Source organism: Cellulomonas sp. CW35 (assembly GCF_052378485.1).
GTDB classification, from domain to species: domain Bacteria; phylum Actinomycetota; class Actinomycetes; order Actinomycetales; family Cellulomonadaceae; genus Cellulomonas; species Cellulomonas uda.
In genome coordinates, this window is record NZ_CP199000.1 from 2226498 (window position 1) to 2283748 (window position 57251).

Sequence of the window (57251 nt, forward strand, 5' to 3'; positions counted from 1 at the left end):
CACCGAGCTGGGCCATCCACGCCTGCTGACCGTGCTGCGCGACGTGCTCGGCGCGCGCCCGCGCGACGAACGCCGACTCCAACCGGTCGAGCGCCGCGTCAACCGCCGCGGTCGCGTACCCGCCGCGCACCATCTCGAACCCGACGCGGCGCACGTCCTTCGCCGACAGCGCGGTGCCCGGACCCTGCTCGTACAGCTGCCGCGCGTGGTCGAAGAACTCGTCGACCTCGTCCGGGTCGTACCCCGAGCGCAGCCGCGACACGGTCCGGAACATCCCGTCGCTCACTCGTCCTCCTCCGCGGCGAGCTGGCCGCACGCACCGTCGATGTCGCTGCCTCGGGTGTCCCGGATGGTCGTCGGGATCCCGTGCGCACGCAAGCGTGCCACGAACTCCTGCTCCACCCGGGGATCGCTCGCCGTCCACCTCGAGTTCGGCACCGGGTTGAGCGGGATGGGGTTGCAGTGCACCCAGCCCTTGCCGCGCGCGTTGAGCTTCTCGCCGAGCAGGTCGGCACGCCACGCGTGGTCGTTCACGTCGCGGATCAGCGCGTACTCGATCGACACGCGGCGGCCCGTGACGTCGAAGTAGTGCCGCGCGGCGTCCAGCGCCTCGTCGACGTCCCAGCGCGTGTTGACCGGCACCAGCTCGCTGCGCAGCTCGTCGTCCGGAGCGTGCAGCGAGAGCGCGAGCGTCACCGGGATGCCCTCGTCCGCGAGCTTGCGCATCGCCGGGACCATGCCCACCGTCGAGACCGTCACGTTGCGCGCCGACAGGCCCAGGCCCTCGGGGGCGGGCGCGACCAACGTCCGGACGGTCGCCATGATCGCCTTGTAGTTCGCGAGGGGCTCCCCCATGCCCATGAACACCACGTTCGACAGCCGCGTCGGGCCGCCGGGGACCTCACCGGCCTGCAGCGAGCGCGCCGCCTCGCGGACCTGCTCGACGATCTCGGCCGTCGACAGGTTGCGCGTCAGGCCCATCTGGCCCGTCGCGCAGAACGCGCACGCCAGCCCGCAGCCCGCCTGGCTCGAGATGCACAGGGTGGTGCGGTTCGAGTAGCGCATCAGCACCGACTCGACCTTCGCGTGGTCGAACAGGTGCCACAGCGTCTTGACCGTGGTGCCGCCGTCGGCCGTCTGCGTGCGCGCCTTCGTCAGGAGCGGCGGGAACAGGTCCTCGACCAGCTTCTCGCGGCTCGCCGCGGGCAGGTCCGTCATCGCGTCCGCGTCGGCCGTCAGGTGCGTGAAGTAGTGGGTCGCGAGCTGCTTGGCGCGGAACGGCTTCTCGCCGAGGGCCGTGACCGCTGCGACGCGCTCGTCGGGCGTCAGGTCGACGAAGTGGCGCGGCGGCTTGCCGCGCGGACCGCGCACGGGCGACGAGAGATCCAGACGGACGGGGGTGGCAGGCACGGTGGTACTCCGGGACGAGGGGGGCGGTGCTCAGAACAGCACGGGAGGCGGCTGGAGCAGCGTGAGGATGAGGTAGCCGGCGGGCGCCGTCAGCAGGAGCGAGTCGAGGCGGTCGAGGACCCCGCCGTGACCCGGGACGAGACGGCCCATGTCCTTGAGCTCGAGGTCGCGCTTGAGCATCGACTCGGCGAGGTCGCCGAGCGTCGCCGACACCACGGTCGACAGCCCCAGGAACACGCCGACCAGCGGCTCGCCCTCGAACGCGACCTGGATGCTCACGACGCCCACGACGCACGCGAGGACGAGCGAGCCCGCGAGGCCCTCCCAGGACTTCTTCGGGCTGACCGAGGGTGCGAGCGGGTGCCGCCCGAGCAGCACGCCGACCGCGAACCCACCCGTGTCGCTCGCGACGACGAGCAGGATGAACACCATGACGCGCGCGGGCCCGTCGCTCTCCGCGAGCATGAGCATCACGAAGCCCGCCAGGAACGGCAGGTACGCGGCCGCGAACGCGCCGCCGATGATGTCGCGCAGCGCGCGCGACCCGCTGCCGTCGAGCACGCGCCACACCATGACGCCGCCCACGGTCAGCATGAACGACACGAACAGCGCCTCGGAACCCGCCGTGAACGCCGAGACGAGGATGCCGACCGAGCCGACGAGCAGCGGCAGCAGCGGCAGGTGGATCGCGCGCCGCGCGAACGCCTGCGCGAGCTCCCACAGTCCCGCGCAGACCACGAGCACCGCGAGGACGACGAACGCCTCCTTGCGGATGAACAAGGACGCGACGACGACGACGAGGAGGCCGACGCCCACCGTGATCGCGACCGGGAGGTCGCGACCCGGCTTCGTCGAGCGGGGGGCTGCGAGCTGCGTCATCAGACCTCGAGGAGCTCGCTCTCCTTGGCGGCGAGGAGGTGGTCGATGAGCTCGACGTGCCGCTTGGTGAGCGCCTCGAGCTCCTTCTCCGCACGCGTGACCTCGTCCTCGCCGGCCTCGCCGTCCTTGACGATGCGGTCCAGCTCCTCCTTGGCGCGGCGGCGCACCGAGCGCACCGAGATGCGCGCGTCCTCGGCCTTGTGCTTCGCGAGCTTCACGAAGTCGCGGCGGCGCTCCTCCGTGAGCGCGGGCAGGACCACCCGGATCACGTTGCCGTCGTTCGTCGGGTTCACGCCCAGGTCCGAGTCCCGCAGGGCCTTCTCGACCGCCGCCGTCGACGACTTGTCGAACGGCGAGACGAGGATCGTGCGCGCCTCGGTCACGTTGAACGACGCGAGCTGCTGCAGCGGCGTGGGCGCGCCGTAGTAGTCGACGAAGATCTTCGAGAACATCGCCGCGTTCGCACGACCGGTCCGGATGGTCGCGAAGTCGTCCTTGGCGACCTCGACGGCCTTGTCCATCTTCTCCTCGGCCTCGAAGAGAGTCTCGTCGATCACCGGTGCTCCTAGGTGTCGGTCGTGCTGGGCGTGGGTGGGACTGCGCTGTGGGAAGACCGTGGCCTCAGCCGACGGTCACCGTCGTGCCGATCTTCTCACCTCGCAGGACGCGGGTGACGTTGCCCGCGCCCTCCAGGCCGAAGACCTGCATCTGCATGTCGTTGTCACGGGCCATCGACAGGGCGGTCTGGTCCATGACCCCGAGGTCGCCCACGATCGCGTCGGTGTAGCTCAGGTGCTCGAGACGCCGGGCGTCCGGGTCCTTGCGCGGGTCCGCGGTGTAGACCGCGTCGACGCCGTTCTTGCCCATGAGCACCTCCTGGCAGTGCGTCTCGAGGGCGCGCTGCACGCAGACGGTGTCGGTCGAGAAGTACGGCATGCCGGCGCCCGCGCCGAAGATCACGACGCGGCCCTTCTCGAGGTGCCGGATCGCGCGCAGCGGGATGTAGGGCTCGGCGACCTGGCCCATCGTGATGGCGGTCTGCACGCGGGTGCTGACGCCGGCCTGCTCGAGGAGGTCCTGGAGCGCCAGGCAGTTCATCACCGTGCCGAGCATGCCCATGTAGTCCGCACGCGCACGGTCCATGCCGTTCTGCGCGAGCTCGGCGCCGCGGAAGAAGTTCCCACCGCCGACGACGATCGCGACCTGCACGCCCGCCCGTACCGCGACCGCGATCTCCTCGGCGATGCGCCGGATCACGTCGACCGCGAGGCCGACCGCCCCGCCGCCGAACGTCTCGCCCGAGAGCTTGAGGAGCACCCGCCGCGGGGCGGCGCTCGTGTCGTCGGTGGTGGGGTCCGGGGTCACTGCGCCTCCTGCGTGCGGTCGGGATGGTGCTATGACGGTGGCCCCGGCCGTGGGCCGGGGCCACCGATCAGGTGTGCAGGTCAGGCACCCACGCGGTACCGCACGAACGCCGTCACCGAGCCGCCGGCCTCCGCCAGCACCTGGCCGACCGACTTCTTCGGGTCCTTGGCGAACGGCTGGTCGACCAGCACGGTCTCCTTGAAGTACCCGGTCAGACGGCCCTCGACGATCTTCGGCAGCGCGGCCTCGGGCTTGCCCTCGTTGCGCGCGGTCTCCTCGGCGATCTTGCGCTCGTTCTCGACCGTCTCGGCCGGGACCTCGTCACGCGTGAGGAAGGCCGGCGAGTACGCCGCGATGTGCGTCGCGATGTCGCGCGCCACCGAGGCGCCCGCCGCGTCGGTCGCCACGAGAACGCCGACCTGCGGGGGCAGGTCCTTGTTGACCTTGTGCAGGTACACCTCGACGTGCTCGCCGGCCACGTGGGCCAGGCGGCGCACGACGATCCGCTCGCCGAGGGTGGCGGCCGTCTCGTCGACGATGTTCTGCACCGTGGTGCCCTCGTACTCGGACGAGGTCAGCGCGTCCGCGTCACGAGCGCCCGTGGCCACCGCGGCCGCGAGCACGCGCTCGGCCAGCGAGATGAACGACTCGCTCTTCGCGACGAAGTCCGTCTCCGAGTTGACCTCGACGAGCACGCCGGACTGGCCCTCGCCGTCGGCCGTCGGGCCGACGTGCGCCGCGACGAGACCGTCCGACGCCGAGCGACCCTCACGCTTGCCGACGCCCTTGAGGCCCTTCACGCGGATGATCTCGAGCGCCTTGGCGGAGTCGCCCTCGGCCTCCTCGAGCGCCTTCTTGACGTCGAGCATGCCGGCGCCGGTCTTCTCGCGCAGGTCCTTGATGTCCTGGAGCGAGTAGTTCGCCATCAGTGGTGTCCGTTCTTGTCGATGGAGCGGGATGCGGACGAGCGGGTGCTCAGGCCTCGTCGGCCGGCGCGGCCGGCTCGTCGGCGGCGGGCGCCGCCTCGGCAGCCGGGGCGTCGGCGGCAGGCGCCTCGGCGGCGGGGGCCTCGGCAGCGGGGGCCTCGGCGGCCGGAGCCTGCGCAGCAGCCTCGGCGGCCGGCGCGGCGGCGAGGTCGGCCTCGGCGCCCGCGAGCAGCTCGCGCTCCCACTCGGCGAGCGGCTCGGCCTCGGCCTCGGCGCCGCCCTCGGCGGACGCCTTGCCGGAGTGACGCTTCATGAGGCCGTCGGCGACCGCGTCCGCGATCACACGGGTGAGCAGCTGCACGGCGCGGATCGCGTCGTCGTTGCCCGGGATCGGGTAGTCGACGACGTCGGGGTCGCAGTTGGTGTCGAGGATCGCGACCACCGGGATGCCCAGCTTGCGCGCCTCGTCGACGGCGAGGTGCTCCTTGTTCGTGTCGACGATCCACACGGCCGAGGGGACCTTGGCCATGTCGCGGATGCCGCCGAGCGTCTTCGCGAGCTTGTCCTTCTCGCGGCGCAGGACGAGCAGCTCCTTCTTCGTCAGGCCCGAGGCCGCGACGTCGTCGAAGTCGATCTGCTCGAGCTCCTTGAGGCGCTGCAGCCGCTTGTGGATCGTCGAGAAGTTGGTGAGCATGCCGCCCAGCCAGCGCTGGTTGACGTAGGGCATGCCGACGCGGGCGGCCTGCTCGGCGACCGGCTCCTGCGCCTGCTTCTTGGTGCCGACGAACAGGATCGACCCACCGTGCGCGACGGTCTGCGACACGAAGTCGTAGGCGCGGTCGATGTAGGTGAGCGACTGCTGCAGGTCGACGATGTAGATGCCGTTGCGCTCGGTGAAGATGAAGCGCTTCATCTTGGGGTTCCAGCGGCGGGTCTGGTGCCCGAAGTGGACACCGCTCTCGAGCAGCTGGCGCATGGTCACGACGGCCATGGCACTTCCTTCCGTGGCGGGCCGCAGCGGCGGCACGCACGTCGGGCGGGGCACACCTTGATGAGCCCCGCGTTGCGGTTTGTCGGCCCCGGCGGTCGCCGGTGCCCCTGGCGCCACGACGGCCCGCACCGCGACCACCGGCGAACCGGCGTCCACGGACCTGTGCGGGCACGCCTCGCGGTGCGGGACCGGCTCGGCGGACGTGCCGCCGGACGGTCGCGACCAGGATGATGGCGCGCGAAGTCGACCGGCTCTCACCGGTCGCGCGGCAAGTCTAGCCCACCGCGGGCCCGACCCCGACCGGACGGACCCGACCACCCGTGGTCACCACGACCCGACCCCAGCCCCGCGGCGGGAACGCCTCCTCCCCAGCCCGCACCACGGTCGGCTCTGCGGCACCGGTCCGTGCAGCACGGTGTCCGCATGAGCGACCGGAGCACGCCGACGACGACCGTCCCGAGGCGCGGGGTGCGCCGCGCGCGGGCGTCGCGAGCGGGTGCTGCCGTCCTCGTCCTCGCGGCGGTCACGCTGGCCGCGCCGTCTGCCGCGCTCGTCGTCGCGCCCGGGTCGGCGCAGGACGCGTCATCGCAGGACGAGGGCGCGGGGGGCTACGTGCTGCCCCTCCCCGGTGCCCGCGTGGTGCGCGGTTTCGAGGCGCCGCCGCAGCCGTGGGCGGCGGGGCACCGTGGCGTGGACCTCGCGACGGCGGTCGGGGCGGCCGTCGTCGCACCCCGGTCGGGCGTCGTCGCGTTCGCGGGCCGCGTCGCGGGCCGGCCCGTGGTCACGATCCGCCACGACGACGGCCTCACCACGAGCCTCGAGCCGGTCACGACGAGCGCGGCCGTCGGCGCGCGCGTCGCACGCGGCTCCCCGGTCGGCATCGTCGACGCCGCGGCCGGTCACTGTGCGCCGACGACGTGCGTGCACTGGGGGGTGCGGTCGGCTCCCGACCGCTACCTCGACCCGCTCACGCTCGTGCGGGGCCTGGGGCCGGTCGTGCTGCTGCCCGGGTGACCCGCCGCCCACCCGTGCGGGACGCGGGCACCGCCTCAGCCGCGCTCGGCGTCCGTGAGCCGCGTACGCAGCCGCGTCATCGCCGCGGTGTGCATCTGGGAGATGCGGGACTCGGTCACGCCGAGCACCCGGCCGATCTCCGCGAGCGTCATGCCCTCGTAGTAGTACAGGACGACGACGATGCGCTCACGCTCCCCGAGCTGCTCGATCGAGCGCGCCAGCAGGTGAGCCGTCTCCGCGTCGGCGAGCGTGCCCGCCGGGTCGTCGATCCGGTCGTCGCACAGCGTGTCGCCGAGCGAGACGCCACCGGTGCGGTCCTCGCCGCCGAGCAGCTCGTCGAGGGCCGCGAGGTTCGACGTCGCGAGCTGGGAGCACACCTGACGCAGCTCGCCCACCGGCACCTGCAGGTGCGCCGCGAGCTCCGCCTCGGTGGGAGCGCGGTGCAGCGTGGCCTCGAGCTCGGCCTGGGCGCGGTCGATCGAGCGCGCCTTGGTCCGCACCGAGCGCGGGACCCAGTCCATCGCCCGCAGCTCGTCGATGATCGCGCCGCGGATGCGCGAGGACGCGTACGACTCGAACTTCACCGACCGGTCGAGCTGGTACTTCTCGATCGCGTCGATCAGGCCGAACATGCCGTAGGAGACCAGGTCCGCCTGCTCGACCGTCGCGGGCAGGCGCATCCCGACCCGACCCGCGACCGCGGACACGAGCGACGCGTAGTGCAGGATCAGGGCGTCGCGGTGCGCGCGCTCACCCGTGCTCTTGTACGCGGTCCACACGTCCGTGACGTCCGCGGGCTGCACGCCACGCTGCGTCGGGACCTCGGGCAGCGCGATGACGTCGGCGAGCTCGACGAGCTCGGCGGTGACGACCTCGTCGGCGAGGTCCGCACCGGCCTGCTCGGCGTCGACGAGCACGGCGTCGGGCACGAGCGTGTCGAGCTCGACGGCGTCGTCGATCTCGACCGCGAACACCCCGCGCTGCTGCGGGATCGTCCCGACGGGGGCCGCGTCGTCACGAGCGACGGCACGCACCGCTGCGGGCGCGTCCAGGTGGATCGTCATGGTGGCTTTCCGTCCTCAGGCCCGGGGGTGTGCCTGCGCGTAGGCCGAGCGGAGGCGCTCGGCGGAGACGTGGGTGTAACGCTGGGTGGTCGAGAGGCTGGAGTGGCCGAGGATCTCCTGCACGCTGCGCAGGTCCGACCCTCCTTCCAGGAGGTGGGTCGCCGCGGAGTGGCGCATGCCGTGGGGGGCGAGGTCGACACCGGTCACGCTCGTCGCACGGTGCACGACGGTGCGGACCTGACGCTGGTCGACGCGGCCGCCGCGCGCGCCGACGAACAGCGCGTCGCCGGTGGTGGCGACCTGCCCGCGCACCCGCAGCCACGCGTCGAGCGCGCGGGCCGCGGGGACGCCGAACGGCACGACGCGCTGCTTGTCGCCCTTGCCCGTGACCCGCACGGTGCGCTGCGCGAGGTCCACGTCGGCGACGTCCGCGCCGCACAGCTCAGCGACCCGCGCGCCGGTGGCGTACAGGAGCTCGAGCATCGCCCAGTCCCGCACGCTCAGGGGCTCGGTGTCGTCCGCCAGCGCCGCGAGCGCGTCGAGTGCCTCGCGGGCGCCGTCCTGCGTGAGCACCGCCGGCAGCGTGACCGCGGTGCGCGGCGACGCGAGCCGCAGCGCCGGGTCGGCCGCGACGCGACCGGTGCGCGTGGCCCACGCGAAGAACGTGCGGGCGCTCGCGCCGCGACGGGCGAGCGTCGCACGGCTGCGCTGGTCGGCGGCCATCGAGGCGAGCCAGGCGCGCAGCGTCGCGAGGTCGACGTCGGTCAGCTCGGCCGCGCCGTGGCGGGCGGCGTAGCCGAGCAGCGCGTCGACGTCCCCGACGTAGGCGCGCACGGTGTGGGGGGACAACCCGCGCACAGTGCCCAGGTAGGTCGAGAAGTCCGCGAGCAGGCGCGCACGAGCAGGCGCCTGGGCGGTGATCTCGGCCACGTTCATGCGAATACGGTGACGGCTTTACGACCCGGGAACAAGCCTCGAATTCACCCGTGCGGACTAACGCCGCGTATTTGTTTCCCGATTGTCCGAATCGGACCGGACATTCTGCGCAGACCGGTGACGCGTTTCACCCGCTGCGTAACGCAGATCACACCGGACTCGCCGTCCAGCCTCCGCCCTCGTTCCTCGCGAGGCCCGCGAGCTCGAGCAGACCGAGCGCCGCGATCGCCTCGGCGGACGAGACGCCAGCCGCTCGGGCAACCGTCTCGGCGGGCCGGGGGGCGCGGGTCCCGAGCGCGTCGTGCACCCGTCGAGCGAGCGGGTCGACACCGTCGAGCGCACGCGCCGGCCCCTCGCGCTCGGGGGCCGCGTCCGTGCCGATCGCGCCGGCGAGCTCGAGCACCTCGGCGGCGTCGGTGACGCAGACCGCCGCCCCGTCGCGCAGGAGCCGGTGGCACCCGGCCGACGCCATCGAGGTGACCGGACCCGGCACGGCACCGACCGGGCGGCCGATGCGCAGCGCGTGGTGCGCGGTCGAGAGCGCACCGGACCGCCACGCCGCCTCGACCACGACCGTGGCCGACCCGAGCGCCGCGATCAGGCGGTTGCGCTGCAGGAACCGGCTGCGGGTCGGCAGGCTGCCCGGCGGCACCTCGCCGACGACCGCGCCGCCGCTCGCCACGGCCTCTTCCACGAGGCGCGCGTTGCCCGCGGGGTACGCGCGGTCCACGCCGCCCGCGACGACGACGACCGTGCGACCGCCGGCCGCGAGCGCGCCGCGGTGCGCGGCCGCGTCGATCCCGTACGCGCCGCCCGAGACGACCACGCGGCCGGCCTGCGCCAGCCCCACAGCGAGGTCGACCGCCACCCCCTCGCCGTACGCCGTGGCCGCGCGCGCACCGACCAGGGCGACGACTGCCGCCGCTCCCAGCTCACCGCGCACCCACAGGCAGCTCGGAGCGCCGGCCCCGAGCGCGTCGAGGCCGGACGGCCAGTCCGGGTCACCCGGCACCACGACGCGCGCGGCCGCTCGCGTCGGCGGCGGTCCACCAGGAGACCAGCCCTCCTCCCCCAGGCGCCGGGCCCGTGGGCCCCACCGCGCCACCGCGCGGCTCAGGCGGGCAGCGGCCCGCGGCGAGGCCGACTGCGGCAGCGCGGTGCGTCCGCCCGCGTTCGCGACGACCCAGCGCCACGCCTCCGCCGCGCCCAGCTGCGCAAGAAGCGCACCCGCGACCTCGTCGCCCGGCTCGGCCAGCGCGCTCCACGCCGCGCGCGCCCATCGCTCCTCGTCGCCGACGCCCCGCCCGTCTGTGCCCACGGGGCCCGTCGTCGTCCGGCCCGTGAGGCCGCCCTCGGCGGTCATGCGCCCCTCCCCCGGGTCCGCAGCGCGAGCGCGCGGCCCACGTCCGACCGGTCGGGCGCCGCGCGTCCCGCGAGGTCGGCGACGGTCCAGGCGACCCTCAGCACGCGGTCGGCGCCGCGCCGGCTCAGCGTCCCGCGGTCGACCGCCCGGTCGAGATCCGCGACGAGCGAGCGGTCCGGCCCGAGCCGCTCGCGCAGCCAGGAGCCGGGTGCCTGCGCGCACGTGCGCCACGGCAGCCCGGCGAACCGCTCGGCCTGCGCCGCGCGCGCCTCGGCCACGCGACGCGCGACGACACGGGTCGGCTCGCCGATCGCGTCCGTCGCACGTGACGGCTGCAGCTCGACCTGCAGGTCGACCCGGTCGAGGAGGGGTCCGGACAGCTTGGCGAGGTAGCGGCGGCGCTGCTCCGGGCGGCACGTGCACGCGAGACCCTTGCCGACCGCCATGCCGCACGGGCACGGGTTGGCCGCGAGGACCAGCTGGAACCGCGCGGGGTAGCGTGCCGCCCCCTGCGCACGGTGCAGCACGAGCTCGCCGTGCTCGAGCGGCTGGCGCAGGGTCTGCAGCACGGCGGTCGTGAACTCCGGCGCCTCGTCCAGGAACAGCACGCCCAGGTGCGCACGCGACGCCGCGCCGGGACGCGGGATGCCCGAGCCACCGCCGATCACGCTCGCGGGCGTCGCGGTGTGGTGCGGGTCCTCGTAGGGCGGGCGGCGCAGGAGCCCGTCGCCCGCGTCGAAGGTCCCCGCGACGGAGTGGATCGCGGTGACCTCGACGGCCTCGTCCTCCGTGAGGTCGGGCAGCAGGCCCGGCAGGCGGGCCGCGAGCATCGTCTTGCCCGTGCCCGGCGGACCGACCATGAGCAGGTGGTGCCCGCCCGCGGCCGCGACCTCGAGGCACAGCCGTGCCTCGTCCTGCCCGACGACGTCCACGAGGTCCGGGACGACCACGCCCGGCGCCGCCACCACCGGCTCGGTCGCCGCCGGCGCGACCTCGGGCACCTCGACGGCCGCCCCGTGCGCGGCCAGCACGTGCGCGAGCGTGCGCGCCCCGCGCACCTGCGCACCGGGAACGAGCGCCGCCTCCGCGACGCTCGCCTCGGGCACGACGACGCGCGGACGCCCCGCCGCCACGGCCGCGACGACGGCGGGCAGCACGCCGCGCACGGGACGCAGCCGCCCGTCGAGGCCGAGCTCGCCCAGGTGCACGACGCCGCGCACGCGCTCCGGGTCCACGACGCCCGCCCCCGCGAGCGCCGCGACCGCGATCGCGAGGTCGAACCCCGAGCCCGACTTCGGCAGGGTCGCGGGCGAGAGGTTCACGGTCACCCGCCGGTTGGGCCACGTGAGCCCCGTGGACGCGACGGCGGCGCGGACGCGGTCCCGCGACTCCGCGAGGGACGTGTCCGGCAGCCCGACGAGCGTGAACGCCGGCAACGCCGCCGCGAGGTGCGCCTCGACCTCGACGACGTGCCCGACCATGCCGACGAGCGCGACGCACAGCGTGCCGCCCAGCGCCACGTCAGCACACCCCCCGCAGGTGCTCGACCTGCGCCGCGCCGGCGCGCGGCAGCAGCACCGCGATGACGTCCACCCGCACCGACGCGACCCGCCGGTCGTGCTCCGCGAGCCACTGCGCCGCGAGCCGCCGGATGCGCGCCAGCTTGCGCCAGGTCACCGCCTCGGCGGGCGTCCCGTAGGCGGTCGAGCGCCGCGTCTTGACCTCGACGACCACGAGCTCGTCGCCGTCCATCCCCACGAGGTCGAGCTCGCCGTACCGGCACCGCCAGTTGCGGTCCAGCACGCGCCAGCCGCTCGCCTCGACGTGAGCCGCAGCCACGTCCTCCCCGTACCGCCCGACGGCGTCCTTCGCGCGCACGCGCACCACCTCCGCCGCCGATCGTGGCGGCGCGGAGACCTACGCCGGGCGCGTGCCTGCGTGGTCTGTGGACGCGCGGCGCGGGACGCGGGGCTGGGGTCGGGTCGCGCCAGGGCAGGCGTCAGCGCGGGAAGCCCGCGCCCCCGCCCAGGTCGAGCTCCGCCTTCGCCAGCTCCTCGACGTTGACGTCCTTGAACGTCACGACGCGCACCGACTTCACGAAGCGTGCCGAGCGGTACACGTCCCACACCCAGGCGTCGGCGAGCGTCAGCTCGAAGTACACCTCACCGGCCGCCGAGCGGACCTGCAGGTCCACGTGGTTCGCCAGGTAGAACCTGCGCTCGGTCTCCACCACGTACGAGAACAGGTTCACGACGTCCCGGTACTCGCGGTAGAGCGCGAGCTCCATGTCGGTCTCGTAGTTCTCCAGGTCCTCGGCGCTCACGTGCTCATCATCCCCCACGCGGAGGCGTCGTCGTCCAGCCGCGCCGCAGCGGCCGCGTCCGTCGGGAGGGCCGCCTCGCCCGACGAGCCCGTCAGGCGCCACGAGCGGCGGTGCAGCACGCACGGCCCGAGCTCGCGCAGCGCCGCCAGGTGGTCGGGGCTCGCGTAGCCCTTGTTCTCGTCCCAGCGGAAGTGCGGGTGCTGCGCGGCGAGCTCGACCATCAGGGAGTCGCGCTCGCACTTCGCGAGCACGCTCGCGGCCGCCACGCTCGCGCACGTGCGGTCCGCCTTGACCCTCAGGTGCACGCGCGGAGCGGCGAGCACGGGCGCGTCGAGGGCGAACAGGTCCCCCTGCGCGGGAGGCGTGAGCCAGTCGTGCGAGCCGTCGAGCACGACGACGTCCACGGGGCCGGTCGTCGCGCACGCCGCCCCCAGGGCCCGGTGCCCGGCCAGCCGCAGCGCCGCGATGATCCCGAGCTCGTCGATCTCCGCGGCGCTCGCGTGGCCGACGGCCCGCGCGAGGCCCCACCGCGCCAGCCGAGGCAGCAGCGCGGTGCGCGCGGCCGGCGACAGCAGCTTGGAGTCGGCGACGCCCTGCGGCGCGGACCTGGTGCCCGCGTCGACCACGACGACACCGACCGACACCGGGCCCGCCAGCGACCCCCGGCCCACCTCGTCCATCCCCGCGACGAGCCGCGCGCCGCCCCGCAGGAGCGTGCGCTCGAGGCGCAGGTGCGGGCCGGGACGCGGCGCGCGCACCCGCGTCGTCGTCGAACGGTCGTCCAGCGCGGTCATGACGGGTCGGGGACGTCCTCGAACGTCTCGCCGGGGTTGTGCAGCACCTCGGCGTGGTCGAGCGGCCAGACGAGCACGAACGCCTTGCCGACGACGTTCCCGAGCGGGATCGAGCCGCCCCCGGCGTCGCCGAGGTGCGCGCGCGAGTCCCGCGAGCTCTGCCGGTTGTCGCCCATCACCCACAGGCTGTCCGGAGGCACGGTGACGTCGAACGCGAGCTGGCTCGGCATCGCGCCCGCCGCGAGGTACGGCTCGTCGATCGCGACCCCGTTCACCGTCAGCGGCTCGCCCGGACCGTCGCACGCCACGCGGTCGCCGGGCAGCCCGATGACGCGCTTGACCAGGTGCTCGCCCGCGTCCTGCGGGTAGAGACCGATGAAGGTGAGGACGTCGTTGAGGGTGTGCCGCCAGCCCGTGGTGACCTCGGGCTCCTGCCCGTCGAGCCAGCCGCCCGGGTCCTTGAACACGACGATGTCGCCGCGCTCGAGGTCGAACGGACCGGGCGTCAGCTTGCTGACCATGATGCGGTCGTTCACGAGCAGCGTGTCGTACATCGACGAGCTCGGGATGAAGAACGCCTGCACCAGGAACGTCTTGATGAGCCACGACAGCACGAGCGCCGAGACCAGGATGATGCCCGTCTCGCGCAGCAGCGACCCGCCCGCGCTCGTCCTGCGCCGCGGGCCCTGGCCGCGCTCGGCGCGCCGACGGTCCGCCCTGCCGGTGGGCTCGACCGGCGTCGTCGCCTCGTCGGGACCGTTCGCGGGCTTCCCGTCGTTCCGGTCGGCGGGCGTCGCCGCGGCGTCCGCGGTCCACGTCTCCGGTTCGTGCATGCTCGTCTGCTCCGTCTCCCCGCGCCCCGGTGGCACCGCTGCCCCGGCCTGCCCCTGCTCGCTCCCCTGCGCGCTCACCTGCCCGCTCACCGGGCCGCGCGCCGGCCGGCCGAGCGCGCCGTCGGGCGTCCGCTCGTCGTCGGGTCCCAGGGTCACCGGGACACTCTCGCACGCCTGGCCGTGTGCGCGGTGCACGGATCGCGACATGGGCGACGTGAACGACGTGGAGGACGACACGAGCGACGTGAACGCCGCGGGCGTCGTGGGCCGACACACCGTGAGGGCGGCCACCCGGGGGTGGCCGCCCTCACGGACGGGGAGTCGTGCGCGTCGACTCAGGCCTGAGCGGCCGTGTTCTCGCGCTTCTCCTTGATCTTGGCCTTCTTGCCCCGCAGGCCGCGCAGGTAGTACAGCTTCGCGCGGCGGACGTCACCGCGGGTGACGACCTCGATGGACTCCAGCGAGGGCGCGTGCACGGGGAACGTGCGCTCGACGCCGACCTGGAAGCTGATCTTGCGGACGGTGAACGTCTCGCGGACGCCCGCACCCTGGCGGGCGATGACGACGCCCTGGAACGCCTGGACGCGCGAGCGGTTGCCCTCGACGACCTTGACGTTGACCTTGACGGTGTCGCCCGGGCGGAACTCCGGGATGTCGGACCGCAGCGCGGCGGCGTCGACCTGGTCCAGCGTGTGCATGCTGATCTCCTCGTCCTGCGCACGGGTCAGGAGCGTGATGTCGGGGGCGGGCACGCGTCACGCGCGGGCTCGTCCCGGTGGTCTGGTCGTGGTGCGTCCGGACCGGCTCGGCCGGGACCGGTGGGTCGTCGGTCGTCTCCCCCGTGGCAGAGACGCGACCGCGCGCGCACCAGCGGACAAGTCTGCCACAGGGCTGGAGACGCCGGGTAATCGGGCGCCGGGTCGGCGACCTGACGCGCGACGAGGCGTGACGTGAGGCGATGTGACGTGACGTGACCGAGGGCGCCTCACCCGTCGCCGGGTCGCGACGCCGGAGGTGCCGCCGGCTCGTCGTGCTGCGCGAGCACCTCCCGGTCGTGCCGGTCGAGCGCACCCTCGTCGAGCGCCGCCAGCATGTCCGGACGGCGCTGCGCGGTGCGGTGCAGCGCCTCGTCGCGACGCCACCGCGCGATCCGGGCGTGGTGGCCCGAGAGCAGCACGTCGGGGACGTCGAGCCCACGCCACGACGGCGGCTTGGTGTACACGGGGTACTCGAGCAGCCCCGCCTCGCCGTGCGACTCCTCCACGAGCGAGTGCGGGTTGCCGACGACTCCCGGCAGCAGCCGCGCGACCGCCTCGACGAGCACGAGCGCGGCGACCTCACCGCCGTTGAGCACGTAGTCGCCGATCGAGTACTCCGTCACGCGCACGCCCGCGGCGCGGTAGTGCTCGGCGACCCGGGCGTCGATCCCCTCGTACCTCCCGCAGGCGACGACGAGGTGCGCGTCCTGCGCGAGCGCGTGCGCCGTGCGCTGCGTGAGGACCTCGCCCGACGGCGTCGGCAGCAGCAGGTGCGCCCCCGGCGTGAGGACGTCGTCGAGCGCCGCGCCCCACACGTCCGGCCGCATCACCATGCCCGCGCCACCGCCGAACGGGGTGTCGTCGACCGTCCGGTGCCGGTCGGTGGTCCAGTCGCGCAGGTCGTGCACGCGCAGGTCGAGGATCCCCGCCTCGCGCGCCTTGCCGACGAGCGAGAGCCGCAGCGGCGCGAGGTAGTCCGGGAAGATCGTCAGGACGTCGACGCGCACGGGGGTCAGCCGTCCCGACCGTCGGGGCCCGCGGCGTCCGGCGCCGAGTCCTCGTCGGGACCGTCCGGGCCGCCCGACGTCTCGTCGGACACCACGAGGTTCGCCGCGTCCGACGCGAGCAGGCCGCCCGGCGGGTCGAGCACGACCCGACCGCCCGGCACGTCCACGACCGGCACGATCGCCCGCACGAACGGCACGAGCGTGCGCGCGCCGTCCGGCTCACGCAGGACGAGCACGTCCTGCGCCGGCAGGTGCTCGAGCCCGACGACCTCGCCCAGCACACGACCGTCGACGTGCTCGACGCGCAGCCCGCGCAGCTCGTGCGGGTACCAGGCGTCCTCCTCGTCGGAGGTCTCGTCCTCCACCACCAGCGACACACCGCGCAGCGCCTCGGCCGCGCTGCGGTCGCTCACCTGCGCGAACGTCGCGTACCAGCGTCCCTGCTGGACGCGCGTGCGCACCACGGTCAGCGGCCCGACGCCCGCACGGTCGGTGCCGAGCACCGTCCCGTCGGCAAGGCGCTCGTCGGGGGTGTCGGTCCGCAGGTCGAGCGCGACCTCGCCGCGCAGCCCGTGCGCGCGTCCGACGCGTGCCACCGTCAGCAGCATGTGGGGGTCCTCCTCAGGACGGGTTCGGGACGACGAGAGGCCCGGCCCCAGGGTAGGGGCCGGGCCTCTCGTCACGCGGCTCGGTGGCCGCGCGACGGCTCGTGCTCGTCGGCTCCGCGGGTCAGCGGCGGTCGACGTCGACCACGTCGACGCGCACCGGACCCTCGGTCGACAGCGCGCCGACGACCGTCCGCAGCGCCTTCGCGGTGCGGCCGCTGCGGCCGATCACGCGCCCGAGGTCGTCCGGGTGGACCCGGACCTCGAGCAGCTCACCACGGCGCAGCGCCACCGCGCTCACCCGGACGTCGTCCGGGTGGTCGACGATGCCGCGCACCAGGTGCTCGAGCGCGTCGGCGAGCATCAGGCCTGCTCGTCCTCGGCGGCGGCCTCGGCCGGCGCCTCGTCGGCCGGCGCCTCGTCGGCGACGACCTTCTTCTCGGACGCCGTCGCCTTGACCTTCTCGGCGTCGGCGGCGGCAGCCTCGACGGCGGCCTTCGGGTCGGCCTTGCCGGCCTTGACCTTCAGCGTGCCCTCGGCACCCGGCAGGCCCTTGAACTTCTGCCAGTCGCCGGTGACCTTGAGGAGCGCGAGCACCTGCTCGGTCGGCTGCGCGCCGACGCCGAGCCAGTACTGCGCACGCTCCGAGGAGATGTCGATGAGCGACGGCTCCTCGGTCGGGTGGTACTTGCCGATCTCCTCGATGACGCGACCGTCACGCTTGGTGCGCGAGTCCGCGACGACGACACGGTAGTACGGCGCCCGGATCTTGCCGAGACGCTTCAGACGGATCTTGGTGGCCACGTTGTGGTCTTCTCCTGGGATTCAGCAGGGTGCCCCGCCAGCCTGCCCGTGGGGTTGGGCGGCCGGAGGCGGCGAAGGACGCGACGAGAGCAGGTAGAGGGGCTGCACCCGACGTGTACAGCCGACCATCATGCCAGACGTTCGGCGGCCTTCCCAAGCCGCGCGCGGTCGACCACGTACCAGCCGATCGCGACGGCCGACGCGGCCAACGCTGCCAGCAGGAGCCACGGCGCGGCGTCGCCGAGTCGGGCCACCACCCACGAGTCGCCGAGCAGGATCGACAGCGTCGAGCGGGGCGCGCCCACGTCGCCCCCGTCGTACATCGCGGCGTAGCCGACGAGCACGCCGAGGCCGATGCCCCACGCGAACCTGCGGTACCGCCGCGGCGCGTGACCGACCTGCTTGCGCACGGCGCCGAGGCCGACCAGCGGCAGCGTCACGAGCCACGCGGCAGCGACGGGCAGCGCGATCGTCACGGGCGCCAGGGCGAGCACGACGAGCACGAACCAGCCGGCCGCGTAGAGCTTTGCGGCCACCCCGAGCACGACCCCGAGCCAGACGACCGCTGCGGCAACGACGTCGGCGACCGTCGGGCGGTTGCGCGCTGGGGCTGTCACGACGGCCGGGGCGGCTGGCAGCGTGCCGCTCCCGGCACCGACGGTCGGCGCGGAGGAGGCAGGGTCTGCCTCGTCCGGTGCGGCACTGCTCGGCGTGGCGCTGCTCACGGAGAACTCCTGTCGACGCGCGACCGCACGGTGCGGTCGCGCGCAGCGAACCAGACGGAGTCCGGAAGATGCCAGTTCGACCTGCACGTTCACCCGTCTGGGCTCGACGCATTTCCCCGTGCGGGCTGGACCGGGGACTCGACACCGGTCACGTCCGTCAGACGTGACGCGTGCCGCGCAGGACGACCGCGGCGGGCTCGTGCAGCGTGCTCACGTCCGTGCGCGGGTCGCGGTCGTACACGACGACGTCGGCGCTCGCGCCCTCGGCGATGGCGTCCACGCCGAGCCACGCGCGGGTGCGCCAGCTCGCCGCGGCGACGACGTCACGGGCCGGGATGCCCGCCGCCGCGAGCTCGGCCGCCTCGTCGGCGATCCGGCCGTGCCCGATCGTGCCGCCCGCGTCCGTCCCCACCAGGACCGGCACGCCCGCGTCGTGCAGGTCGCGCACGTGGGCGTGGCGTCGCGCCCCCATGGCGCGCATGCGTGCCGCGAACCGGGGGAACCGCGCGGCACCCTGGTCGGCGATCGCGTCGAACTGCGCGACCTGGAGCAGCGTGGCGGTCACCGGGATGCCGAGCGTCGCGATCCGGTCGACGTGCGCGGGTGTCGCGCCCGTCGCGTGCTCGAGGCAGTCCACGCCGGCGTCCAGGAGCGCGTCGAGCGACTCGGTGGCGAACGTGTGGGCCGTCACGCGCGCACCGCTGTCGTGCGCCGCACCCACGGCGTCCCCGAGCACGTCGTCGGGCCACAGCGGCGTCAGGTCGCCGCCGCCCGGCAGGTCCCGGTCGATCCAGTCGGCGACCAGCTTGACCCAGCCGTCGCCGCGCACCGCCTCGTGCCGCACCGCGCCGGGCAGGTCGCGCACGTCCTCGAGCTCGAGCCCGTAGTGCCGCAGGTACCGCTTGGGCCGCGCGAGGTGGTGGCCCGCGCGGATGAGTCGCGGCAGGTCCGGGCGCGCGTGCACCCAGGAGGTGTCCGCGGGCGAGCCCGCGTCGCGCACGAGCAGGACCCCCGAGTCGCGGTCGGCGACCGCCTGCCGCTCGGCGGTCACGGCGTCGACGGCGCCGTCCGCCGCGAGCCCGATGTGGCAGTGCACGTCGACCAGCCCGGGCAGCACCCAGCCCTCGAGCCTCGTCGTCGCGCCGCCCGCGGGGCGCTCGAACGTGAGCCGCCCGCCGACGACCCACACGTCGCCCACCTCGCGGTCGTCGTCGAGCACGACGGTGCCCGTCAGGTGCAGGACCTCGGGCGGACTCATGGGCGGGCGCGCCTCGCCGTCAGCGACCCAGGAACTTCTCGAGGCCCGCGGGCAGCTCGAGCGAGGCGGGGTCCGGCTCGGGTGCCTGGCGGCCGAGGCCGAACGCCGAGCCGGCGGGCGCGCTCGTCGCGGGGCGCCCCTCGAGCGCGGCCTTCTCCTGCGCGGCGCGCTTCGCCGGGTTGCCCGACTTGCCGCGCACCTTGCGCTGCGGCGCCGCCTTGCCACGCGCCTTCTTGCCCATGCCGGGCAGGTTCCCCATGCCGGGCATCGCGCCGGGCATGCCGCCCGACTTCGCCATCTGCCGCATCATCTTCTGCGCGCCGTCGAACCGCTCGAGGAGCTGGTTGACGTCGGTGGGCGTGGTGCCCGAGCCGCGCGCGATCCGGGCGCGCCGGGACCCGTTGATGATCTTCGGGTTGTCCCGCTCGGCGGGCGTCATCGAGTGGATGATCGCCTCGATGCGGTCCACCTCGCGCTCGTCGAAGTTGTCGAGCGCGTCGCGCATCTGCGCCATGCCCGGCAGCATCCCGAACATCTTCTTGAGCGAGCCCATCTTGCGCAGCTGCTGCATCTGCTGCAGGAAGTCCGCGAGCGTGAACCCCTCGCCGCTCGCGAGCTTGCCGGCCATCTCCTGGGCCTGCTGCTCGTCGAACGCCTTCTCGGCCTGCTCGATGAGCGTGAGGACGTCGCCCATGTCGAGGATGCGCGACGCCATGCGGTCCGGGTGGAAGACCTCGAAGTCCGTGAGCTTCTCGCCCGTGCTCGCGTACATGATCGGTCGGCCGGTGACCGACGCGACCGACAGCGCGGCACCACCGCGCGCGTCGCCGTCGAGCTTGGACAGCACGACGCCCGTGAACCCGACGCCGTCGGCGAACGCCTGCGCCGTGGTCACGGCGTCCTGACCGATCATCGCGTCGATCACGAACAGGATCTCGTCGGGCTGCACGGCGTCGCGGATGTCCGCGGCCTGGGCCATCAGCTCGGCGTCGACGCCGAGCCGGCCGGCGGTGTCGACGATGAGCACGTCGTGCTGACGCGCCCGCGCCGTCTCGAGGCCCGCACGCGCGACCGCGACCGGGTCGGCCCCGGCGGGCAGCACGTCGTCGGCGCCCTGGTTGCCCGGGTGCGGCGCGAACACCGGCACGCCCGCGCGCTCACCCACGACCTGCAGCTGCGTCACCGCGTTCGGACGCTGCAGGTCCGCCGCGACGAGCAGCGGCGTGTGCCCCTCGCCCTTGAGCTGCAGCGCGAGCTTGCCCGCGAGCGTCGTCTTGCCCGCACCCTGCAGTCCCGCGAGCAGGATGACGGTGGGCGGGTTCTTCGCGAAGCGCAGCGTGCGCGTCTCGCCGCCGAGGATCGCGACGAGCTCGTCGTTGACGATCTTGACGACCTGCTGCGCCGGGTTCAGCGCCTGCGACACCTCGGCCGACAGCGCGCGCTCGCGCACCGCGCCCGTGAACTGGCGCACCACGGGCACCGCGACGTCCGCGTCGAGCAGCGCGCGACGGATCTCGCGCACCGTGGCGTCGACGTCCGCCTCGGACAGCCGGCCCTTGGTGCGCAGGTTCTTGAACGTCGACGTCAGACGGTCGGACAGAGTGGCGAACACGTGCGTCCTCGCGGGAGAGGGATCAGGGTCGTCCCAGGGTACCCGGGGTGCCCGTCGCCCGGTCGCCCAGCCGCTCGCGCGCCCGCGCGACGAGGTCGTCGACGAGCCGCCCGCGCCACTGGCTCCACGCCGCGGTGCCCGCGGCCACCGCGTCCGCCTCGGTGAGCAGCCGCAGCGCGTGCAGCAGGTCCCCCCGGTGGTCGACCGCCTCGAGCAGCCGCGCGACGGTCGCGGGGTCGTCCGGGTCCGCGCTCGTCGCGAGCTCGACGAGCGTCAGGTGCTCCCGCACGAGCCGCGCGACGTCCGCCGCCACGTGCTCGCCGAAGCCCATGCGCTCGACGACCGGCCCCGCGAGGCGGGCGCCCTCGACCGAGTGGTCCCCCGCGCCCGCGCGCTTGCCGATGTCGTGCAGCAGCGCCGCGAGCAGCAGCGTGTCGCTCGGCGCACCCGACGCGAGCGCCGCGACGTTCGCCGCGGTCTCGACCATGTGCCGGTCCACCGTGTGCCGGTGCACGGGCGAGCGCTGCGGCCGGTTGCGCACGCCGGCCCACTCCGGGATCCAGGTGGTCACGACGCCCGCGAGGTCGAGCGCCTCCCAGATCGGCACCTGCGCGTGCCCCGCGCCGAGGACCTGCAGCAGGTAGGTGCGCGCCTGACGCGGCCACGGGGTCGACGGCGCCGGCGTCACGGTGAGGTGCTGCACCGACACCGGTGACAGCTGCAGGCCGGTGCGCGCCGCCGTCGCGGCCGCGCGCAACGCGAGCAGCGGGTCGTTCTCCGGCACCGCGTCGACGGCGAGCACGATCTCGTCGTTGTGCTGCACGAGGCCCTCGGCGATGGGCCGCAGCCGCGGGGGAAGCCGGCGGCCGCGCACGAGCCGCGGCCCCCGCGCGGGCCGTTCGAGCGCCTGGCGCGCGTTGCGTGCCGTGGTGTCCAGCGCGTACGAGATGATCCGCGCGGCCTCCGCGACGCTCGCGAGCAGGTCGTCGCGGTCGTCGAACCCGACGAGCTCGGCGACCTCGTCCTGGTCGGCCAGCAGGAGGCGGTTGGTGTGGCGACGCGTCGCCACCTGGACGGCGTCACGCACGTCGAGCAGGTGCGCGTAGGCGTGGTCGACCGCGCCGTGCGGGCGGTCCGTGAGCCACGTCGCCGCGAGCGCCGAGAGCACCACGGCGTCCCGGATCCCGCCGCGCGCCTCCTTGAGCTCGGGCTCGATGAGGTACGCGAGCTCGCCGTGCCGCTCCGCGCGCTGGCGGGTCGAGGCGAGCAGCTCCGGCAGACGACGACGCGCCGCGGCACGCCAGTCCTCGAGCAGCGCGGACGTCGCCCGTGCGATCACCACGGGGTCCCCCGCGACGTGCTGCAGGTCGAGCATCCCCACCGCCGCGGGCAGGTCCTTGGACGCGACCTGCCGGCACTGCGCCAGCGAGCGCACCGAGTGGTCGAGGTCGAGGCCCGCGTCCCAGATCGGGTACCACAGCCGCTGCGCGAGCGACTGCAGGTCCTGCGCGGACCGCGAGCGCCCCTCGTGCACCAGCAGCAGGTCGAGGTCGGAGACCGGGCTCGCGTCGCCGCGGCCGACCGAGCCGACCACGCCGAGCGCGACGCCCGCCGCGTCCTCGCCCGCGGTGGCCTCGGCCCAGAGCTCCGCGAGCCGGTGACGCACCAGGCCGGAGATCCGGCTGCGGCGTGCCACGCCGTCGCTCGTCGGGCCCGTCAGCGCGCTCGCGAGGTCGAGCCGCTCGACACGCAGGTCCCGCACCCCACGAGCGGGGTACGGGACCTGCGTGTCGTTCGCGTCCCCGGCCGCGCCCCCCACAGGCGACCGTTCGTCGGACATCGTGGCTACAGCGCGTCGTCGCCGTGCTCACCGGTGCGGACGCGAGCCACGTCCTCCACCGGCACGACCCAGACCTTGCCGTCGCCGATCTTGCCGGTCTGCGCCGCGCGCACCAGGACCTCCACGACCCCGGCGACGTCCTCGTCCGCGACCAGCACGTCGATCTTCACCTTCGGGACCAGGTCGACGGTGTACTCCGCGCCGCGGTAGACCTCGGTGTGACCGCGCTGACGGCCGTAGCCGCTCGCCTCGCTCACGGTCAGACCGCGGACACCCGCCGCCTCGAGGGCCGACTTCACGTCGTCCAGCCGGTGCGGCTGGATGACCGCCGTCACGAGCTTCGTCATCACTTCACCTCCGTCACGACCCGGGCGCCGCCCAGGGTCTCGTACGCGGACTCACCGTGCACCGCGAGGTCGATACCGCCGACCTCGACGTCCTCGCTGACCCGCCACCCCATCGTCGCCTTGAGGGCGAGCCCGATGACGAGGGTGACCACACCGGAGAACACGACCGCGACCAGGGCGATGATGACCTGGATGAGCAGCTGGTCGACCCCGCCGCCGAAGAGCAGGCCGGTGTCCGCGGCGAGGAAGCCGATGAGCACCGTGCCGACGAGACCACCGACGAGGTGGACGCCGACGACGTCGAGCGAGTCGTCGTAGCCGAACTTGTACTTCAGGCCCACGGCGAGGGCGCAGAGCACGCCCGCGATGACACCGAGGATGATCGAGGTGACCGGGCGCAGCGCGCCTGCTGCCGGGGTGATCGCGACGAGGCCGGCGACGATCCCGGACGCGGCACCGAGCGACGTGGCGTGGCCGTCACGGATCTTCTCGGTGACGAGCCAGCCGATGATGGCCGCGGCCGTCGCGGCCGTGGTGTTGACCCACGCGAGACCCGCGTTGCCGTCGGCCGTGAAGGCGGAGCCCGCGTTGAAGCCGAACCAGCCGAACCACAGGAGGGCGGCGCCGAGCATCACGAACGGCAGGTTGTGGGGACGCATCGGCTCCTTGCCGAAGCCCTTGCGCTTGCCGATGATCAGCGCGAGCACGAGACCTGCGACACCGGCGTTGATGTGGACGACGGTGCCACCGGCGAAGTCGATGGGCGTCGTGTTGGCGACGCCGTCCGTCACTCCGAAGATCGACGCCGCGATCGAGCCGTCCGCACCCGAGAGGAGGCCGCCGCCCCAGACCATGTGCGCCATCGGGAAGTACGCGAGCGTGACCCAGGCGGCGACGAACACCAGCCAGGTGCCGTACTTCACGCGGTCCGCGAGCGAACCGCTGATGAGCGCGACCGTGATGATGGCGAACGTCACCTGGAAGGCCACACCCACGGCCGCCGGGACGCCGAAGCCGTCGATGATGAACTCGCCCGAGTCGTCCCACAGCGTCCCGGCCAGACCGAACTGGTCGAACGGGTTGCCGAAGATTCCGGCGACGTCGCTGCCGTACGACATCGACCAGCCCCAGAGCACGTAGACGATGACCGTCACGGCGATCGCGCCGAAGGACATCATCATCATGTTCAGGACGGACTTGCCGCGGACCATGCCGCCGTAGAAGAACGCCAGCGCAGGCGTCATGAGCAGCACCAAGGACGCTGACGTCAGCATCCAGGCTGTCGCTCCGGTGTCCAGCTCCATGAGTCGCTTCTCCCCTCGCCAGCCCGGGGTGGCTGGTCGCGGACAACATTCGGGGAGCGGCGTTTCGCCGGGCGGCTGCGGGCGTTACCGGCAGGTGACAAGGGCCACCCCCGTGTAAACGTTCGGTTTCGCGCCGCCGGGCTCGTCCAGGTTGACCGAAGCGTCCGGCGGCGTGCGCTACTGCAGGAGGCCGTCGACGAACGCCTCGGCGTCGAACGGCGCGAGGTCGTCGGGACCCTCGCCGAGGCCGACGAGCTTGACGGGCACCCCCAGCTCGCGCTGCACGGCCACGACGATGCCACCCTTGGCCGTGCCGTCGAGCTTGGTGAGCACGATGCCGGTGACGCCGGCGACCTCGCCGAACACGCGCGCCTGCTGCAGGCCGTTCTGGCCGGTGGTGGCGTCGAGGACGAGCAGCACCTCGGTCAGCGGCGCCTCCTTGGTGATGACGCGCGTGATCTTGCCGAGCTCGTCCATGAGGCCGGACTTGTTCTGCAGCCGGCCCGCGGTGTCGACGACGACGACGTCGACGTCCGCCTGCTTGCCCGTGCGCACGGCCTCGAACGCGACCGAAGCTGGGTCGGCGCCCTCGCGCTCGGAGCGCACGGTCGGCACGCCGACGCGCGAGCCCCACGTCTCGAGCTGGTCCGCGGCGGCGGCGCGGAACGTGTCGGCGGCGCCGAGCACGACGGACCGGTCCTCGGCGACGAGCAGGCGCGCGAGCTTGCCGATGGTCGTCGTCTTCCCGGTGCCGTTGACACCGACGACCAGCACGACGGCGGGCGTGCGAGTCCCGTCCGGCGCGACCGTGGGGGCGGTGCGCAGCTCGCGGTCGAGCGTCGGGTCGACGAGCTCGAGGAGCTGCGCGCGCAGCAGCGCGCGCACGTGCGCGGGGTCCTTGAGGCCCTCGACGCGCACGCGGGTGCGCAGCGCCTCGATGAGCTCGCCGGAGGGCCCGGCGCCGACGTCGGCGAGCAGGAGCGTCTCCTCGAGCTCGTCCCAGTCGTCCTCGGACAGGTGGTCGCGGGACAGGACGGCGAGCAGGCGCGTGCCGAGCGGCGAGCCCGAGCGGGACAGGCGGTCGCGGAGCCTGGCGAGCCGGCCCGCGGCGGGTGCGGGCACCTCGACGACGACCGCGTCCGCGAGCGCCGCGTCCTGCGGCGCCACGACGTCGAGCTCGACGCCGGCCGGGACCGTGGCGGTGGCCTCGTCGGTACCGAGCCCCGCGGTGGGCGGCACGTCGAGCGCGACGCCGGACGCGTCGCCGTCGGGTGCGCCGGCCTGCGTGGGGACGTGCTCGACCGTCGAGGTCGGCGAGGTGGTCTCGTCGTCGTCGCGCGTGCGGCGGCGCGAGACGAACAGGGTCGCGACGACCGCGACGAGCGCGATCGGCACACCGGCGGCGATGAGTGTGGTCAGGGCATCGGGGCTCACGCCCACAGTCTGACGGCGCACGGGTGCGCGGCGCGAACCCTGCGCGCGACCACAGCGCGTGACGCGCGTGACCGCGGCTGGGCACGCGCATCACCGCCCGCGGTGTGGACGCGCCCGGGACCGGGTCCGGGCAGGCGATTCGTTTCGCACCATCGCGGTGGCGCGGACGCGGTGGGTACGTTCACAGACCGATGCGCCCGACCCTCGGTCGTGTCCAGGAGAGCGTTGTCCACCTCGGAGGTACGCCATGCACCGCACACCCGCGCACCGGGTGCCGCCCACGCTCAGACGCGTGCGCCTGACCATCGCCGCGATCGTCGTCGGCGCCCTCGCCGGCACGCTCGGCCTCGCGTCCGCCCTCGGTGCCACCGCGGCCACCGTCGACCCCGGCGCCTGGTACGTGCTCGTCAACCGCAAGAGCGACAAGGTCCTCGACGTGCAGGGGCACGCCACGACCGACGGGTCACCCCTCGTCCAGGCGACGCGCACCGACGCGACCAGCCAGCAGTTCCGGCTCGTCGCGGCCGGCGACGGGTCGTACGAGCTGCTGCACCGCGCCTCGGGCAAGGTCGTCGACCTGTGGGAGTGGAGCACGGCCGACGGCGCCACCTTCCGGCTGTACCGCGACCTCGACGGCGCGAACCAGCGGTTCCGGCTCGTCGACCAGTCCGGCTACGTCCGCCTGGTCAACCAGCACTCCGGCAAGGTCGTGCAGGTCGCGGGCGCGTCCACCGCCGACGGAGCGGCCGTGGTGCAGGGCACGGACACCAAGTCCTACCACCAGCAGTGGGCCCTGGTGAAGGTCGGCAGCGGCACCGCACCCACGTCGAGCGCCCCGCCCACCACGACCCCGACGACCCCGCCCGCCACGGGCAGCTGGCCGAGCGCGACCGGGCAGCAGAAGGTGTCCTCGACCATCGCCGTGAGCGGCACGTTCGACGGCCGGCTCGTGCGCTACTACGGCATCTCGTCGGGCGGGCAGGACGAGTCCCAGCCGCCGATGTTCCAGCTCTCGGACGGCGCGGTGCTCAAGAACGTCATCCTCGGCTCGGGCGCCGGCGACGGCGTGCACTGCACGGGCACCTGCACGCTGCAGAACGTGTGGTGGGAGGACGTCGAGGAGGACGCCGCGACCCTCAAGGGCAGCTCACCGTCGCAGGTCATGACCGTCGACGGCGGCGGCGCGCGGTCGGCGTCCGACAAGGTGTTCCAGCACAACGGCCCGGGCACGTTCGTCATCAAGAACTTCCAGGCGACGGACATCGGCAAGCTGTACCGCTCGTGCGGCAACTGCTCCAAGCAGTACGCGCGCACCGTCGTCGTGCAGGGCGTCACCGTCACGGTGCCCGCCAAGTCGCTCGTCGGGATCAACCCCAACCTCGGCGACCGCGCGACGCTGTCCGGCATCACGGTCGTCGGCGACACGTCCCGCAAGGTCGCGATCTGCGAGGAGTACCGGGGCGTCACCTCGGGCGAGCCGACGAAGGTCGCCTCGGGTCCCAGCGCGGCGTGCGGGTACGACCCTGCCGCGGTCGGCTACCGCTGACGACCGACCGCGTGGCGTGCGGCCCCGCGTCGTCCGGCTCCCGGACGGCGCGGGGTCCGCACGGGGTCAGCGCCAGGTCAGCCGTGCCGGCGCAGCGGGATCGCGCGCGCGGCCTTCTCGCGGGCGCGGTGCAGACCCGCCTGCAGGTCGTCGACGTGCAGGTAGCCCTCGCCCTGCTCAGCCGTCGCGCGCAGGAAGTCCGCGAGCGACAGGTCGACCGGCTCGGCCTCGGCGGCACGGGCCGCGTCCACCTGGTCCGGGGCCGGGTTCTTGCGCGCCCGCCAGCCGCGGCGGAACGCCCGCAGGGGTGACTCGTCGTCACGCCGCTCGTCGGCGTCGGACGTGCTGGCGACGAGCAGCACGAGACCCGCCACGGCGAGGGCGACGAGGACTCCGATGATGACGGGAAGCACGGGTCAATTCTCGCCCCGGGCACCCGCGACCGCTCACCGAGGGGCGAGGTCCCACGACTTCCCACACACGATCTTCACGCCGCCCGGGCGTCAGGCGGAGTCGCGCATCCGCTGGCTCACGACGGTCGTCACGCCGTCCCCGCGCATGGTCACGCCGTAGAGCGCGTCCGCGATCTCCATCGTGCGCTTCTGGTGCGTCACGACGATGAGCTGCGAGTCCTCCTGCAGCTCACGGAAGATCTCCAGGAGCCGCCCGAGGTTGGCGTCGTCGAGCGCCGCCTCGACCTCGTCCATGACGTAGAACGGGCTGGGCCGGGCCCTGAAGATCGCGACGAGGAGCGCGACCGCGGTGAGCGAGCGCTCACCGCCGGACAGCAGCGACAACCGCTTGACCTTCTTGCCCGCGGGACGTGCCTCGACCTCGATGCCCGTGGTGAGCATGTCGCCCGGGTCGGTCAGGACGAGCCTGCCCTCGCCGCCCGGGAACAGCCGCGGGAACACGTCGTCGAACGCCGCCGCGGTGTCGCGGTACGCCTCGGCGAACACCTGCTCCACGCGCTCGTCGATCTCCTTGACGATCTCCAGCAGGTCCGCGCGGGACTTCTTGAGGTCCGCGAGCTGGTCGACGAGGAACTTGTGCCGCTCCTCGAGCGCGGCGAACTCCTCGAGCGCGAGCGGGTTGACCCGGCCCAGGAGCGAGAGGGCGCGCTCCGCGGCGCGCAGCCGCTTCTCCTGCTGCTCGCGCACGTACGGCACGTGCGTGGGCGCCTCGGGGTCCGGCTCGGTGCCGGGTGCGACGACGACCGGCACGTCGCGGTGCGGCCCGAACTCGTCCAGCAGCACCGCGGGATCCAGGCCGAGCTCCTCGACGGCGCGCGTCTCGAGCTGCTCGATGCGCAGCCGCTGCTGCGTGCGCGCCACCTCGTCCCGGTGCGCGACGTCCGTGAGCCGCCCGAGCTCCGCCGCCTGCTGCTCGACCGTGACGCGCGCCGCCCCGATCGCCTCGTCGCGCCGCGCCCGCGCCGCCTCGGCGGACTCGCGCTCGTCGGACGCCCGCCGCAGGGACCCCTCCAGCAGCGAGAGCGTGCGCGTCGCACCCGCACGCACCGCCTCGGCCACGGCGGCCTGCCGGGCCCGCTCCCGCTCGCGCTCCTGCGCGCGCTCGCGCGCGACCCGCTCGGCGCGTGCCGCGCGTTCGAGCGACTCGGCGCGTCCCGCGAGGGCGCGGGCGCGCTCCTCGGCCGTGCGCAGGGTCAGGCGGGCCTCGGTCTCGCGCTGCCGCGCGGCCGTCGCCGCCTCGAGCAGTGCGTCACGACGGGCCGTGCCCTGCGTGATCTGCGCCTCGCTCTCCCCCGGCTCGACCTCGGCCGCGGCGAGCCGTGCCGTGAGCTCGGCGAGCTGCGCGGTGTCCTCCTCGAGCGTGCGCGACGCCGCGTCGAGCGACGCCTGCACGCGCTCCGCCTCCGCCCGCGCGGCACGCGCCGTGGACCCCAGGTTCCCGAGCTGCTCGGCCACCGCCGCGAGCTGCGCGTCGGACTCGTTGAGCCGTTCGAGCGTCTCGTCGTACCGCGTGCGCGCCTCGCCGCGCTCCTGCGTGGCGCGGGCGAGCGCGAACCGGAGCCGCTCGGCGTCGGCGGCCGCCGCCTGCGCGGCCTGACGGGCCTGGTCGAGCGCCGCCTGCAGGTGCAGCGCGCTCGGCGCGCTCGCCGACCCGCCGGACGCGCGGGTCGCGGACAGCACGTCACCGGTCCGGGTCGCGACGACGAGCCCGGGCGCCTGCGCGAGCACCGCGCGCGCCCCCGCGAGGTCGTCCACGACGACGACGTCGGCCAGGAGCGCGTGGACCGTCCCGCGCACGTTCTCGGGCGCCCGCACGAGGTCGACCGCGGGGACCGCACCCGCGGGCAGGTCCGCCGGGAGGTCACGCGGCACGGCCGTCCCGCCGCCCACGAGCAGGCTCGCGCGGCCCGCGTCCTGCGTGCGCAGCCAGCGGATCGCGTCGACCGCCGCCCCGAGCGACTCGACGGCGACCGCGTCCGCGGTGGCGCCGAGCGCGGCGACGACCGCTTCCTCGTCGACCGGGTCCACGGCGAGCAGCGCCGCGACCGAGCCGATCGTCCCCGGCAGCGAGTCCGCCGCGAGCAGGGCCCCCGCGCCGTCCTTGCGCGTGAGGCTCAGCTCGAGCGTCTCGGCGCGCGACTCCTGGTTGGCGCGCTCACGCTCCGCGGCGGCCAGCGCCTCCGTCAGCTCGGCGACGCGGGCGGTGGCGGTCTCGAGCGCCTCGGCGGCCGACTCGTGCGCGGCGTCGAGGCCCTCCTCGCCCTCCTCGGCGCCCGCGACCTGCGACTCCAGCGCCGCGAACCGCGCGGTCGCCTCCGCACCGCGACGCTCGGCGGCGACGAGGGTCTCCTGGAGCCGGCCCAGCTCGGCCTGCGTCGCCTCGACGCGGCTGCGGCGCGCCGCGACCTGACCCGCGAGGCGCGCCACGCCCTCACGCCGGTCCGCGGCACCGCGCAGCGCCGTCGCGAGCTCCTTCTCCGCGTCCGCGGCCTGCTGCTCGACCTCCTGCCGCGCGGCGACCGCCGCGTCGAGCGCCGCGCGCGCGAGGTCCACCTCCGCGGCGAGCTCCGCCTCGGCCTGCCGCACGCGTCCCGCCTGCGCGGCCAGGTCGTCAGGGTCGCGTCCGTCCGTGCGCTCGGGCACCGCGGCGCCCAGCAGCCGCACCCGGTCCGCCGCGAGCGACGCGGTGCCGCGCAGCCGCTCGCGCAGCGACGACAGCCGGTACCAGACCTCGCTGACCTGGGAGAGCTCCGGGGCGGCCTCGGCGGCCTCGCGCTCGAGGGTCGCGAGGTGGGCGCGCGTGCGGGCGAGCGCCGACTCGACCTCCTCGCGCTGGCGCGCGACCGCGGTCTCGTCGGCGATCTCCTGCTCGAGCTGGGCGGTCAGCTGCGCGAGGTCGTCCGCGAGCAGCCGGGCCCGCGCGTCCCGCAGGTCGGCCTGCACCACGGCGGCCTTGCGCGCGACCTCGGCCTGACGGCCCAGCGGGCCGAGCTGACGGCGGATCTCGGCGGTGAGGTCGCCCAGGCGCGTGAGGTTGGCCTGCATCGCGTCGAGCTTGCGCAGCGCCTTCTCCTTGCGCTTGCGGTGCTTGAGGACGCCGGCGGCCTCCTCGATGAACCCGCGCCGCTCCTCGGGCGTCGCGCGCAGCACCGCGTCGAGCTGGCCCTGCCCGACGATCACGTGCATCTCGCGGCCCAGCCCGGAGTCCGAGAGCAGGTCCTGGATGTCGAGCAGACGGCAGCCCTGACCGTTGATCGCGTACTCCGAGCCGCCGTTGCGGAACAGCGTCCGGCTGATGGTGACCTCGGTGTACTCGATCGGCAGCGCGCCGTCGGTGTTGTCGATGGTCAGCGCGACCTCGGCGCGACCGAGCGGCGGACGCCCCGCGGTGCCCGCGAAGATGACGTCCTCCATCTTGCCGCCGCGCAGGGACTTGGCGCCCTGCTCCCCCATGACCCACGCGAGCGCGTCGACGACGTTCGACTTGCCGGAGCCGTTCGGGCCGACCACGCACGTGACGCCCGGCTCGAAGCTCAACGTCGTCGCCGAGGCGAACGACTTGAACCCGCGCAGGGTCAACGTCTTGAGGTGCACGTCCGCGAGTGTAGGTGGACCGCGGTCCCGAGCCGGGGACGTGCGCGACGAACCGGCCGCACCGGGGCGCTCGCCCCTGCCCGACCCGTCCGGGATGTCACAGGCCGGGGAACCACAGCCCGATCTCGCGCTCGGCCGACTCCGGGGAGTCCGAGCCGTGCACGATGTTCTCGATGACCTTCCGGCCCCAGTCGCGCGCGAGGTCGCCGCGGATCGTGCCGGGGGCCGCGACCGTCGGGTCGGTCGCGCCCGCGAGCGAGCGGAAGCCCTCGACGACCCGCTGGCCCTCGACCACGGCCGCGACGACCGGGCCCGAGAGCATGAAGTCGACGAGCGGCTGCAGGAACGGCTTGCCGGCGTGCTCGGCGTAGTGCTCCGCGAGCAGCTCGGGCGTCGCCCGGCGCAGCTCGAGCGCGACGAGCGTGTAGCCCTTCGCCTCGACCCGGCGCAGGACCTCCCCCACGAGGCCGCGCGCGACGCCGTCGGGCTTGACGAGGACGAGGGTGCGCTGCGAGTCGGTCATGGCGCTCACCCTAGTGTCGGCTCCCGTGCGCGGGCCCGGCCCGCCGGACGTCGTGTTCGTCACGTCTCGTCCGGTCCGCGGGCGTCGGGCCGCCCCGTCTGGCCGCCCGGTCAGGCCGCTGCGGCACCGCCCGGCTCGAACGGGTGCGCGGCGTCGTACTCGGCGCGCTCCCGGTCGATGCGCCCGCCGATCCGCAGCGCCGCGACCCACAGGCCGACGAACACGAGCGCGACGAGCACCGCGATGTCCCGCGCGACCGCCGGCAGGACGACCGCGGCCGCGACGAGCCAGCCCTGCAGGACCCAGCCCACGAGGTACCCGCCGCGACGCGTGACCAGCCCCGACGCGAGGACCAGCAGGAGTGCGAGACCGCCGCCGACGCCCCACACGACGGGTGCGGGCGCCACGCGCAGGCCGTACGCCACGAGCGTCGCGAACAGCACGCAGCACGCCTCCAGGACGAGGATCGTCTGGGTGAACTGCGGCTTGGCGGGTCGCTTGCGGCGCACGGCCGGCGCGGGGGACGTCACCGGCCCAGGCTACCGGCGCGCTCGTCGTCGACGTGCTCCGCGAGGTCCCCCTGCTCCGCGAGGTCCACGTGCTCCGCGACGTCCACGTGCTCCGTGAGCTCGTCGACGACCACGGCGGACGGCGCCCCGGACCCGTCGGCGGCCACGGCCTCGCCGCGCGCCACCATGCCGGCCACGTCGGAGAGCGCGACCTCCTTGAGGAACAGCGCGAGCACGAGGCCGACCAGCACGAGCGGCACGAAGTACCAGAACGACGGCGCGAGCGTGCTCGCGAACGCGTCGATCACGCCGGACTTGTACGGCTCGGGAAGCGCCGCGACGGCCTCCGGCGTGACGTCCGACGCGCCGGCACCGAGCTGCGGGGCGCCGGCGAACACGTCGGAGAGCTTGGTGAACAGCGCCGTGGTGAAGATCGTCGAGAAGACGGCCGTGCCGACCGCCGCGCCGATCTCGCGGAAGAAGTTGTTCGCGCTCGTGGCGGTGCCCAGCTCGTGCGGGTCGACCGCGTTCTGCACCGCGAGCACGATCGTCTGCATCACCAGGCCCATACCGGCGCCGAGCACGAAGATCATCGCGCCGAACAGCACGAGCGACATGTCGCCGGTGATGCGCGTGAGCCACATCAGGCCGAGCGCGGTGACGAGCAGGCCGACGACCGGGTAGATCTTGTAGCGGCCGGTCTTCGTGATCGCGACACCGGAGCCGATCGCGGTGAGCATGACGCCCGCCATCATGGGCAGCAGCAGGAACCCGGACTCGGTGACGCCCACGCCCGTGGACATCTGCAGGAACGTCGGCAGGAACGCCAGGGCGGCGAACATGCCCGCGCCCAGGATGAAGCCGATGAGCGTGGCGATCGTGAACGTCGGGTTGCGGAACAGGCGCAGGGGCAGGATCGGGTCCCGGGCGAACCGCAGCTCGACGACGACGAACGCCGCGATCGCGAGGACCGTGCCGCCGACGAGCGCGACGAGCCACGGGTCCGACCAGTCGTAGTCGCGGTTGCCGGAGAAGGACGTCCACGAGCTCGCGAGCACGAGACCCGACGTGGCGACGACGAGGAAGACGATCCCCGCCACGTCCACCGGGCGCTCGGAGCGGTGCGACGGCAGCCGCAGCGTCACCCACGCCGTCACGAACGCCGCGATGCCGATCGGGATGTTGACCCAGAAGCACCAGCGCCAGTCGGCGTGCTGGGTGAACAGGCCGCCGAGCAGCGGGCCGATCACGGCCGCGATGCCGAACAGTGCGCCCATCGGGCCCATGTACTTCCCGCGGTCCTTGGCGGGCACGATGTCCGCGATGATCGCCTGCGACAGGATCATCAGGCCGCCGCCGCCGAGGCCCTGCACACCGCGCCAGAACACGAGCTCGCCGAACGTCTGCGCGAACCCCGCCCCGGCGGACGCGAGCGTGAACAGACCGATCGCGACGAGGAACGGCCAACGCCGGCCCCACAGGTCGCCGAACTTGCCGTAGAGCGGCATGACGATCGCGATCGCCAGGATGTACGCGGTGACGACCCACCCCTGGTGGGCGACGCCGTCGAGCTCGCCGACGATCGTCGGCATCGCGGTGCCGACGATCGACTGGTCGAGCGAGGACAGGAACATGCTCGCCAGGAGCGCGCCGAAGATCAGCCAGACTCGGCGCTGGGTGAGCACGACGAGCGGCGCGCCGTCCGTCTGCTCGGGCGTGGTGGCCACGGCCATGGGTACCTCGTTCGGGGTCGTACGGCCCGGGCCGGGGGACGGTCCGGGAGATCTGGTGCCGGGCGCCTCAGGGGCGGCCGGGGGTCACGGGACGGGGGGTCCGACGAGCGCGCGCAGGCCGCCGACGATCGCCGCGAGGTGCTCGCGGGGGTCCGTCTCGGGCCCTGCCGCCTCCCAGCGCATCGCGGTGGAGTGGACGAGGAACAACGCGAGCGACGCGACCACGTCGGGGTCGACCCGTGCCGCGGGGCCGTCCTGAACGGCGTCCACGGTCGCGAGACGCTCGGTGACGAGCTCGGCCATCTGGGTCCGGTGCGCCTCGACCCACGCGATGTGCCGGGAGAGCAGTCGCGGGTCGCGCGACGCGAGCTCGAGGGTGCGCAGGAAGCGCTCCTGCCCCATGGGCGGGTGGCGCATCGCGTCGGCGAGCAGCTCCTGCAGGTCGGTCAGCAGGTCGCCGGTGGGCCCTCCGTCGACGAAGGTGCCGGTCGCGGGGGTCGACAGGACCCACGGCGCGTGGCCCAGCACCGCGTCGTCCTTGGACTCGAAGTAGTTGAAGAACGTGCGGGCGGAGACGCCCGCGGCCTCGCAGATCGCTTCGACGGTGACCGCGTCGATCCCGTCACGCTCGACGAGGCGGTGGGTGGCGTCGATGAGCGCCTCGCGCCGCGCGCGCTTCTTGCGCGCGCGCAGCCCCTCGTCGGAGGGCTCGGGCTGCACGGGGGCAGCGGGACGCGTCTCGATCACGCGTCAACGTTACATCGACTGCAACTTTGCACCCGATGTATTTCCTGCGACGTGCGTCACGCGGTCAGATCTCGCCGAACCCCGCGTCGATCGCCTCGGTGAGCGCCGCGACCGCGTCCTGCGCCTGCGGCCCGGTCGCCTCGACGTGCAGCTCGGCACCCTGCGTCGCACCGAGCTTCATGAGCTCCAGGACGCTCGCCGCGTTCACCCCGTTGACCGACACGGTCGCGTCGTAGCCCGCGAGCATCCGGGCGACCACCGCGGCGGGCCGCGCGTGCAGGCCGAGCGGGTTGAGCAACGTCCGCGTCGCGCGCACCACGCCGGGATCGACCTGCGGCGAGGCGTCGACGATCTCGGGCACGGGTCCTCCTGGGGTGTCGGGTGCGGCCCGCACGGGGCCGAAGATCGATCCGGCGTGCGCGACGGACGCGAGCACGCCGGCCAGGTCGGCGCCGCCGTGCGCCGTGACGGCCGCCGCGACGGCGCCCTCGACGAACGGGCCGTCGGCCACCCGCACGCGCGCCGCGAGGTCCGGGTCCGCGAGCTCGAGCACCGCCTCGGTGGTCAGCACCGCCGAGCCGAGGTCCGCGAGCACGACGACCGACCGACCGTCCTGCGCCGCGCGCACCAGCGCGGCCTCCACGCGCGCGAAGTCCGTGCCCAGGCCGCCGTCCTCGAGCCCACCCGCGGGCACGACGAGCACGCCCGGCGCCATCTGGCGCGCGAGCTCGGCGGCGCCCGCCGCGAGCGGCTCGGAGTGCGAGACCAGGACGAGGGCGACCGCCGCGGGCGTGCGCTCGTCGCCGGACCCGTCGGGCACCGTCGTCACGACGCACCACCCGCCGCCACGACCGCGGCCTCGAGCAGGAGCTGCGTCGAGCGTGCGCCGGGGTCGAGGTGTCCGGCCGAGCGCTCGCCCAGGTAGCTCGCGCGGCCCTTGGTCGCCACGAGCGGCACGGTGGACTGCGCGCCCGCGGCGGCGGCGCGCGCCGCGGCGGTGAGCACCGCGACCGGGTCGTCCCCCTCGGCGGCGGCCGCCGCGGCCGCCTCGGCAGCGGGCGACCAGGCGTCCACCATCGTCTTCTCCCCCGTCGTGGCCTTGCCGCGCGCGACCACGCCGTCGAGGGCGGCCTCGACGAGCGCGACCACGCCCGCCGCGTCGAGCGCGGCGACGCCGGCGGCCTTGGCGGCGCGCAGGTAGGCGGTCCCGTACAGCGGGCCCGCGGCGCCACCGACGGTCGACATGAGCGTGGTCGCCACGAGCTTGAGCACGTCCCCCACGGTGGCGGGCGGCTCGCCGAGCGCGTCGAGCTTGCCCACCACGGCCGTGAACCCGCGCTTCAGGTTCTCGCCGTGGTCACCGTCGCCGATCTGCCGGTCGAGCTCGACCAGCTCGTCACGATGCTCGACGACCGTCCGAGCGCTCTCGCGCGCCCAGTCCACGGCCCACGCCACGTCCAGCGCCATGCCACCTCCTCCGGGTCGGACCCTGCCCCGTGCCATCCTCGCGCATGTCGCGCGGTCACCAACGCAGGGCGGTGGTGTGCACCGGGGCGTCCCACAGGGTGGTGAGCTCGTCGTCGAGCCGCAGCACCGTGACCGACGCGCCCTGCATCTCCAGGGACGTCACGTAGTTCCCGACGAGGGAGCGCGTGACGTTCACGCCCCGCGCCTCGAGCAGCTCGCGCGCCTTGCGGTACACGATGTACAGCTCGGACGCGGGCGTGCCGCCCATGCCGTTGACGAGCAGCAGGACGTCCTCGCCGGACGCGAGGCCGAGGTCGTCGGCGACCGGTGCGAGCAGCATCTGCGTGATCTCGTCCGCGCTCGCGAGCGGGATGCGCCGGCGGCCGGGCTCGCCGTGGATGCCGATGCCGATCTCGATCTCGTCCTCGGGCAGGTCGAACGACGGCTTGCCCGCGTGCGGGACCGTGCACGCCGTCAGGGCGACGCCCATCGAGCGCACGTTCGCGACGACCTTGCGCGCGACCGCCTCGACCGCGTCGAGGTCGTCGCCGCGCTCGGCCGCCGCGCCCGCGATCTTCTCGACGGCGACCGTGCCCGCGACCCCGCGCCGGCCGGCCGTGTAGAGCGAGTCCTGCACCGCGACGTCGTCGTCGACGACGACCGTGCGCACCGCGACGTCCTCGGCCTCGGCGAGCTCGACGGCGGTCTCGAAGTTCAGCACGTCGCCCGTGTAGTTCTTCACGATCGCGAGCACGCCCGCGCCGCCGTCGGCGGCCTGGAGGGCCGGGAGGATCTGGTCGGGCGTCGGGCTCGTGAACACCGCCCCGGGAACCGCCGCGTCGAGCATCCCGACGCCCACGAAGCCCGCGTGCAGCGGCTCGTGCCCGCTGCCGCCGCCGCTGACGAGCCCGACCTTGCCGGGCACCGCGCCGCCGGCGCGCGTGACGTGATCCGGGTCGTGGTGGACCGCGACGACGTCCGCGTGCGCGGCGCCGAACCCGTCGAGCGTCTCGCTGACCACGTGTGCCGGGTCGTTGATGAGCTTCTTCACTCGCGCTCTCCTCCTGTCCTGGGCACCGCGTCAGGCACCCGTACCGGCCACGCCCCTGCTCGTCCCTCACCCTCGCGTCGCGCCCGCACCGCGGCAAGTGGCGGGCGTGCACGAGCCGTGCACGTTTGTGCAGCGACGTGCGGGCCGGCCTCCGGCCGACCTCCCGGGCGCCTGCGGCGGACGGCCCGTCAGTCGCGGCCGAGCAGGATGCGCGCCTCGGCCACGAGCAGGATCGACCCCGTCACGAGCACCGCGGCGCCGCGCTCGACCTCCGACTCGGCGCGCTCGACCGCGAGCGCCACCGCGTCGTCGAGGCGTTCGACCACGTGGACACGGTCCTCGCCGAACACGTCGACCGCGATCTCGGCGAGCTCGTCCGCGGGCATCGCGCGCGACGTGCCGGCCTGCGTGACGACCACCTCGGCGAGCTGAGGCTCGAGCACCGACAGGATCGCCTCGGGGTCCTTGTCTGCCATGACACCGACGACTCCGACCACCCGCTGGAACGCGAACGCCTCGTCGAGCGAGGAGACGAGCGCCAGGGCGCCCGCCGGGTTGTGCGCGCCGTCGACCAGCACCGTGGGGCTGGACCGGACCACCTCGAGGCGCCCGGGCGACGTCGCGTCCGCGAACGCGGCGCCGACGACGTCCCCGTCGAGCGCTCCCCCGCCGGTCAGCAGCGCCTCCGTCGCGACGAGCGCGAGCAGCGCGTTGTGCGCCTGGAACTCGCCGTGCAGCGGCAGGAACACGTCGGCGTACACCCCGCCCAGCCCGCGCAGCGTGAGCATCTGCCCGCCCACGGCGACCTGCCGCTCGACGACCGCGATGTCGACGCCCTCACGCACGACGCGCGCGCCCCGCTCCGCCGCCACCGCGAGCACGACGCCCTCGACCTGTTCGTCCTGCTCCGCGAGCACGAGGGTGGCGCCGTCCTTGACGATGCCCGCCTTGACCTCGGCGATCTCGACGAGGGTGTCGCCGAGCCACCGCTCGTGGTCCATCCCGACGGGAGTGACGACCGCGACCTCGCCGTCCGCGACGTTCGTCGCGTCCCACGAGCCGCCCATGCCGACCTCGACGACCGCGACGTCGACCGGGGCGTCCGCGAACGCCGCGAACGCCATGACCACGAACACCTCGAAGAACGACAGCTGCGGCTCCCCGCGCTCGGCCGAGCGCGCGTCGACCATCTCGACGTACGGGAGCACGTCGCGGTACGTCGCGACGAACGTCTCGTCGTCGATCGGCTCGCCGTCCACGGCGATGCGCTCGTTGACGCGCGTGAGGTGCGGGCTCGTGAACCGCCCGGTGCGCAGGCCGTGCTCGCGCAGCAGCCGCTCGACCATCCGGCTCGTCGACGTCTTGCCGTTGGTCCCCGTGAGGTGAACGACGCGGTAGGCGCGCTGCGGGTCGCCCAGCAGCTCGCACACCTCCTGCACGCGGCGGAACGACGGGTCGAGCTCGTGCTCGGGCGTGCGGCGCAGGATCTCGCGGTAGACCGCGTCGGCCTCCTCGCGCGCGGCGCGCGCCCGCTCGGCGGCGCGGCCGTCGGCCTCGCGACGAGCGCGGTCGGCGGGGCTCATCGGACCGTCCCGGGGACGTGGCGGACGACGAGGGCGGCGCGAGAGGTCATGCGGCCATTGTGCCGTGCGGCCCGCCCCCGTCGTCCGTCCGGCCGTTCCGGGCACGGCACGCAGCGGCTACGGTCGGCGGATGACCCTCGACCCCCGCGCGTCGGCCCACCGCGTGCGCCGCGCCCGCGCCGCCGCGCTCGTCGGCGCCACCGCGCTCGTCGTCGCCACCGCGCTCGTCGGCGCCGCGGGGCTCGCCGCGCCCGCGTCCGCCGCGACCCCCGGCACGTCCGGCGTGGTGAAGGTGGTCGGCACCGGCACGCCCGCGTCGTGCACGCCCGCCGCGCTCGCGTACGCCGTGAAGTCGGGCGGGACCGTGCGGTTCGACTGCGGGCCGAAGGACGTCACGATCGCCCTGGACCGCACGCTGTTCGTGTGCAACACCACGACGTGCCGGCACCCCTGGCAGGACCCGAAGGCGAAGGTCGTCCAGCAGCTCGTGCTCGACGGCGGCGGCAAGGTCACGCTGTCCGGGCAGGGCGCGCGCGGGATCCTGTACGCCAACACGTGCGAGGAGTCGTTCGGCTGGATCGACAGCCGCTGCGACACGCAGACCACGCCGTACGTGCTGGTCAAGGACATCACGTTCACGCGCGGCGACGCGAGCCGCACGCCCGCGGGAAAGGCGTCCGTGGGTGGCGGGGGTGGCGGCGGCGCGATCGCGATGCGCGGTGGGCGGCTCACCGTGCAGCGCGCGACGTTCCGCGACAACCGCTGCGTGCAGCAGCACCCCGACGCGGGTGGTGGCGCGATCCGCGTCGTCGGCCAGAAGGAGTCCGCGCGGGTCCTCGAGTCGACGTTCACGGACAACGCGTGCGCGAACGGCGGCGCCGTGTCGTCGCTGCAGGCCCCGCTCCTGATCCGCGACTCGACGTTCACGGGCAACACCGCGACCGGCTCGGGCGCGTCCAGCGGGCAGGGCGGCAACGGCGGCGCGGTGTACTTCGACGGCACGCGGCAGTCGGTGACGATCGAGCGCTCCACGATCCAGCGGAACGTCGCGCCCGAGGGCGGCCCCGGCGTGTTCTACGTGAGCAACGACCGCACGGGCACGCTCACGATCACCGACTCGACCGTCACCAAGAACACCGGCGCCCGGTTCTGGACGTACAAGTTCCGCAGCGTCTTCTACCTGGGCAAGGCGTTCGTCCGCTCGGGCTCGACGATCGACTGAGACGCGACGACGGCGCGGGCCTCGTGGGCACCGCGCCGTCGTCGGGTGTCAGACCTGGCGCTTCGCGACCGCGACGTCGAGCGCCGCCCCGGCCGTCACCGTCAGCTCGACCGCGAGCGTCTCGTCCGCCACGAAGTCGCGGTGCGCCTCGACGTCCGCGACGTGCTCCCCCGGGACCGTGAGCGACAGCGCGATCCGGTCCGCGACGTGCAGCCCGGCCGCCTTGCGGGCGTCCTGCACGGCACGCACCACGTCGCGCGCGTAGCCCTCGGCGCGCAGCGCGTCGTCGAGCGCGATGTCGAGCACGACGAACCCGCGCTCGGGCAGCACGGCGGCCGCGACCTCGTCGCCCTCCTCGTCCCGCACCGCGGCGACGAGCTTGTACTCCGTCTCGAGCAGCGGCACGTCCCCCTCGGGCGTCCGCACGACGACCCCGTCGGCCGTCTGCTCCCAGTCCCCCGCCTTCGCCGCGCGGATGACGCCTTGCACGGCCTTGCCGAGGCGCGGGCCGGCCGCGCGCGCGTTGACGTCGAGCCGCGTCCAGACACCGAACTCGGAGGCCGCCGCATCGTCGACCGAGTGCACGGCGACGCTCTTGACGTTCACCTCGGACGCGATGAGGTCGGTGAACGGCAGCGCGAGGCGCGGGAACGGGATCGCGACGCGCAGCTCGCGCAGCGGCTGACGCACGCGCAGGCCGCTCGCCTTGCGCAGCCCGAGCGTGGTCGACACGATCTCGCGCACCCGGTCCATGGCGGCGACGAGCTCCGCGTCCGTGAACTGCGCGCCGGTCGCGGCCGAGTCGTCCGTGACGGTCGACGCGCCGGGGCCCGGGTTCGTGACGATCGCGGCGGGCGTCGGCCAGTCGGTCAGGTGCACGCTGCGCCCACCCGTCAGGCCGCGCCAGATCTCCTCCGTGACCAGCGGCGCGAGCGGGGCCATGACGCGCGTGAGCGTCTCGAGCGCGGTGAACAGCGTGTCGAACGCCGCGACGTCCTCGTCCCAGAACCGCTGCCGCTGCGTGCGCACGTACCAGTTGGTCAGCACGTCGAGGTGCTGGCGCACCGCCTCGCACGCCCCCGGCGGGTCGTACGCGTCGAGCCGCTCGGTGACCGTCACGACGAGCTCGCGCGTGCGCGCCAGCAGGTCACGGTCCGCGGTGCTCAGCGACGCGGTGCTCTGCGCGTCGACGAGCCGCGCCGTCAGCCCGGCACCGCCGTTCGCGGCGCCCGCGTAAAGCGTGAAGAAGTAGTACGTGCTCCACAGCGGCAGCAGCACCTGGCGCACGCCGTCGCGGATGCCCTCCTCCGCGACGATGAGGTTCCCGCCGCGCAGGATCGTGCTCGACATGAGCGACCAGCGCACCGCGTCGGAGCCGTAGACGTCCCACATCTCGACCGGGTCCGGGAAGTTGCGCAGCGACTTCGACGCCTTGCGGCCGTCGTCGCCGAGCACGATCCCGTGGCACATGACGTTGCGGAACGACGGCCGGTCGAAGATCGCCGTGGCGAGCACGTGCAGCGTGTAGAACCAGCCGCGGGTCTGCCCGATGTACTCGACGATGAAGTCGCCCGGGTAGTGGTGCTCGAACCAGTCGCGGTTCTCGAACGGGTAGTGCACCTGCGCGAACGGCATCGAGCCCGAGTCGAACCACACGTCCAGCACGTCGGGGATGCGACGCATGGTCGAGGCGCCCGTCGGGTCGTCCGGGTTCGGGCGGGTCAGCTCGTCGATGTACGGGCGGTGCAGGTCGGGCTCACCCTGCTCGTTGGTCGGCACGCGGCCGAAGTCGCGCTCGAGCTCCGCGAGCGAGCCGTACGCGTCCACGCGCGGGTACGTCGGGTCGTCCGAGACCCACACCGGGATCGGCGTCCCCCAGTACCGGTTGCGGCTGATCGACCAGTCGCGCGCACCCGCGAGCCACTTGCCGAACTGGCCGTCCTTGATGTGCTCGGGGGTCCAGGAGATCTCCTGGTTGAGCTCGACCATCCGGTCACGGAAGTCCGTGACCCGCACGAACCACGACGAGACCGCCTTGTAGATCAGCGGGTTCCGGCAGCGCCAGCAGTGCGGGTAGGAGTGCTCGTACGTCTCGTGCCGCACGACGAGCGCGCGCTGCTGCTCCGCGACGCGCGCGAGGGGACCCGTGCCCGCCTTGAGGTCCGCGATGATCGGCTTGTTCGCGTCGAACACCTGCTGACCCGCGTAGTCGCCGACGAGCGCGGTGAACCGGCCGCCGTCGTCGACCGGCACGACCGCGGCGATGCCCGCCGCGTCGCACGCCGCCATGTCGTCCTCGCCGAACGCGGGCGCGAGGTGCACCAGGCCCGAGCCGTCCTCTGTCGTCACGAAGTCCGCGACCAGCACCTGGTGCGCGTTCTCGTGGCCGACGAAGTAGTCGAACGGCGGCGTGTAGCGCCGGCCGGCGAGGTCGCGGCCCAGGGTCGTGGCGACCACGGTGGCCTCGCCGAGCTCGCGCGCGTACGCGGCGAGGCGGGGCGCCGCGAGCAGCACGCGCTCGCCGGGGTGCGCCTGGCCGAACGGCGAGTCCGGCGCGGGCTCGACCGTCACGTACTCCACGTCCGGACCGACCGCGACCGCCAGGTTGCTCGGCAGCGTCCACGGCGTCGTCGTCCAGATCAGCGCGAGCTCACCGGTCTCGAGCCGCACGCCCACGGTGAGCGCCGGGTCCTGCCGGCTCGCGTACACGTCGTCGTCCATGCGCAGCTCGTGGTTCGACAGCGGCGTCTCGTCGACCCAGCAGTACGGCAGGACGCGGTAGCCCTCGTACGCCAGCCCCTTGTCGAACAGCTGCTTGAAGCCCCAGATCACGGACTCCATGAACGACACGTCGAGCGTCTTGTAGTCGTTGTCGAAGTCCACCCACCGGGCCTGCCGCGTCACGTACTCGCGCCACTCCTGGGTGTACTTCAGGACCGACTCACGGCACGCCGCGTTGAACACCGCGATGCCCATCTCCTCGATCTGGGCCTTGTCCTTGATGCCCAGGAGGCGCTGCGCCTCGAGCTCCGCGGGCAGCCCGTGCGTGTCCCAGCCGAACCGGCGCTCCACGCGGCGGCCCCGCATGGTCTGGTAGCGCGGCACGACGTCCTTCGCGTACCCCGTCAGCAGGTGCCCGTAGTGCGGCAGGCCGTTGGCGAACGGCGGACCGTCGTAGAAGACGAACTCGTTGCTGCCGTCCTCGCCCGCGTCCCGCTGGTCGATCGAGGCCTGGAACGTGCCGTCGGCCGCCCAGTGCGCGAGCACCTCGCGCTCGAGCGCGGGCAGGTCGGGCGAGGGCGCGACGGGCTCGTCGCGGTGCAACGGGTAGTGACGATCGGTCACCGGGGCGTCTCCTGTGGTCGGCACGTGCTGGTTCGGCAGGTGCGTGCGTCGCGTCGGCTGCGAGGACGATCGCCCGGACCGGCCGGACCACCGCGGTACCACCTCACTTGCCGGCTCGTCGTCCTCGCCGGCCTGAGCCCGGCGGCGACGGCGCGTCGACCACTCGTGACGGCTGTGACGGGCCTACCCGTCCGGTTCTAGTGAGGCCGCCGCGCGAGCGTGGCGACCCGTTCTTCCGGAGGCTCCCCGGTGATGGCCGGATCGGTGCCTGTCCGCCCAGGGTAGCCCAGGGCCGCACGCGTCCGTACGGCATAGTCCTGCGCGTGACCATGCACGTGACCACGCACGCGACCACGCACGCGACCCTGCCGACCACCCCGCCGACCACGACGCCGACCACGACCGACCCGTCGGCCGCGCCCGTGGTGCTGCTCGACCTCGACGGGACGCTCAGCGAGTCGGCGCCCGGCATCACCGCGAGCGTCGCCGCCGCGTACGGCTCGCTCGGGCTGCCGGTGCCCTCGGCGGCGGCGCTGCGCTCGTTCGTCGGACCGCCCCTGCAGGACAGCCTGCGCGCGCACGGCGTGCCCGAGGACCTGGTCCCGGCCGCGCTCGCCGCGTACCGCGCGCACTACGACGCGGGCGCGCTGCGCGAGACGCGCGCGTACCCGGGTGTCCTCGACGCGCTGCGAGCGCTGCGCGCGGCGGGCTGCACGCTCCTGGTGGCCACGTCCAAGCCGCAGGTCCGGGCGGACCCGGTGTGCGCGTACCTCGGGATCGACGCGCTGGTCGACGGTGTGTTCGGCGCCCCGCCGGACGACGTGCCGAGCAGCAAGGCGCTCGTCGTGGCCGCCGCGCTCGCGAGCGTGCCGGGCCACGGGCCCGCGGTCATGGTCGGGGACCGCAGCCACGACGTCGTCGGCGCGCACGCGAACGGGGTGCCGTGCCTCGGCGTCACCTGGGGCTACGCCGAGCCGGGCGAGCTCGCCGAGGCGGACGCGCTCGTCGACGAGACCGACGACCTGCCGCGCGCCGCGCTGGAGCTGCTCGCCCGCACACCGGCCTGACCCGCCGTCACTCGAGCGCGGCGGCGAGACCGCCGTCGGGCCCCAGGTGCGCACCGAGGTCCGCGAGCGCCGCGACGCGCCGCGCGCGGGGCGCGTCGCGGTCGAGCGCGGTCGCCGCGGTCGCCGTGAGGTCCTGCAGCGCGCGGACGCACCGCGCGTACGCGAGCCGGTCCTCGTCGATGTCCACGCGGCCGTAGCCCGTCAGGAACGCGGCCGACTGCTCGACCGTCACGCGCAGCCCCGGCAGCACTCCCCCGAGCACGAACATCAGGTCCTGCTCGGCGGGTGCCACGCACGCGTGCTCCCAGTCCAGCAGCGCGACGTCCCGCGGCCCCGTCGCGACCACGTGCCCCACGTGGGCGTCCGCGTGGCAGACGACGAGCGGGACGTCGCGGCCCTGGTCGCGCAGCCGGTGGCCCGTCCGCACCGCACGGGCGCGCACCGCGGCGATGCGCGGACCCGCCGCACGCCACGTCTCGGCGGCGGCCCGGGCGGCGGCGTCCCGCTCGCCCCGCAGCGTGCGCGCGACCTCGTCGTCGATCTCGGCGGTGCGCGCGAGCCGCTCCGTCGGGTCGAACGACTCGCGCGTCAGCCCGGGCACGCTCGTCGGCGCGAGCGCGTGCACCCGCGCGACGAGCCGACCGAACGCGGTCCACTGCGGCGGCGTCAGCGGCACGTCCCGGCCGGTCGGGCCGTCGAGCCACGGCGTGACGGACAGCCGCCCGCCGTCGTGGTCGGCCGCGGGCGCCCCGCGCCGGGTGAGCAGCGGCGGCGCGAACGTCGCCGGTGCCGGCAAGAGCTCCTGCGGGCGCTGCGGGAGCGTGCGCGCCAGCGCGAGCGCGACCTGCGCGGCCGCGCTCGTCGTCGACGTCCACCGCACGGCGTACCGGCTCGGCCCGACCGTCGCACGCCACAGCCGGGCGGTGGCGTGCGTGGTCACCGGTTCGAGGGTCTCGACCTCGAGCCCGAAGTCGTCACGCACGCGGTCGCGGACGGCGGTGGTCGTCACGTGCTGCACGCTAGGCAGCGGGTGTTGCGCCGAGGTTGCCGCCACGTGCCCATCGCGACACATCAGCCTCACGGCGGGCGGACGGGCCACGGCGGACAGGGCGCCCGCCGAGCGGTGGCAGGATCAGCGGGTGACTGCTGCCGTGCTGCTGGACCTCGACGGGACGCTCATCGACTCCGGTGACGGGGTGGTCGACTCCCTGCGTGCGGGGTTCCGCGGCGCCGGGCTGGTCCCGCCCGACGACGCGGTGCTGCGCTCGTTCATCGGCCCGCCCATCCACGACTCCGCGCGGCGCGTGGGCGTCCCGCCCGAGCTGCACGACGCGGTCGTCGCCGGTTACCAGCGCGCGTTCGCCGAGCGCGGGAACCACATGGCCCACGTGTTCGACGGGGTGCCGCAGGCGCTGGCCGGGCTGCGGGCCGCCGGGGCGCGGCTCGTCGTCGCGACCGCCAAGCCGCACACGTTCGCGGTCCCGGTCCTGGAGCGCCTGGGCCTGGCTCCCCTGCTGGACGGCGTGTTCGGCGCACCCGACGACGAGAGCGACACCAAGGGCCAGATCATCGCGCGGGCCGTGGCGTCGCTCGGGCCGGACGTGCGCGCCGTGATGGTGGGCGACCGCGAGCACGACGTCGAGGGCGCCCGGGAGAACGGGCTGCCCTGCGTCGGCGTGCTGTGGGGCTTCGGCGACCGCGCGGAGCTCGAGGGCGCGGGCGCGCGGGCCGTCGTGGACTCCCCGGCCGCGCTCGTCGCCGCGGCGCTCGGGCTCGTGGGGCTCAGGCCGACGGCGTGACGCGGTCGAGCGCCGGGCGAACCGCTCGGACGCACCTCGTCCTCCTCGCTTGATCTTGACGCGACGTCAACTCCTACCGTGGATCTCGTCCGCACGACAGCACGACGACCGCACGAGGAGGAGCGATGGAGGCGTCGATCCAGGAGGTCGCGCGCCTGACGGGCACGACGAGCCGCACGCTGCGGCACTACGACGCGGTCGGCCTGCTGCCGCCGAGCCGTGTCGCCGCAGGTGGCCATCGCTGGTACGACGACGCCGCGCTCGTCCGGCTGCAACGCATCCTGCTCCTGCGCGAGCTCGGCCTGGGGCTCACCGAGATCGGTCGGGTCCTGGACCGCGAGCAGGACGAGGTCGTCGCGCTGCGGCGTCACCTCGCCTGGCTGCGCGACGAGCAGCGCCGGCTGGAGCGGCTCGTCGCCTCGGTCGAGCGGACGATCACCGCACGAGAGGAAGGAGGGCCTGTGATGGCCGAGGAGATGTTCGACGGGTTCGACCACACGCAGTACAAGGACGAGGTCGAGCAGCGCTGGGGTGCCGACGCGTACGCGACCTCGGACGCGTGGTGGCGAGGGATGCCCGACGACGAGAAGAAGGGTTGGCAGGCGCGCACCGCGCGGCTCGCCGCCGACTGGGCCGCGGCCGCCGCCACGGGCACCGACCCCGCGTCCGACGAGGCGCAGGTGCTTGCCGCCCGCCACGTCGCGTGGCTCACGTCCATCCCCGGCACGCCGGGCCACGGCACCGGCGCCCCGGTCGAGTACGTGCTGGGCCTGGCCGAGCTCTACGTGGCCGACGAGCGGTTCGGCGCGACCTACGGCGGCCCGCAGGGCGCCGCGTTCGTGCGCGAGGCCCTGCACGCCTGGGCCGCGTCGCGCTGAACGCCCCGCCGCGCGCGCTCGGGTGCTACGGCGTGCGCAGCGTGGCCTGCCAGTCGTCGTACAGCTCGGCGAACCGGCCGCCCGCCGTCGCGAGGTCGGCCGGGGCGCCGTCCTCGACGACGCGCCCGCCGTCGACGACGAGCACCCGGTCCGAGCCCATGACGGTCGACAACCGGTGCGCGATCACCACGGCCGTGCGACCCGCGAGCAGCGTGCGCAGGCCGCGCTGCACGAGCGCCTCACCGGGGACGTCGAGCGAGCTGGTCGCCTCGTCGAGGATCAGCACGGCCGGGTCGGCCAGGAACGCGCGCGCGAACGCGACGAGCTGGCGCTGCCCCGCCGACAGCCGCCCGCCGCGCTTGTCGACGAGCGTGTCGTACCCGTCCGGGAGCGACGCCACGAGCTCGTGCACGCCGACGGCACGCGCCGCCGCCTCGACCTGAGCGCGCGACGCGCCCGGACGGCCGAGCGCGATGTTCGCGGCGACCGACCCGGAGAACAGGTACGCCTCCTGGGTCACCATGACGACCGCTCGGCGCAGGTCGCCGGGCGCGACGTCGCGCACGTCGACCCCGTCGAGCAGCACCGCTCCCGCCCGCACGTCGTAGAACCGCGCGAGCAGCTTCGCGACCGTGGACTTGCCCGCGCCCGTCTCGCCGACGAGCGCGAGCGACTGCCCCGCCGGCACGTGCAGGTCGAGCGCGGGCAGCACGCCCGGCCCGTCGCCGTAGCCGAACTCGACACCCCTGAACCGCACGTCGCCGCGCACCTCACGCAGCGCGACGGGGTGCTGCGGGTCGGGCACCGACGGCTCCTGCGCGAGGAGCGCCGAGAGCTTCTCGAGCGCCGCGGTCGCCGACTGGAACGAGTTGTAGAACATCCCGATCTGCTGCAGCGGCTGGAAGAACCTCCGCGCGTACAGCACCGCGGCCACCAGCACCCCCACGTCCAGCCCGTCGTCGAGCACACGCAGGCCGCCGACCAGCAGCACCCCCGCGACCGTGACGTTCCCGATCAGCGTCAGCCCCGTGTCGAACACGCCGTTGACGCGGATCGCGTCGGCCGTCGTGCGGCGGTAGACCTCGGCCTCCGCGCCGTACACGTGCCCGGCCGCCTCCTCACGACGGAACGCCTGCACCGCGCGGATGCCCGTCATGGTCTCCACGAACCGCACGATCACGCGCGCGGCGGCGGTCCGGTTGAGGCGGTACTGGCGCTGCGAGCGCAGCTGGAACCACCGCGTGAGCACCACGCCCGGGACCACCGCGACCAGCAGCACCAGGCCGCTGCGCCAGTCGAGCAGCGCGAGCGACGTCGCGGTGAGCACCATCGCGAGCCCGGACGACGCGAGCGTGGTGACACCGCCGTCGAGGAGCTCGCGCAGCGCGTCCGTGTCCGACGTCTGCCGGGAGATGATCCGGCCCGAGGTGTAGCGCTCGTGGAACTCCAGGCTCAGGCGCTGCGTGTGCCGGAACAGCCGGCCGCGCAGGTCCAGCAGCACCGCCTGGCTCACGCGCGCGGACGCGCGCACCACCTGCGCGGAGAGCAGGCCTCCCCCGACCGCGAGCACCAGGTACACGCCCGCTGCGACGACGAGCGGACGCGCGTCACCGTCGTCCGCGAGGGCAGGCAGCGCCGAGTCGATGCCGTAGGCGACGAGCGCGGGCCCGGCGACCGCCGCGAGCTGCGCGAGGACGACGAGCGCGACCGTCCACCACGCGGGTCGCGCGACCGGGCGCAGCAGCGAGCCGAGCAGCCCGAGCGAGCGGCGGCGGACGACGCGCGGGTCCTCGAGCGCCTCGTCGGACGCCGCGTCCGCGGGCGGCGGGCTCGCGGGCGCCCGGCCGGGCTGGGTCGTGGGTGTCGTCATCGCACGGTCTCGACCCACTCGTCGGAGGCCTCGTCGGCGGCCTCGTCGGCCGTGCGCTCCTCGTCCTCGCGCACGTCCGCGTCCTGCGCCCTGCGGTCCGCCGCGCGCGCCGCGTCGTCCACCGCGTCCTGGGCCGTGAGCACGTACCGGTAGTGCGCGTGCGTCGCGAGCAGCTCGGCGTGCGTGCCCACGCCCGTGATCCGGCCGTCCTCGAGCACGGCGACGCGGTCCGCGAGCGCGACCGTCGACGGACGGTGCGCGACGACGAGCGTCGTCGTGCCCGCGAGCACCTCCCGCAGGCGCGCGGTGACCTGCGCCTCCGTGCTCACGTCGAGCGCGGACAGCGGGTCGTCGAGCAGCAGCACGCGGGGGCGCACGGCGATCGCGCGAGCGAGCGCCACGCGCTGGCGCTGCCCGCCGGACAGGCTCAGGCCCTCCTCGCCGATGACCGTGGCGAGCCCGTCGGGCAGGTCGCGGGCGAAGCCCGCGCGCGCGACGTCGAGCGAGCCCTGCAGCAGGTCCTCCGCCTCCTCGGCGGGCAGGTCGGCGGGCGTGCCGAGCAGCACGTTCTCGCGCACCGACGCGGAGAACAGGATCGGGTCCTCGAACGCGACGGACACCGCCGCGCGCAGCTGGGCGCGGGTGAGGTCCCGCACGTCGACGCCGTCGACGCGCACCGCGCCGGCCGTCACGTCGTACAACCGTGGGACGAGCTGCAGCAGCGTCGTCTTGCCGCTGCCGGTCAGGCCGACCAGCGCGGTCGTCGTCCCGGGCTCGAGGCGCAGGTCGACGCCCGCGAGGACCTCCGCCACCGGCCCCGACCCGCGCGCCGGGTGCGCGAAGTGCACGCCGTCGAGCTCCACGAGCGAGCCGCCGGCCGGGCGGGGCGGCAGCGCGACCGGGGCCTGCGGGTCACGCACCGTCGGGACGGTGTCGACCACCTGCACGAACCGCTCGGTCGCGGCACGCGCGTCGAGCGTCATCGCGAGCAGGTTGCCGAGCCGCTCGACGGGCGCGTTGACGATCGCCGCGGTCGCGAAGAACGCGACGAGCGCACCGACCGACACGCGGCCCGCCGCGGCGAGCGGCACACCGACCTCGAGGGACACCGCGAGCACCGCCTCCGGGATCGCACCCAGTGCGAACGTCACGCGCGACTGCGTGCGCGCCTTGGCGACCTCGGTCGCGCGCAGCTCGTCGGCCTGCCGCACGAAGTCACCGAGCGCGTCCTCGCCGCGGCCGAACGCCTTGAGCACCCGGATGCCGTGCACCGACTCCTCGACCGTCGTCGCGAGGTCACCCGCCTGGTCGCGCGCGCGGCGCGCGACCACCTTGTAGTCCTGCCGGAACCGGAACCCGAGCCAGACGACCGGCACCGCACCCGCGAGGTAGACCAGGCCGAGCACGGGCGCCGTCGCGATCATGAGGCCGACGCCGACCACCACGGTCGTCGCGCTCACGCACAGCATGACGAGGCCGAACACCATCCAGCGGCGGATGACCGACAGGTCGCTCATCGAGCGCGACAGCAGCTGCCCGCCCGACCAGCGGTCGTGGAACTCGACCGGCAGGTCGAGCAGGTGGCGGAACAGGTCGCGCCGCATCGTGAGCTCGACGCCCGTGCCCGGTGTGAGGATCAGCGTCCGCCGGCACCACACCAGGAACGCCTCGAGCACGCCCAGCGCGAGCACCAGCCCGGCGGCCTCGACGACCGCCGTCCGCGACCCGTCCGTGAGCAGCGGCCCGTTGACCACCGAGCGCAGCACCTGCGGCACCGCGAGCGCGAGCAGGCTCGCACCGAGCGCCGTGAGCCCGCCCACGACGATGCGCGGGACCGCCGGCCGACCCCAGTGCACGAGGCGCAGGAGCACGCTGCGCGAGGGACGTCCGGGGGGCATCCCGTCACACTACGTCCGCCCGCCGACGAGCCCACCCGGGGGCGTCGTCGTCTCACGGGGCGGGCGTGCGCCCGCGGACCGGCTCCGGTCAGACGCCCGTGCGCGCCGTCGTCGTGTTGTTCGCCTGCGCGCGCGGCCGCACGACCAGCAGGTCGACGTTGACGTGCGCGGGCCGCGACAGCGACCACGCGATGGTGTCCGCGACGTCGTCGGCCTGAAGCGGCTGGTACCCCTCGTACACCGCCGCGGCACGCTCGGCGTCCCCGTCGAACCGCACGAGCGAGAACTCCTCGGTCGCGACCGCGCCCGGGGCGATCTCGATGACGCGGACCGGCTGGCCGACGATCTCCCACCGCAGCGTCTGGGCGAGCAGGTGCTCGGCGGACTTCGCACCGGTGTACCCCGCGCCGCCCGGGTACGCGCCGTGCGCCGCGGTCGACGTCACGACGACCACGTCACCCGCGCCGCGCTCCCGCAGCAGCGGCAGCAGACCCTGGGTGACCCGCAGCGTGCCGAGCACGTTGAGCTCGTACATCGCGCGCCACTGCGCGAGGTCGCCCGACTCGACCGGGTCGAGCCCGAACGCGCCGCCCGCGTTGTTGACCACGGCGTCGAGGCCCCCGGTCGCGCGCACGTGCTCGACGAGCGCCGCGACGTCGTCGTCCGAGGTCACGTCGGCCACGAACGTCTCGGCGCCCGTCGCGTCCGCGAGGGCCGCCAGCCGGTCCGCGCGGCGCGCGGTCGCGACGACGTCCCACCCCTGTGCGCGCAGGCGGCGGACGGTCGCCGCGCCGATGCCGGACGACGCGCCCGTGACGACGGCGCGGCGGGGGGTGCTGGTCATGCTGGCTCCTGGTGTCGGTATCGGTCCGCGGTCGGCGCTGCGAGCGGTCGGTCGCACGCTACGACGCGCGGGGCGCCCCGTGCACGCGACGTTTGCGTGCGCGGCCCGCTGGTCCTTAGGGTTTCGGCGGAACCCGGCCGGACGTTCGGCCAGGTCGCACCGCCCTCGACTGGGACGGTCCTCCACGGCGCGACGTGCGCCGGCACCCCTTGGCCCGCGCCCGACGGCGTGCGCGGCGTGTCGCCCACCGGAGGAGCCCCATGCCCACGCCCGCCCGTCCTCGTCGCCGGCTCACGAGCGCCGTCCTCGTCGCACCGCTGCTGCTCGCCGGGTGCGCCATCGCCTCGGACGGCGACCGCCCGGGCTCGGCGGCCGACGCGACGACCGCCGACGCGTCTCCCGCGTCGTCGTACCCCGTCACCGTCGACAACTGCGGCACCGAGGTGACGCTCGACACCGCTCCGCAGCGCATCGTGACGATCAAGTCGTCGACCACCGAGCTCGTCGCGGCGCTCGGGGCGGCCGACCGCCTCGTCGGGACCGCGTTCTCGGACGGCCCGCCGCCCGAGGACCTCGCGCCCGCCCTCGCCGACGTGCCCGTCCTGTCCGACAAGGTGCCCGGGCAGGAAGCGCTGCTCGCCGCCGAGCCGGACCTCGTCGTCGGCGGGTGGGAGTCGAACTTCTCCGCGGACGGCGTCGGGGAGCGCGACACGCTCACCGGCCACGGCATCGCCACGTACGTCGCACCGTCGGCGTGCAAGGAGCCCGGCTACCAGCCCGACCCGCTCACGTTCGACGACGTGTTCGCCGAGATCCGCGAGGCGGGCGCCCTGCTCGGCGAGCCCGAGGCCGCCGAGCAGGTGGTCGCCGCGCAGCAGGCCACGCTCGACGGCGTCGACCCGCTCGACGGCGCGAGCGTCGTGTGGTGGTCGTCCGGCACCGACACCCCGTTCGTCGGCGCGGGCATCGGCGCGCCCGCGATGCTGCTCGACGCCGCGGGGCTGACCAACGTGTTCGCCGACGTGCACGACACGTGGACGTCGGTCGGCTGGGAGCAGGTCGTCGCGGCCGACCCCGACGTGCTGGTGCTCGTCGACTCGACGTGGAACACCGCCGCTGACAAGAAGGCCGCGCTCGCCGCCAACCCGGCCACCGCCGCGCTGCAGGCCGTGCAGCAGGAGCGCTACGTCGTCGTGCCGTTCGCCGCGAGCGAGGCGGGCGTGCGCAACGCCGACACCGTCGCGTCGATCGTCGAGCAGGCGCGCGCCCTGGGCCTGGGCTGACCGCGGCGTGCGGCGCACGACGAGGACCGGGACGCCCGGCGCCGACCTGCGCGGTGACGAGCGGCGACCCCCGCGTCGGCCGCCGCTCGCGGCGCTCGTCGTCGGCGGCCTCCTCCTGCTCGTCCTGAGCCTGCTCGTCACGGTCACGATCGGGCCCGCCGCGCTCGGCGTCGGGCAGGTCGCGCGTGTCGTCGGCCACCACCTCGGGCTCGTCGGGGACGTCCCCGCGCTGCACGACGCGATCGTGTGGGACCTGCGCGCACCGCGCGTGCTCACCGCGGCCGCCGTCGGCGCGGGGCTCGCGACCGCCGGCGCCGTGATGCAGTCGCTCACGCGCAACCCGCTGGCCGACCCGTACCTGCTCGGGCTCTCGTCGGGCGCGTCGCTCGGGGCGGTCGCCGTGCTCGTCGTCGGCGTGTCGCTCCTGCTGCCCGTCGCCGCGTTCGCCGGTGCGGTCGCCGCGCTCGTCGCGACCCTGACGCTCGCGCGCACCGCCGGGTCCGTCACCCCCACGCGCGCCGTGCTCGCGGGGCTCGCCGTGTCCCAGCTCGCGGCCGCGGGCACGTCGTTCGTCATCTTCTGGACCGCGACCGGGGACTCCTACCGCGAGATCCTGTCCTGGCTCCTCGGGTCGCTCGCGGGCGCCACGTGGCCGTCGGTCGCCATCGCCGGCAGCGCGCTGCTCGTGGTCGGGTCCGTGCTGCTGGTCGTCGGCGGCCGGCTCGACGCGTTCGCGTTCGGCGACACCGCCGCCGCCGCGCTCGGCATCGACGTCGACCGCACGCGGTGGACGCTCATGACGCTCGTCGCGCTGCTCACCGGCGCGATGGTCGCCGTGAGCGGCGCCATCGGGTTCGTCGGGCTGATCCTGCCGCACGCCGTGTCCGTGCTCACCGGCCCCACGCACCGCCGCCTGCTGCCCGTCGCCGCGCTCACCGGCGCGACGTTCCTCGTCTGGGCCGACACGCTCGCCCGGACCGTCTTCGCGCCGCGCGAGCTGCCCGTGGGCATCGTCACCGCGATGGTCGGCGTTCCCGTGTTCGCCGTGCTGCTGCGGCGGGGACGGGGGACGGCGTGGAGCTGACGATCTCCGGGGTCGGTGTCCGGCTCGGCGGGCGGTGGGTGGTCGACGGGGTCGACGCGACTCCCCCGGCCGGTGCGCTCACCGGGCTGCTCGGGCCGAACGGCGCCGGCAAGACGACGCTGCTGCGGCTCGTGGCGGGCCTGCTGCCGCCCGATGCGGGAGCGGTCCTCGTCCCCGCTGCGCCCGGGTCGTCGGAGCGCACGTCGTCGGACCGCACGTCGTCCGACCGCTCGTCGTCGGACGGTGCTCCGGGGGCTCGCCGCACGCCCGTGCACACGCTCGACCGGCGCCTGCGCGCCCGGCGCGTCGCGCTGCTCGAGCAGGAGTCCAGCGCGACCGTCCCGCTCACGGTCCGGGAGGTCGTCGCGCTCGGCCGCATCCCCTACCGCTCGCTGTGGGGCACGGACCCCGACGACGACGCGGTGCTGCGTGCGCTGCGGGCCGCGAGCGCCGCACACCTGGTGGACCGCACGTGGTCCACGCTGTCCGGCGGCGAACGGCAGCGTGTGCACGTCGCGCGAGCGCTCGCGCAGGAGCCCGAGCTGCTGCTGCTCGACGAGCCGACCAACCACCTCGACGTGTCCGCGCAGCTCGCGCTGCTCGCGTTCGTCCGGGACCTGGGCGTCACGACCGTCGCCGCGCTGCACGACCTCAACCTCGCCGCGGCGTTCTGCGCGCACGTGCTGGTGCTCGCCGACGGACGCCTGGTCGCCGCGGGCCCGCCGGCCGACGTGCTCACGCCGCCGCTGCTGCGCGAGGTGTACGGCGTCGACGCGGACGTCCTGGTGCACCCGCGTACGGGCCGGCCCGTCATCGCACTCACCGGGCGCGCGTGACGCCCGGCGCCGGGCCGGGGACAATGGCCGCCATGGCGCTCTGGATGACCGGCGACGCGGCCGCGGACCAACTCCTCGACTCCGACCCGTTCGCGCTCCTGATCGGGATGCTCCTCGACCAGCAGTACCCGATGGAGGCCGCGTTCGCGGGTCCCGCGAAGATCCTCGACCGGCTCGGCACGCTGTCGCCCGAGGCGCTCGCGCACGCCGACCCCGACGAGTTCGCGGCCCTGTGTGCGACTCCCCCGGCGGTGCACCGCTACCCCGGCTCGATGGCCGGGCGCATCCAGGCCGTCGCGCGTGCGGTCGTCGAGGAGTACGACGGCGACGTGACCCGCATCTGGACGGACGGCGACCCCGACGGCGCGACGGTGCTCGAGCGGCTGCGTGCGCTGCCCGGGTTCGGCGAGCAGAAGGCCCGGATCTTCCTCGCGCTGCTCGGCAAGCAGCGCGGCGTGCAGCCCGCCGGCTGGCGGGAGGCGGCCGGCGCCTACGGCGAGGACGGGGCGCGGCGGTCGATCGCCGACGTGACCGACGCGGTCTCGCTCGGCCAGGTGCGGGAGACGAAGAAGGCCGCGAAGGCGGCTGCGAAGGCTCGCTGACGCCACGCAGGCTCGGTCCTCCGCGTCGTCCGGTCTGTGGACGACGGTGTCCGGCTCGTCCCGATGCGCGTAGCATCGAACACGTGTTCGAGAGCGGTGGTGTCGAGGCGGGCGGGTCCGCCGACCGCGCCGTCGTGCCCTCGAGCTGCCGTCCCGACGAGGACGGGGAGGCGCTCCTCGCGACGCTCGAGTCGGTGGTCGCGCTGCTCGCGGAGGCGAGCGTCCGGTCGCGCGGCGCAGCAGCCTGGGCCCCTGCGGTGCGGGCCCGGGTGCTGCGGGTGCTGGACCACGTGCCGGGTCTCGTCGCGACGCTGCGCTCCCCCGTGCTCGTCGCGCAGCGCGACTCCGCGGCGGCCGTCGGGGGCGAGCGGGCGTTCCTCGACACGCGCGCCCGGCTCACCGGAACGTCGCGGTTCCACGCGGCGCGTGAGGTCGGCACCGCGCAGGCGCTCGCCGAGCTCGACCAGGTGCGTGAGGCCGTCGGCCGCAACGTCATGCCCGTGGGCCACGCGGACGTGCTCGCGCGCACGATGCACGACGCGAGCGAGACCGTCGCCGCCGTGCTCCGCGAGGGAGCGACGCAGTCGCAGGTCGTGGAGCTCGCTCGGGGCACGGAGGTCCGGGAGTTCGCGCGCTCGCTCGCGGCCCTGGTGGCCTCGCACGACCACGACCGCCTCGAGGACGCCCGCTCCGCCGCGCGACGCGCGCGGTTCCTGCACGTGACCCACCACCCGGACGGCACCTTCCTCAAGGGGCGGCTCGACCCGGTGAGCGGCGAGATCCTCGCACGCGCCCTCGACGCGACCGGCCACCGCGAGGACGACGACCGCACCCACGAGCAGGCCCGCGCGGACGCCCTGGCCGCTCTCGCCCAGCACGCCCTGCGCTCCGACGTCCGCCCGGCGCCCGGCGGTGAGGAGCCCAGCCCGGGAGCCCACGGCGACGGACCCGGCCCGGACTCTCGCGGCGACGGGCGCGGTCCGACCACCCGCGACGGGGAGACGGTCCGCGGGACGGCGAGCGCCCCGGTGGCCCAGGTCAGCCTCCTCGTCCCGGCGGCGACCTGGGACGAGGTCCGGCGGCGGCTCGCGCACGGCGCAGGACCCGGCGGCCGGGCAACAGGTCTGGACGCGGGCCGCTCCGCCACCGGCACCGCACCGCCGCAGACGGTCCTCCCCGACGTCCCGGTGCCGGCGGCGACGACCGAGGACGGCACCGTCCTGAGCCGCTCCGAGCTCGCCGCGGCGTTGTGCGACTGCGCGATGACGCGCGTCGTGATGGACGAGCGAGGGCTGCCGCTGGACGTCGGTCGGACCCGCCGGATGTTCACCCCGGCCCAACGCACCGCGGTGGTCACGCGCGACCGGATGTGCGCGTGGAACGGGTGTGCCGTCGTGCCGCGGTTCTGCGAGGTCCACCACATCCGCTGGTGGCACCGCGACGGCGGGCGCTCCGACCTCGAGAACGCCGTGCTGCTGTGCAGCCACCATCACCACCACGTGCATGAGCAGGACCTGACCGTCGGCCGGCGAACGCACCCGCCCGGCGAGGGACCGGCGGGCGAGGTCGGCCCGTCCGCCGGCCCGGCCCCACCCGCCCGGTACGAGTTCCGTGACCGTTCCGGCGAGCCGGTCAACGCACCCGCGTCATGCGACGACCGGGCGCGGACGTGAGGCAGGGCCACCGGCCCGGTAGCGGACGTGAC

53 protein-coding genes (1 of these 53 only partly in view) are annotated in these 57251 nt (G+C 74.6%); 11 read left to right on the plus strand and 42 right to left on the minus strand.

What is annotated here, in order from left to right; translation table 11 throughout:
- From ACT17Q_RS10180 to rpsB, 7 genes are all read right to left on the minus strand, one after another.
- On the minus strand, positions 1–286 hold the 5' portion of the coding sequence (locus tag ACT17Q_RS10180; protein ID WP_094179744.1) for a DivIVA domain-containing protein. The gene continues 269 nt to the left of window position 1, outside the view; 286 of the gene's 555 nt are visible here — the first part of the coding sequence; its start codon is at positions 284–286; its stop codon lies beyond the left edge, outside the window.
- Positions 283–1410, minus strand: coding sequence for a 23S rRNA (adenine(2503)-C(2))-methyltransferase RlmN (rlmN, locus tag ACT17Q_RS10185; protein ID WP_141318437.1), 1128 nt, complete (start codon positions 1408–1410; stop codon positions 283–285). Before rlmN ends, ACT17Q_RS10180 begins: the two co-directional genes overlap by 4 nt.
- A 30-nt stretch (positions 1411–1440) precedes the next feature.
- A complete protein-coding gene (locus ACT17Q_RS10190) occupies positions 1441–2289 on the minus strand; it encodes a phosphatidate cytidylyltransferase (protein ID WP_444662245.1) in 849 nt (282 codons plus the stop codon).
- Positions 2289–2846, minus strand: a complete 558-nt coding sequence (gene frr, locus ACT17Q_RS10195) for a ribosome recycling factor (protein ID WP_141318441.1) — start codon at positions 2844–2846, stop codon at positions 2289–2291. Before frr ends, ACT17Q_RS10190 begins: the two co-directional genes overlap by 1 nt.
- A 64-nt stretch (positions 2847–2910) precedes the next feature.
- The gene (gene pyrH / locus ACT17Q_RS10200; protein WP_094179740.1) at positions 2911–3654 is read right to left on the minus strand and encodes a UMP kinase; all 744 of its coding nucleotides are present in this window, start codon (positions 3652–3654) and stop codon (positions 2911–2913) included.
- Between the two features lie 80 nt (positions 3655–3734).
- Positions 3735–4580, minus strand: a complete 846-nt coding sequence (tsf, locus tag ACT17Q_RS10205) for a translation elongation factor Ts (protein WP_094179739.1) — start codon at positions 4578–4580, stop codon at positions 3735–3737.
- Positions 4581–4629: 49 nt separating this feature from the next.
- A complete protein-coding gene (gene rpsB / locus ACT17Q_RS10210; protein WP_094179738.1) occupies positions 4630–5571 on the minus strand; it encodes a 30S ribosomal protein S2 in 942 nt (313 codons plus the stop codon).
- Between the two features lie 423 nt (positions 5572–5994).
- Here rpsB and ACT17Q_RS10215 point away from each other — a divergent pair, with 423 nt between their 5' ends.
- The gene (locus ACT17Q_RS10215) at positions 5995–6585 is read left to right on the plus strand and encodes a peptidoglycan DD-metalloendopeptidase family protein (RefSeq protein ID WP_444662248.1); all 591 of its coding nucleotides are present in this window, start codon (positions 5995–5997) and stop codon (positions 6583–6585) included.
- 35 nt (positions 6586–6620) lie between these two features.
- Here the strand turns inward: ACT17Q_RS10215 and ACT17Q_RS10220 are convergent, their stop codons facing one another.
- From ACT17Q_RS10220 to ftsY, 20 genes are all read right to left on the minus strand, one after another.
- Positions 6621–7649, minus strand: coding sequence for a FliA/WhiG family RNA polymerase sigma factor (locus ACT17Q_RS10220; protein WP_268532182.1), 1029 nt, complete (start codon positions 7647–7649; stop codon positions 6621–6623).
- Between the two features lie 15 nt (positions 7650–7664).
- A complete protein-coding gene (locus ACT17Q_RS10225) occupies positions 7665–8585 on the minus strand; it encodes a tyrosine recombinase XerC (protein ID WP_444662250.1) in 921 nt (306 codons plus the stop codon).
- A 148-nt stretch (positions 8586–8733) separates the two neighbouring features.
- Positions 8734–9948 (minus strand): DNA-processing protein DprA, encoded by a 1215-nt coding sequence (gene dprA / locus ACT17Q_RS10230; protein WP_444662252.1) that lies wholly within the window; start codon positions 9946–9948, stop codon positions 8734–8736.
- Positions 9945–11468, minus strand: coding sequence for a YifB family Mg chelatase-like AAA ATPase (locus tag ACT17Q_RS10235; RefSeq protein ID WP_444662254.1), 1524 nt, complete (start codon positions 11466–11468; stop codon positions 9945–9947). The genes dprA and ACT17Q_RS10235 overlap by 4 nt, the downstream gene beginning before the upstream one ends.
- Position 11469: 1 nt before the next feature.
- On the minus strand, positions 11470–11826 hold the full coding sequence (locus tag ACT17Q_RS10240; RefSeq protein WP_141318453.1) for a YraN family protein: 357 nt from the start codon (positions 11824–11826) through the stop codon (positions 11470–11472).
- Between the two features lie 121 nt (positions 11827–11947).
- A complete protein-coding gene (locus ACT17Q_RS10245) occupies positions 11948–12271 on the minus strand; it encodes a DUF2469 domain-containing protein (protein WP_094179733.1) in 324 nt (107 codons plus the stop codon).
- Positions 12268–13065: a ribonuclease HII gene (locus tag ACT17Q_RS10250; protein WP_094179732.1), complete on the minus strand. Its 798-nt coding sequence runs from the start codon at positions 13063–13065 to the stop codon at positions 12268–12270. The genes ACT17Q_RS10245 and ACT17Q_RS10250 overlap by 4 nt, the downstream gene beginning before the upstream one ends.
- Positions 13062–14054, minus strand: coding sequence for a signal peptidase I (lepB, locus tag ACT17Q_RS10255; protein ID WP_444662257.1), 993 nt, complete (start codon positions 14052–14054; stop codon positions 13062–13064). The genes ACT17Q_RS10250 and lepB overlap by 4 nt, the downstream gene beginning before the upstream one ends.
- Before the next feature lie 179 nt (positions 14055–14233).
- Positions 14234–14596 (minus strand): 50S ribosomal protein L19, encoded by a 363-nt coding sequence (gene rplS / locus ACT17Q_RS10260; RefSeq protein ID WP_094182086.1) that lies wholly within the window; start codon positions 14594–14596, stop codon positions 14234–14236.
- 287 nt (positions 14597–14883) lie between these two features.
- A complete protein-coding gene (gene trmD / locus ACT17Q_RS10265) occupies positions 14884–15663 on the minus strand; it encodes a tRNA (guanosine(37)-N1)-methyltransferase TrmD (protein ID WP_094179731.1) in 780 nt (259 codons plus the stop codon).
- A gap of 5 nt (positions 15664–15668) precedes the next feature.
- On the minus strand, positions 15669–16271 hold the full coding sequence (gene rimM, locus ACT17Q_RS10270; protein WP_444662260.1) for a ribosome maturation factor RimM: 603 nt from the start codon (positions 16269–16271) through the stop codon (positions 15669–15671).
- Between the two features lie 121 nt (positions 16272–16392).
- The gene (locus ACT17Q_RS10275) at positions 16393–16632 is read right to left on the minus strand and encodes an RNA-binding protein (protein WP_094179729.1); all 240 of its coding nucleotides are present in this window, start codon (positions 16630–16632) and stop codon (positions 16393–16395) included.
- Entirely contained in the window at positions 16632–17072 is a 441-nt protein-coding gene (rpsP, locus tag ACT17Q_RS10280; RefSeq protein ID WP_094179728.1) for a 30S ribosomal protein S16, read from the minus strand. The genes ACT17Q_RS10275 and rpsP overlap by 1 nt, the downstream gene beginning before the upstream one ends.
- Before the next feature lie 128 nt (positions 17073–17200).
- Positions 17201–17797, minus strand: coding sequence for a hypothetical protein (locus ACT17Q_RS10285; RefSeq protein WP_444662263.1), 597 nt, complete (start codon positions 17795–17797; stop codon positions 17201–17203).
- Between the two features lie 157 nt (positions 17798–17954).
- The gene (locus ACT17Q_RS10290) at positions 17955–19055 is read right to left on the minus strand and encodes an amidohydrolase family protein (RefSeq protein ID WP_444662265.1); all 1101 of its coding nucleotides are present in this window, start codon (positions 19053–19055) and stop codon (positions 17955–17957) included.
- Between the two features lie 19 nt (positions 19056–19074).
- Complete coding sequence (gene ffh / locus ACT17Q_RS10295; protein ID WP_094179725.1) at positions 19075–20667, minus strand: signal recognition particle protein; 1593 nt, start codon at positions 20665–20667, stop codon at positions 19075–19077.
- Between the two features lie 22 nt (positions 20668–20689).
- Entirely contained in the window at positions 20690–22507 is a 1818-nt protein-coding gene (locus ACT17Q_RS10300; protein ID WP_444662267.1) for an HD domain-containing protein, read from the minus strand.
- Positions 22508–22512: 5 nt separating this feature from the next.
- Positions 22513–22854 (minus strand): P-II family nitrogen regulator, encoded by a 342-nt coding sequence (locus ACT17Q_RS10305; protein ID WP_094179723.1) that lies wholly within the window; start codon positions 22852–22854, stop codon positions 22513–22515.
- Positions 22854–24158, minus strand: a complete 1305-nt coding sequence (locus ACT17Q_RS10310) for an ammonium transporter (protein WP_094179722.1) — start codon at positions 24156–24158, stop codon at positions 22854–22856. Before ACT17Q_RS10310 ends, ACT17Q_RS10305 begins: the two co-directional genes overlap by 1 nt.
- 177 nt (positions 24159–24335) lie before the next feature.
- Positions 24336–25592 (minus strand): signal recognition particle-docking protein FtsY, encoded by a 1257-nt coding sequence (gene ftsY / locus ACT17Q_RS10315; RefSeq protein WP_094182085.1) that lies wholly within the window; start codon positions 25590–25592, stop codon positions 24336–24338.
- 292 nt (positions 25593–25884) lie between these two features.
- On the opposite strand from ftsY, the gene ACT17Q_RS10320 reads away from it, so the two are divergent.
- A complete protein-coding gene (locus ACT17Q_RS10320; protein ID WP_444662271.1) occupies positions 25885–27138 on the plus strand; it encodes a pectate lyase in 1254 nt (417 codons plus the stop codon).
- 77 nt (positions 27139–27215) lie between these two features.
- On the opposite strand, the gene ACT17Q_RS10325 is transcribed toward ACT17Q_RS10320, so the two are convergent.
- From ACT17Q_RS10325 to ACT17Q_RS10370, 10 genes are all read right to left on the minus strand, one after another.
- Positions 27216–27551, minus strand: a complete 336-nt coding sequence (locus tag ACT17Q_RS10325; protein ID WP_094179720.1) for a hypothetical protein — start codon at positions 27549–27551, stop codon at positions 27216–27218.
- Between the two features lie 90 nt (positions 27552–27641).
- A complete protein-coding gene (gene smc / locus ACT17Q_RS10330; RefSeq protein WP_444662273.1) occupies positions 27642–31205 on the minus strand; it encodes a chromosome segregation protein SMC in 3564 nt (1187 codons plus the stop codon).
- A gap of 97 nt (positions 31206–31302) precedes the next feature.
- Positions 31303–31728, minus strand: a complete 426-nt coding sequence (gene ndk, locus ACT17Q_RS10335; RefSeq protein WP_094179718.1) for a nucleoside-diphosphate kinase — start codon at positions 31726–31728, stop codon at positions 31303–31305.
- Between the two features lie 110 nt (positions 31729–31838).
- Entirely contained in the window at positions 31839–32258 is a 420-nt protein-coding gene (locus ACT17Q_RS10340) for a DUF4233 domain-containing protein (RefSeq protein ID WP_444662276.1), read from the minus strand.
- A complete protein-coding gene (locus ACT17Q_RS10345; protein WP_444662278.1) occupies positions 32255–33970 on the minus strand; it encodes an MDR family MFS transporter in 1716 nt (571 codons plus the stop codon). Before ACT17Q_RS10345 ends, ACT17Q_RS10340 begins: the two co-directional genes overlap by 4 nt.
- A gap of 84 nt (positions 33971–34054) precedes the next feature.
- A complete protein-coding gene (locus tag ACT17Q_RS10350; RefSeq protein ID WP_444662280.1) occupies positions 34055–34717 on the minus strand; it encodes a TetR/AcrR family transcriptional regulator in 663 nt (220 codons plus the stop codon).
- A 64-nt stretch (positions 34718–34781) separates the two neighbouring features.
- A complete protein-coding gene (gene dhaM, locus ACT17Q_RS10355; RefSeq protein ID WP_444662281.1) occupies positions 34782–35546 on the minus strand; it encodes a dihydroxyacetone kinase phosphoryl donor subunit DhaM in 765 nt (254 codons plus the stop codon).
- Positions 35543–36184 (minus strand): dihydroxyacetone kinase subunit DhaL, encoded by a 642-nt coding sequence (gene dhaL / locus ACT17Q_RS10360; RefSeq protein ID WP_268532117.1) that lies wholly within the window; start codon positions 36182–36184, stop codon positions 35543–35545. Before dhaL ends, dhaM begins: the two co-directional genes overlap by 4 nt.
- Before the next feature lie 55 nt (positions 36185–36239).
- Positions 36240–37235, minus strand: a complete 996-nt coding sequence (gene dhaK, locus ACT17Q_RS10365) for a dihydroxyacetone kinase subunit DhaK (RefSeq protein WP_094179713.1) — start codon at positions 37233–37235, stop codon at positions 36240–36242.
- 188 nt (positions 37236–37423) lie between these two features.
- Positions 37424–38818 (minus strand): bifunctional folylpolyglutamate synthase/dihydrofolate synthase, encoded by a 1395-nt coding sequence (locus ACT17Q_RS10370; protein WP_444662284.1) that lies wholly within the window; start codon positions 38816–38818, stop codon positions 37424–37426.
- Between the two features lie 130 nt (positions 38819–38948).
- Between ACT17Q_RS10370 and ACT17Q_RS10375 the strand changes: the two genes are divergently transcribed.
- On the plus strand, positions 38949–40040 hold the full coding sequence (locus ACT17Q_RS10375) for a hypothetical protein (RefSeq protein WP_157732484.1): 1092 nt from the start codon (positions 38949–38951) through the stop codon (positions 40038–40040).
- Between the two features lie 48 nt (positions 40041–40088).
- On the opposite strand, the gene ileS is transcribed toward ACT17Q_RS10375, so the two are convergent.
- The gene (gene ileS / locus ACT17Q_RS10380; protein ID WP_444662286.1) at positions 40089–43385 is read right to left on the minus strand and encodes an isoleucine--tRNA ligase; all 3297 of its coding nucleotides are present in this window, start codon (positions 43383–43385) and stop codon (positions 40089–40091) included.
- Between the two features lie 329 nt (positions 43386–43714).
- On the opposite strand from ileS, the gene ACT17Q_RS10385 reads away from it, so the two are divergent.
- The gene (locus ACT17Q_RS10385) at positions 43715–44452 is read left to right on the plus strand and encodes an HAD hydrolase-like protein (protein WP_444665384.1); all 738 of its coding nucleotides are present in this window, start codon (positions 43715–43717) and stop codon (positions 44450–44452) included.
- Positions 44453–44459: 7 nt separating this feature from the next.
- On the opposite strand, the gene ACT17Q_RS10390 is transcribed toward ACT17Q_RS10385, so the two are convergent.
- Complete coding sequence (locus ACT17Q_RS10390) at positions 44460–45461, minus strand: phosphotransferase enzyme family protein (protein ID WP_444662288.1); 1002 nt, start codon at positions 45459–45461, stop codon at positions 44460–44462.
- 130 nt (positions 45462–45591) lie between these two features.
- Here ACT17Q_RS10390 and ACT17Q_RS10395 point away from each other — a divergent pair, with 130 nt between their 5' ends.
- On the plus strand, positions 45592–46251 hold the full coding sequence (locus ACT17Q_RS10395; protein ID WP_444662290.1) for an HAD hydrolase-like protein: 660 nt from the start codon (positions 45592–45594) through the stop codon (positions 46249–46251).
- A gap of 125 nt (positions 46252–46376) precedes the next feature.
- Positions 46377–47129, plus strand: a complete 753-nt coding sequence (locus ACT17Q_RS10400; RefSeq protein WP_444662292.1) for a MerR family transcriptional regulator — start codon at positions 46377–46379, stop codon at positions 47127–47129.
- 25 nt (positions 47130–47154) lie between these two features.
- Here ACT17Q_RS10400 and ACT17Q_RS10405 read toward each other — a convergent pair whose 3' ends face one another.
- The 3 genes from ACT17Q_RS10405 to ACT17Q_RS10415 all read right to left on the minus strand — a co-directional run bounded on the left by ACT17Q_RS10405 (position 47155) and on the right by ACT17Q_RS10415 (position 51741).
- Positions 47155–48999, minus strand: a complete 1845-nt coding sequence (locus ACT17Q_RS10405; protein WP_444662294.1) for an ABC transporter ATP-binding protein — start codon at positions 48997–48999, stop codon at positions 47155–47157.
- On the minus strand, positions 48996–50897 hold the full coding sequence (locus tag ACT17Q_RS10410; RefSeq protein ID WP_444662296.1) for an ABC transporter ATP-binding protein: 1902 nt from the start codon (positions 50895–50897) through the stop codon (positions 48996–48998). The genes ACT17Q_RS10405 and ACT17Q_RS10410 overlap by 4 nt, the downstream gene beginning before the upstream one ends.
- A gap of 88 nt (positions 50898–50985) precedes the next feature.
- On the minus strand, positions 50986–51741 hold the full coding sequence (locus tag ACT17Q_RS10415) for an SDR family oxidoreductase (RefSeq protein WP_444662298.1): 756 nt from the start codon (positions 51739–51741) through the stop codon (positions 50986–50988).
- A gap of 260 nt (positions 51742–52001) precedes the next feature.
- Here ACT17Q_RS10415 and ACT17Q_RS10420 point away from each other — a divergent pair, with 260 nt between their 5' ends.
- From ACT17Q_RS10420 to ACT17Q_RS10440, 5 genes are all read left to right on the plus strand, one after another.
- Positions 52002–53024, plus strand: a complete 1023-nt coding sequence (locus ACT17Q_RS10420; RefSeq protein WP_268532094.1) for a putative F420-0 ABC transporter substrate-binding protein — start codon at positions 52002–52004, stop codon at positions 53022–53024.
- Positions 53025–53031: 7 nt separating this feature from the next.
- Positions 53032–54108, plus strand: a complete 1077-nt coding sequence (locus ACT17Q_RS10425) for a putative F420-0 ABC transporter permease subunit (protein WP_371860745.1) — start codon at positions 53032–53034, stop codon at positions 54106–54108.
- Positions 54099–54944: a putative F420-0 ABC transporter ATP-binding protein gene (locus ACT17Q_RS10430; protein WP_444662301.1), complete on the plus strand. Its 846-nt coding sequence runs from the start codon at positions 54099–54101 to the stop codon at positions 54942–54944. The genes ACT17Q_RS10425 and ACT17Q_RS10430 overlap by 10 nt, the downstream gene beginning before the upstream one ends.
- Positions 54945–54976: 32 nt before the next feature.
- Positions 54977–55546: an HhH-GPD-type base excision DNA repair protein gene (locus tag ACT17Q_RS10435; RefSeq protein ID WP_444662303.1), complete on the plus strand. Its 570-nt coding sequence runs from the start codon at positions 54977–54979 to the stop codon at positions 55544–55546.
- A gap of 83 nt (positions 55547–55629) precedes the next feature.
- The gene (locus ACT17Q_RS10440) at positions 55630–57219 is read left to right on the plus strand and encodes an HNH endonuclease (RefSeq protein ID WP_444662305.1); all 1590 of its coding nucleotides are present in this window, start codon (positions 55630–55632) and stop codon (positions 57217–57219) included.
- The last annotated feature ends 32 nt before the right edge of the window (positions 57220–57251 follow it).

What these genes read in the sequence shown, in the direction of transcription:
- ACT17Q_RS10215 (WP_444662248.1), top strand. Translation starts at nt 5,995, where the DNA reads ATGAGCGACCGGAGCACGCCGACGACGACCGTCCCGAGGCGCGGGGTG.
- ndk (WP_094179718.1), bottom strand. Translation starts at nt 31,728, where the DNA reads ATGACCGACTCGCAGCGCACCCTCGTCCTCGTCAAGCCCGACGGCGTC.
- ACT17Q_RS10220 (WP_268532182.1), bottom strand. Translation starts at nt 7,649, where the DNA reads ATGACGATCCACCTGGACGCGCCCGCAGCGGTGCGTGCCGTCGCTCGT.
- dprA (WP_444662252.1), bottom strand. Translation starts at nt 9,948, where the DNA reads ATGACCGCCGAGGGCGGCCTCACGGGCCGGACGACGACGGGCCCCGTG.
- rimM (WP_444662260.1), bottom strand. Translation starts at nt 16,271, where the DNA reads ATGCTGCTGACGGTGGCACGCGTCGGACGCGCGCACGGGCTGCGCGGC.
- ACT17Q_RS10405 (WP_444662294.1), bottom strand. Translation starts at nt 48,999, where the DNA reads ATGACGACACCCACGACCCAGCCCGGCCGGGCGCCCGCGAGCCCGCCG.
- ACT17Q_RS10225 (WP_444662250.1), bottom strand. Translation starts at nt 8,585, where the DNA reads ATGAACGTGGCCGAGATCACCGCCCAGGCGCCTGCTCGTGCGCGCCTG.
- ACT17Q_RS10305 (WP_094179723.1), bottom strand. Translation starts at nt 22,854, where the DNA reads ATGACGAAGCTCGTGACGGCGGTCATCCAGCCGCACCGGCTGGACGAC.
- ACT17Q_RS10385 (WP_444665384.1), top strand. Translation starts at nt 43,715, where the DNA reads ATGCACGTGACCACGCACGCGACCACGCACGCGACCCTGCCGACCACC.
- ACT17Q_RS10400 (WP_444662292.1), top strand. Translation starts at nt 46,377, where the DNA reads ATGGAGGCGTCGATCCAGGAGGTCGCGCGCCTGACGGGCACGACGAGC.
- ACT17Q_RS10190 (WP_444662245.1), bottom strand. Translation starts at nt 2,289, where the DNA reads ATGACGCAGCTCGCAGCCCCCCGCTCGACGAAGCCGGGTCGCGACCTC.
- ACT17Q_RS10435 (WP_444662303.1), top strand. Translation starts at nt 54,977, where the DNA reads ATGGCGCTCTGGATGACCGGCGACGCGGCCGCGGACCAACTCCTCGAC.
- ACT17Q_RS10375 (WP_157732484.1), top strand. Translation starts at nt 38,949, where the DNA reads ATGACCCTCGACCCCCGCGCGTCGGCCCACCGCGTGCGCCGCGCCCGC.
- ACT17Q_RS10275 (WP_094179729.1), bottom strand. Translation starts at nt 16,632, where the DNA reads ATGCTCGCCGACGCGCTCGAGCACCTGGTGCGCGGCATCGTCGACCAC.
- ACT17Q_RS10370 (WP_444662284.1), bottom strand. Translation starts at nt 38,818, where the DNA reads ATGAGCCCCGCCGACCGCGCTCGTCGCGAGGCCGACGGCCGCGCCGCC.
- tsf (WP_094179739.1), bottom strand. Translation starts at nt 4,580, where the DNA reads ATGGCGAACTACTCGCTCCAGGACATCAAGGACCTGCGCGAGAAGACC.
- ACT17Q_RS10300 (WP_444662267.1), bottom strand. Translation starts at nt 22,507, where the DNA reads ATGTCCGACGAACGGTCGCCTGTGGGGGGCGCGGCCGGGGACGCGAAC.
- dhaL (WP_268532117.1), bottom strand. Translation starts at nt 36,184, where the DNA reads ATGGCGCTGGACGTGGCGTGGGCCGTGGACTGGGCGCGCGAGAGCGCT.
- rpsB (WP_094179738.1), bottom strand. Translation starts at nt 5,571, where the DNA reads ATGGCCGTCGTGACCATGCGCCAGCTGCTCGAGAGCGGTGTCCACTTC.
- ACT17Q_RS10415 (WP_444662298.1), bottom strand. Translation starts at nt 51,741, where the DNA reads ATGACCAGCACCCCCCGCCGCGCCGTCGTCACGGGCGCGTCGTCCGGC.
- ACT17Q_RS10345 (WP_444662278.1), bottom strand. Translation starts at nt 33,970, where the DNA reads ATGGCCGTGGCCACCACGCCCGAGCAGACGGACGGCGCGCCGCTCGTC.
- ACT17Q_RS10290 (WP_444662265.1), bottom strand. Translation starts at nt 19,055, where the DNA reads ATGAGTCCGCCCGAGGTCCTGCACCTGACGGGCACCGTCGTGCTCGAC.
- ACT17Q_RS10310 (WP_094179722.1), bottom strand. Translation starts at nt 24,158, where the DNA reads ATGGAGCTGGACACCGGAGCGACAGCCTGGATGCTGACGTCAGCGTCC.
- ACT17Q_RS10250 (WP_094179732.1), bottom strand. Translation starts at nt 13,065, where the DNA reads ATGACCGCGCTGGACGACCGTTCGACGACGACGCGGGTGCGCGCGCCG.
- rplS (WP_094182086.1), bottom strand. Translation starts at nt 14,596, where the DNA reads ATGCACACGCTGGACCAGGTCGACGCCGCCGCGCTGCGGTCCGACATC.
- ACT17Q_RS10410 (WP_444662296.1), bottom strand. Translation starts at nt 50,897, where the DNA reads ATGCCCCCCGGACGTCCCTCGCGCAGCGTGCTCCTGCGCCTCGTGCAC.
- ACT17Q_RS10420 (WP_268532094.1), top strand. Translation starts at nt 52,002, where the DNA reads ATGCCCACGCCCGCCCGTCCTCGTCGCCGGCTCACGAGCGCCGTCCTC.